At 38.0% G+C, this 57,671-nt stretch carries 39 protein-coding genes, 1 pseudogene and 2 riboswitches (1 of these 42 running past the window's edge); of the genes and pseudogenes, 10 read left to right on the top strand and 30 right to left on the bottom strand.

Annotated features, from left to right (window positions below):
• The 14 genes from PY093_RS10035 to PY093_RS09970 all read right to left on the bottom strand — a co-directional run.
• Nucleotides 1–291, bottom strand: partial view of a sugar transferase gene (locus PY093_RS10035; RefSeq protein ID WP_275645760.1) — the 5' end (the start) only. Its footprint begins 393 nt before the window's first position; 291 of the gene's 684 nt are visible here — the first part of the coding sequence; it begins with the start codon at nt 289–291; the stop codon falls past the left edge of the window.
• Nucleotides 291–1,406 carry a DegT/DnrJ/EryC1/StrS family aminotransferase gene (locus tag PY093_RS10030; RefSeq protein ID WP_275645787.1) on the bottom strand — a complete coding sequence of 372 codons (1,116 nt, stop codon included), beginning with the start codon at nt 1,404–1,406 and terminating at the stop codon, nt 291–293. Before PY093_RS10030 ends, PY093_RS10035 begins: the two co-directional genes overlap by 1 nt.
• A 487-nt stretch (nt 1,407–1,893) precedes the next feature.
• Nucleotides 1,894–2,298 carry a prepilin-type N-terminal cleavage/methylation domain-containing protein gene (locus PY093_RS10025; RefSeq protein WP_275645759.1) on the bottom strand — a complete coding sequence of 135 codons (405 nt, stop codon included), beginning with the start codon at nt 2,296–2,298 and terminating at the stop codon, nt 1,894–1,896.
• Nucleotides 2,299–2,646: 348 nt separating this feature from the next.
• On the bottom strand, nt 2,647–3,525 hold the full coding sequence (gene galU, locus PY093_RS10020) for a UTP--glucose-1-phosphate uridylyltransferase GalU (RefSeq protein WP_275645758.1): 879 nt from the start codon (nt 3,523–3,525) through the stop codon (nt 2,647–2,649).
• A 148-nt stretch (nt 3,526–3,673) separates the two neighbouring features.
• Entirely contained in the window at nt 3,674–5,500 is a 1,827-nt protein-coding gene (locus PY093_RS10015) for a polysaccharide biosynthesis protein (RefSeq protein WP_275645757.1), read from the bottom strand.
• Between the two features lie 293 nt (nt 5,501–5,793).
• Nucleotides 5,794–6,564, bottom strand: coding sequence for a tyrosine-protein phosphatase (locus PY093_RS10010; protein WP_275645756.1), 771 nt, complete (start codon nt 6,562–6,564; stop codon nt 5,794–5,796).
• A gap of 106 nt (nt 6,565–6,670) precedes the next feature.
• Nucleotides 6,671–7,381, bottom strand: coding sequence for a CpsD/CapB family tyrosine-protein kinase (locus PY093_RS10005; RefSeq protein WP_275645755.1), 711 nt, complete (start codon nt 7,379–7,381; stop codon nt 6,671–6,673).
• Nucleotides 7,371–8,111, bottom strand: coding sequence for a YveK family protein (locus tag PY093_RS10000; RefSeq protein WP_275645754.1), 741 nt, complete (start codon nt 8,109–8,111; stop codon nt 7,371–7,373). The genes PY093_RS10005 and PY093_RS10000 overlap by 11 nt, the downstream gene beginning before the upstream one ends.
• A gap of 456 nt (nt 8,112–8,567) precedes the next feature.
• On the bottom strand, nt 8,568–8,948 hold the full coding sequence (locus PY093_RS09995) for a hypothetical protein (protein WP_275645753.1): 381 nt from the start codon (nt 8,946–8,948) through the stop codon (nt 8,568–8,570).
• 365 nt (nt 8,949–9,313) lie between these two features.
• On the bottom strand, nt 9,314–10,459 hold the full coding sequence (wecB, locus tag PY093_RS09990; protein WP_275645752.1) for a non-hydrolyzing UDP-N-acetylglucosamine 2-epimerase: 1,146 nt from the start codon (nt 10,457–10,459) through the stop codon (nt 9,314–9,316).
• Nucleotides 10,460–10,824: 365 nt separating this feature from the next.
• Complete coding sequence (locus PY093_RS09985) at nt 10,825–12,462, bottom strand: thiamine pyrophosphate-binding protein (RefSeq protein ID WP_275645751.1); 1,638 nt, start codon at nt 12,460–12,462, stop codon at nt 10,825–10,827.
• A complete protein-coding gene (locus PY093_RS09980) occupies nt 12,459–15,290 on the bottom strand; it encodes a bifunctional diguanylate cyclase/phosphodiesterase (RefSeq protein WP_275645750.1) in 2,832 nt (943 codons plus the stop codon). Before PY093_RS09980 ends, PY093_RS09985 begins: the two co-directional genes overlap by 4 nt.
• A 354-nt stretch (nt 15,291–15,644) precedes the next feature.
• Nucleotides 15,645–15,845, bottom strand: a complete 201-nt coding sequence (locus PY093_RS09975) for a hypothetical protein (protein WP_275645749.1) — start codon at nt 15,843–15,845, stop codon at nt 15,645–15,647.
• Nucleotides 15,846–15,859: 14 nt separating this feature from the next.
• Nucleotides 15,860–16,126: a hypothetical protein gene (locus PY093_RS09970; RefSeq protein WP_275645748.1), complete on the bottom strand. Its 267-nt coding sequence runs from the start codon at nt 16,124–16,126 to the stop codon at nt 15,860–15,862.
• 454 nt (nt 16,127–16,580) lie between these two features.
• Here PY093_RS09970 and PY093_RS09965 point away from each other — a divergent pair, with 454 nt between their 5' ends.
• Nucleotides 16,581–17,486: a helix-turn-helix domain-containing protein gene (locus PY093_RS09965; protein ID WP_275645747.1), complete on the top strand. Its 906-nt coding sequence runs from the start codon at nt 16,581–16,583 to the stop codon at nt 17,484–17,486.
• A 9-nt stretch (nt 17,487–17,495) separates the two neighbouring features.
• Here the strand turns inward: PY093_RS09965 and PY093_RS09960 are convergent, their stop codons facing one another.
• Together PY093_RS09960 and PY093_RS09955 are read right to left on the bottom strand one after the other, a co-directional pair.
• The gene (locus PY093_RS09960) at nt 17,496–18,122 is read right to left on the bottom strand and encodes a hypothetical protein (RefSeq protein WP_275645746.1); all 627 of its coding nucleotides are present in this window, start codon (nt 18,120–18,122) and stop codon (nt 17,496–17,498) included.
• A 13-nt stretch (nt 18,123–18,135) separates the two neighbouring features.
• Complete coding sequence (locus PY093_RS09955) at nt 18,136–19,038, bottom strand: N-acetylmuramoyl-L-alanine amidase family protein (RefSeq protein ID WP_275645745.1); 903 nt, start codon at nt 19,036–19,038, stop codon at nt 18,136–18,138.
• A gap of 153 nt (nt 19,039–19,191) precedes the next feature.
• Nucleotides 19,192–19,302: riboswitch (SAM riboswitch) on the top strand.
• A gap of 131 nt (nt 19,303–19,433) precedes the next feature.
• On the opposite strand from PY093_RS09955, the gene PY093_RS09950 reads away from it, so the two are divergent.
• From PY093_RS09950 to PY093_RS09935, 4 genes are all read left to right on the top strand, one after another.
• The gene (locus tag PY093_RS09950) at nt 19,434–20,273 is read left to right on the top strand and encodes a transporter substrate-binding domain-containing protein (protein WP_275645744.1); all 840 of its coding nucleotides are present in this window, start codon (nt 19,434–19,436) and stop codon (nt 20,271–20,273) included.
• A 157-nt stretch (nt 20,274–20,430) separates the two neighbouring features.
• A complete protein-coding gene (locus PY093_RS09945) occupies nt 20,431–21,108 on the top strand; it encodes an amino acid ABC transporter permease (protein ID WP_275645743.1) in 678 nt (225 codons plus the stop codon).
• A gap of 21 nt (nt 21,109–21,129) precedes the next feature.
• Nucleotides 21,130–21,873 (top strand): amino acid ABC transporter ATP-binding protein, encoded by a 744-nt coding sequence (locus tag PY093_RS09940; protein WP_275645742.1) that lies wholly within the window; start codon nt 21,130–21,132, stop codon nt 21,871–21,873.
• A gap of 189 nt (nt 21,874–22,062) precedes the next feature.
• Nucleotides 22,063–22,332, top strand: a complete 270-nt coding sequence (locus PY093_RS09935; RefSeq protein ID WP_275645741.1) for a hypothetical protein — start codon at nt 22,063–22,065, stop codon at nt 22,330–22,332.
• A 259-nt stretch (nt 22,333–22,591) separates the two neighbouring features.
• On the opposite strand, the gene PY093_RS09930 is transcribed toward PY093_RS09935, so the two are convergent.
• The 10 genes and pseudogenes from PY093_RS09930 to PY093_RS09885 all read right to left on the bottom strand — a co-directional run bounded on the left by PY093_RS09930 (nt 22,592) and on the right by PY093_RS09885 (nt 49,205).
• The gene (locus tag PY093_RS09930; RefSeq protein WP_275645740.1) at nt 22,592–27,607 is read right to left on the bottom strand and encodes a S8 family serine peptidase; all 5,016 of its coding nucleotides are present in this window, start codon (nt 27,605–27,607) and stop codon (nt 22,592–22,594) included.
• A 458-nt stretch (nt 27,608–28,065) separates the two neighbouring features.
• On the bottom strand, nt 28,066–36,357 hold the full coding sequence (gene pulA, locus PY093_RS09925; protein WP_275645739.1) for a type I pullulanase: 8,292 nt from the start codon (nt 36,355–36,357) through the stop codon (nt 28,066–28,068).
• Nucleotides 36,358–36,818: 461 nt separating this feature from the next.
• On the bottom strand, nt 36,819–37,121 hold the full coding sequence (locus PY093_RS09920) for a hypothetical protein (RefSeq protein WP_275645738.1): 303 nt from the start codon (nt 37,119–37,121) through the stop codon (nt 36,819–36,821).
• Between the two features lie 382 nt (nt 37,122–37,503).
• Nucleotides 37,504–37,586, top strand: a riboswitch (cyclic di-GMP riboswitch).
• Between the two features lie 1,029 nt (nt 37,587–38,615).
• A complete protein-coding gene (locus PY093_RS09915) occupies nt 38,616–39,821 on the bottom strand; it encodes a sensor histidine kinase (protein WP_275645737.1) in 1,206 nt (401 codons plus the stop codon).
• A gap of 122 nt (nt 39,822–39,943) precedes the next feature.
• A pseudogene (locus tag PY093_RS09910) lies at nt 39,944–40,099 on the bottom strand (AbgT family transporter); the annotation flags it as partial.
• Between the two features lie 417 nt (nt 40,100–40,516).
• Complete coding sequence (locus PY093_RS09905; RefSeq protein WP_275645736.1) at nt 40,517–42,991, bottom strand: S8 family serine peptidase; 2,475 nt, start codon at nt 42,989–42,991, stop codon at nt 40,517–40,519.
• 764 nt (nt 42,992–43,755) lie between these two features.
• Nucleotides 43,756–45,189, bottom strand: coding sequence for a S8 family serine peptidase (locus PY093_RS09900; protein WP_275645735.1), 1,434 nt, complete (start codon nt 45,187–45,189; stop codon nt 43,756–43,758).
• A 361-nt stretch (nt 45,190–45,550) separates the two neighbouring features.
• Nucleotides 45,551–46,195 (bottom strand): response regulator, encoded by a 645-nt coding sequence (locus tag PY093_RS09895; RefSeq protein WP_275645734.1) that lies wholly within the window; start codon nt 46,193–46,195, stop codon nt 45,551–45,553.
• Complete coding sequence (locus PY093_RS09890; RefSeq protein WP_275645733.1) at nt 46,170–48,026, bottom strand: GAF domain-containing sensor histidine kinase; 1,857 nt, start codon at nt 48,024–48,026, stop codon at nt 46,170–46,172. Before PY093_RS09890 ends, PY093_RS09895 begins: the two co-directional genes overlap by 26 nt.
• A gap of 1,011 nt (nt 48,027–49,037) precedes the next feature.
• Entirely contained in the window at nt 49,038–49,205 is a 168-nt protein-coding gene (locus tag PY093_RS09885) for a YwzD family small protein (RefSeq protein ID WP_275645732.1), read from the bottom strand.
• Nucleotides 49,206–49,439: 234 nt separating this feature from the next.
• On the opposite strand from PY093_RS09885, the gene PY093_RS09880 reads away from it, so the two are divergent.
• From PY093_RS09880 to PY093_RS09870, 3 genes are all read left to right on the top strand, one after another.
• Nucleotides 49,440–51,059 (top strand): SWIM zinc finger family protein, encoded by a 1,620-nt coding sequence (locus PY093_RS09880; RefSeq protein ID WP_275645731.1) that lies wholly within the window; start codon nt 49,440–49,442, stop codon nt 51,057–51,059.
• A 12-nt stretch (nt 51,060–51,071) separates the two neighbouring features.
• Entirely contained in the window at nt 51,072–53,834 is a 2,763-nt protein-coding gene (locus PY093_RS09875) for a DEAD/DEAH box helicase (protein WP_275645730.1), read from the top strand.
• A 97-nt stretch (nt 53,835–53,931) separates the two neighbouring features.
• Nucleotides 53,932–54,060: a hypothetical protein gene (locus PY093_RS09870; RefSeq protein WP_275645729.1), complete on the top strand. Its 129-nt coding sequence runs from the start codon at nt 53,932–53,934 to the stop codon at nt 54,058–54,060.
• 137 nt (nt 54,061–54,197) lie between these two features.
• Here the strand turns inward: PY093_RS09870 and PY093_RS09865 are convergent, their stop codons facing one another.
• From PY093_RS09865 to ssb, 4 genes are all read right to left on the bottom strand, one after another.
• Nucleotides 54,198–54,809, bottom strand: a complete 612-nt coding sequence (locus PY093_RS09865) for a hypothetical protein (protein WP_275645728.1) — start codon at nt 54,807–54,809, stop codon at nt 54,198–54,200.
• 26 nt (nt 54,810–54,835) lie between these two features.
• Nucleotides 54,836–55,231, bottom strand: coding sequence for a hypothetical protein (locus PY093_RS09860; RefSeq protein ID WP_275645727.1), 396 nt, complete (start codon nt 55,229–55,231; stop codon nt 54,836–54,838).
• A 410-nt stretch (nt 55,232–55,641) separates the two neighbouring features.
• Nucleotides 55,642–55,830: a hypothetical protein gene (locus PY093_RS09855; RefSeq protein ID WP_275645726.1), complete on the bottom strand. Its 189-nt coding sequence runs from the start codon at nt 55,828–55,830 to the stop codon at nt 55,642–55,644.
• 24 nt (nt 55,831–55,854) lie between these two features.
• The gene (gene ssb, locus PY093_RS09850) at nt 55,855–56,202 is read right to left on the bottom strand and encodes a single-stranded DNA-binding protein (protein WP_275645725.1); all 348 of its coding nucleotides are present in this window, start codon (nt 56,200–56,202) and stop codon (nt 55,855–55,857) included.
• 402 nt (nt 56,203–56,604) lie between these two features.
• On the opposite strand from ssb, the gene PY093_RS09845 reads away from it, so the two are divergent.
• A complete protein-coding gene (locus tag PY093_RS09845) occupies nt 56,605–57,045 on the top strand; it encodes a YwpF-like family protein (RefSeq protein WP_275645724.1) in 441 nt (146 codons plus the stop codon).
• 271 nt (nt 57,046–57,316) lie between these two features.
• Nucleotides 57,317–57,671, top strand: a 355-nt coding sequence (locus PY093_RS09840; protein ID WP_275645723.1) for a DUF4372 domain-containing protein, incomplete at its 3' end; no start/stop codon positions are given.

Raw genomic sequence — 57,671 nt, 5'->3', positions numbered from 1 at the left:
TGAACGTAGGAACTTTCCGAAATTCGTCAACCGGACACTATCGGAAAGTAGTTCTCCACCATATTCATCTCTTTCATCTGTCATTGTCCTAAACTTATACATCATAAAAATCTGCTCATTTAGTCCAGGTCTATTTTGCTTAAACAACACCGGACTTCCAAGCTTTATTCTTACAAGGATAGCAACTATTAAAAGTACCGGACTGAGAACAACAATAGCAATCAATGAAAGGATGAAATCCATTGGCCTTTTTATCACTCTTTTATAAATACCGCCTTTAGACTTTTTCATTACTTTAACCACAACCCTTTAATAATCTCTACAACTCTCTCCAAATCTCTATCCGTTATCTTCGTATCAGACGGCAAACAAACCCCATTCTCAAACAACTTCTCCGATACATCCGTCCCAACAAAGTCATACTTCTCAAAGAACGGCTGCATATGCATTGGCTTCCAAACCGGCCTTGACTCGATATTCTTAACTTCTAATGCTTCAAAAATATCGATCGGTCTTACTTTCCCAGTCAATGTCATAGAGCTTAACCAATAGTTCGGTTCATCCCATTCATTAACAGGCATGAACTCAACACCCTCAAGATCTCCTAGTTCTTTCTTATAAAATTCAAAGATGTATCTCTTCTTCTCAACTCTTTGGTCTAACACCTTGAGCTGCCCTCGACCAATCCCTGCAACGACATTACTCATACGATAATTGAATCCTAATTCGCTATGCTGATAATGCCTGGCTGAATCCCTAGATTGTGTTGCCCAAAACCTCGCCTTAGCAATTCTTTCTTCATTATTGGAAACTAGCATTCCACCACCTGATGTGGTGATTATTTTATTCCCATTAAAAGAGAAGATACCATAATCCCCAAAGCTCCCCGTGTGTTGACCTTTATAGTATGCCCCTAAAGATTCAGCTGCATCTTCTATAACCGTTACATTATGTTTCTTACAAACCTCCATAATCTTATCCATGTCCGCAGATAGTCCATAAAGATGAACAACAATCACTGCTTTCACATCAGGATATTTCTTAAAAGCTTCTTCTAAAGCTTTAGGACACATGTTCCAAGTTTCATAGTCACTATCTATAAATACAGGTATTGCACTTTGATAGATAATTGGATTAGCTGTAGCTGAGAAAGTAAGCGTTGGACAGAAGACGATATCTCCTTCACCAACATCTGCTGCTTTTAATGCTAAGTGAAGCGCTCCAGTACCAGATGATAGTGCTGCTGCTGCTTTAGAACCAACTTTAGCAGCTAATTCCTTTTCAAATTCATTTACGTTTTCTCCCAGAGGAGCAATCCAATTCGTATCAAATGCTTCCTTTACATACTCCATCTCGTATCCCTCATCACTCATATGTGGTGATGACAGAAATATTCTTTCGTGCACTTTTGTTGTCTCCATCTGTAAATACTTCCTTCCTATGTTAGGATAATATTTTAGTAGTTTAGGACTTAACTGGATATTGAAGTTTCCTTTCCAATCAACTACTAAACCACCAAATTACATTTACTTTACATACCCACGTCGTAATATCTATTCAATCTACTTAACAAATACGAAATAGATATTCAAGTTAAAATCATTTTAAAGCGAGTTTCTTCCTATTTATATATACCATTCAATCAATCTATAAATCTAACTAAACACGCCTCAAACCCTTATCCCGCAAGGTTTATAGCGTTCAATCTAACCATGATAGTCAGTTCCACCCCACCACTCAATCAAAAAGAAGGTAAAATTATAAATAACCCAGCAAAATTCTACCTCCGTAAAAAGAACCATGTTCTTAAAGTTATCTTTTCATTTATTACCGGGGCTTAATTCCATCAAGCATTTCTAACATTCCTAAACCCTTCTTTTAAAACAATATTCATCACAGAAAAGGAACATCCCCATCTTCTTCCTCTTGTTCCTCACCACCATAATGCACACTACACTCAACTACCCCATCAACATAGCTCATATCACCGCCCACCTGACAAACCTCTGCGCCATAATCACGTAGATGTTGTCCAAATACCGCATCTGAATGATGTATATTGTTAACAATCAAATATGTCTCATACGTTCTTTCCAACTGCACACGATTAGCATCGCAAACATCCGCCTTGGCAGTTTCTATATACCCCATGACAGATGGGACTGCAATAGCGGTTAAAATCGCCATGATGACAACTACCACAATAACTTCGATTAAAGTCAATCCATTGTTATTTAAGCATCGATCACCATTTTCATTCATAATAACAATACCTCCACGCTTAAAACCTATCTTCACAAGGAAAAAGCATTTGTTACTCGAAGATACATGATTTCTTATACTAAATTACAATCACGCAAGTGATTCAATAGTTCATTAAAAAACAAAACACAGGGCATCCAACCCCACCTCACACCACACCACCGACAACCTTACGTGTCTAAGGTCATAACGACCCACAGCATACCCGAGTGCCTCCATTGATACAGGTAAGGAGACATCACCATAAGAAAAGCGAAAGGCGCGCCCGCCTATCGGCTTATGACCTCAGGTCCGATGGCGCCCGGAGCTAGACACTAAAACTTAGTAAAATTTTTTATACTTTCTTACCTTTTTTAAAAATCTACATCAATCCATTAAATTCAATTAAATAGACATCTTATTAGAATCAATTACCGACTTCAAAAACTCCAGCAACTCCCCGCGCAATTCTGCGTTTTTTAACGCAAACTCTACCTGCGTCTTAATAAACCCAATCTTCTCGCCAACATCATAACGTGTCCCCTCAAAATCATAAGCAAACACTCTTTGAATCTGATTCAATCGCCCAATTGCATCAGTCAACTGAATTTCTCCACCAGCACCAGTCTCTTGTTTCTCCAAAAACATAAAAATCTCAGGAGTCAGAATATACCTTCCCATTATCGCAAGATTAGAAGGAGCAGTTCCTGGTGCTGGCTTCTCAACAAAATGATTAACCTGATACCTACGCCCGTCTTGAACCGAAGGATCAACAATTCCGTACCTATGGGTCTCATCCGTTGGAACAGTCTGAACCCCTATAATAGAAGCAAAAGTCTTATCATACTCATCCATTAATTGACGTAAACATGGCTTCTCCGCTTGAACAATATCATCCCCAAGAAGGACCGCAAACGGCTCATTTCCAATAAACTTGCGAGCACACCACACTGCATGCCCTAATCCCCTAGGTTCTTTTTGACGAATATAATGTATATCAACCTTTGAAGACTTTTGAACCTCATCTAAAAGCTCCAATTTCCCTTTTTCTAGCAAATTATGCTCTAACTCGAAAGAGTTATCAAAATGATCTTCAATCGCTCTCTTCCCTTTACCGGTAACAATAATAATATCTTCAATCCCCGATTCAACGGCTTCTTCAACAATATACTGAATCGTAGGCTTATCAACAATCGGTAACATTTCCTTAGGCATTGCCTTAGTAGCCGGAAGAAACCTTGTTCCAAGTCCCGCTGCAGGTATTATCGCCTTTCTTACCTTCATACCATGTCCCCCCTTTTTTTACTTGTCACTACGCCCTAAAAAGTAACTCTTCATCTAAATTTTCTAGTACGTTTTTCTAGCTTGAAGAACTGCGAATTATTCTCAATCTATCTCGAGTTCGAAAGAGCTTCAAAGTTAACTTTATGCTCTAATTAGCCACCGAAACCCTCCGCTTAACATCCACTCTATTATTAGCCAAATCCAACAATCTTTCCCTTAAAAACTCACTATCTACCACCATAAAGCTATCAATAATCTCATTCACTTCATCCATGTACAAACTAGAAGTCTTCCCAATATGAATCTTCGGAAACACAACCTCCCCATGAACTTCACCCTCACCAAGTAACTCCTCAAACATCTTTTCACCAGGCCTAATCCCTGAAAAAGCGACCCCAATCTCATCAACTGAGTATCCCGATAACTTAATCAAATTTACCGCAAGGTCAACAATTTTAACCGGCTCCCCCATATCAAGAACGAATATTTCTCCTCCACGAGCCAAGGCCCCGGCCTGCATCACAAGCCTTGACGCTTCAGGAATCGTCATAAAATACCTCGTCATCTCAGGATGTGTAACCGTAACCGGCCCTCCAGCTTGAATCTGCGCCTTAAAGAGCGGAATAACACTCCCCCTACTCCCAAGCACATTCCCAAACCTCACAGCCACAAACTTCGTGTTACTAGTCTTAGAGAGATTCTGAATCACCATCTCCGCAATCCGCTTCGTCGACCCCATCACATTGGTCGGATTAACCGCCTTATCCGAGGAAACAAGCACAAAGTTCTTCACACCAAACGTATCTGCCGCTTCCGCCACATTCTTCGTCCCAATCACATTGTTCTTCACAGCCTCAATTGGGTTATATTCCATCAACGGAACATGCTTATGCGCCGCCGCATGATACACAACATCAGGCTTATACATATCCATCACATCAAACATCTTCGTCCGATCCTGGATATCCCCAATGACAGGTACAATTTCAATTTCAGTTTGATAATTCTTCCGCAACTCCATATCAATCAAATAAATACTATTCTCACCATGACCTACCAATACAAGCGTTTTCGGCTTAAATCCACAAATCTGTCTACATATCTCCGACCCAATTGACCCACCAGCACCAGTAACCAATACTGTCTTACCTGTAATCTTCTCCGCAATACTCTCAACATTAAGCTCAACAGGCTCTCTACCAAGTAAATCCTCTACCTGCACATCCCGGAATTGATTAACAGATACTTTCCCAAGCATTAAATCCTCTAACATCGGGATAATTTTCGTTTTCGCTTTTGTCTTACTACATTCAGTAAAAATCGTATTAATTTCCTTCTTTGTTAAAGAAGGAATCGCAATAACAATATTGTCAATCTCTAACTCTTTCACTACCTGCTCAATTTTCTCTACCCCACCAATAACAGGTAATCCTAAAATATGAAGCTGCTGTTTCTTCACATCATCATCAATAAACGCGACTGGCAACAGATCCGCTTCCATGTTTTGCTTAAGCTGGCGAACAACCATTGTTCCAGCCGCACCCGCACCAATAATTAATGTCTTCTTTTTAGACTTACTATTCTTAATATACGTATCACGATACATTCGCCACGAAAAACGCGACCCACCAATCAAGATAATATGAAGCATCCACGTTAACATTAGAACTCGAACATATACATTCCCAACAACAAGCATTTGTATAGCCGCTAACGTAACAATTGAGAGAGTTACAGCCTTAAAAATAATTAATAACTCCCCGATACTCGCATACTCCCACGCCTTTTTATAAAGGTGATAGACGGAAGCAAAAAAGTGATGACTTAATAATAAGGTAATCGAACTTAATAATAATGAAGGATAAGTATAAATTTCCAAATATGGATTTAAGGTAAAATAACCGATATAAATAGCTGTTAACACAATAACCGAATCAACAACCACTAAAAACGTAAGCCTCTTCTTATAGGTCATAATAAACTCCCCTTTCGTTATCTATCTATCTAACGTACATTCTAAAGATTCTAGGTACAGTGTTTTAAATGATCAAAACAAGATAACTAGAACCTCTATCTCAATTAATTACTATTAAGAGATAAAAAAAAAGGGCTTATTTAACTTCTCTTTTTATCTCTAGTAACCTACTATAAATCTTTCGATCTATAAGCAATTACAGCTCTTTCAACTGTTCATAACTTGCTTCTTGTCAAATGTATCGGTCATCCCTTTTCAAATATTTGGTAATTAATTAAACCTTTTCATAACAATCACCCAAATATCCCTAACAACTTCCGTTTCTTTACTCTAGTGGGTATTTCTTTATATACTGTCTTCCTATCAATGAGCAGCTCTGCATTCTCCTGAAACAAATAGACCCCATTCATCCCAAACTCTTTCTCAACCACTCCATAGGCCTCTCTCATTTTAAACGATCTACTCGAGATGTTATGAGCATCACTCGCAATAAAATGGGCAAGATTCGCTTCTATCAACTGTAGCGAGAACTTCTTAATCTTTTTCCCGAAGTAGCCAGCGACACTAGAAGCAGTTACTTGTGTACATGCTCCTTTTTTCACAAACTGATATAAAATATCAGGATTTTCAATGATTTCTTGGTTTCGCTCAGGATGGACGATGATTGGAACTAGCCCTTTCATTTGAATATCAAACAATAACTGTTCCGTGTATCTTGGTACATGACCAGCTGGTAGCTCTATAAATAGATATTTCTCTGAATTGTTGAGGGTGAGTATTTGACCATTGTGAAAATCTTCTAGAATTTCTCCATAGATGCGTGGTTCTTGACCTGGTAGAATCGTTAGTGGGATTTGCCTTTGTTTCAATTCGTCGTTCAACATTGCAACTCTATTAATAATATCAAGCTTAGAGTTATTATATTGACCATTATTATGATGGGGCGTTGCAATGATTGTTGTAATTCCTTCTTCAACTGCCACCTTCGCCATGTCGATACTATCATTTAGTTCTTTTGCACCATCGTCTACTCCAAATACTATATGGCAGTGAATATCAATCATTACAAACGCCCCCTCTTTTCTACATCTTTCGTACTATTTCTTCGACAATCTACATATTATCATGAAATAACATCTATTCATACGGGTGTATTTTGTCGAATTATGTCTATTTAGAACCGTAGTAATAGTAATATTGGCTATCTTTTTGTTTCTTCTGATTTAGGACCACTCCTAATAGTTTCGCTTTCGCCGCTACTAAAAGCTCTTTTGCTTTAATTGCTGCATCTGTTTCCGTTTTACCACTATATACAACTAATATCGCTCCATTACATTTATTCGACAAAACTTGCGCGTCTGTTACAGCTAGCACTGGAGGGGTGTCGAACAACACTATGTCGAATTGTTCACATGCTGTTACTAGGAAATCATCCATTGATTTTGCCCCTAATAATTCTGCTGGATTTGGTGGAATTGGTCCACTTGTTAACGTATATAAATGTTCAATATCTGTTTTTTGAACAGCTTTTTCGATTGTCACTTGTTTTGTTAGTACATTTGTTAAGCCTGTATGATTTTCTTGACGGAATGTATAATGAATTGTCGGCTTACGTAAATCCGCATCAATTAGTAATACTCTTTTCCCTTGCTGAGCAAAAACGATTGCAAGGTTGGCAACAGTTGTCGATTTTCCTTCACCAGGTCCCGCGGAGGTGACCATCAATGTTTTTATTTCTTGATCAACTGCTGAAAATTGAATATTTGTACGAATCGTTCGATACTGCTCAGAAATGGGTGATCTTGGATCCGAATTCGAAATCAAATTACGACCTGTTTGTTGTAGGAACTGATTATTTTTCTTTCCAATTTTAAGAACCAACCGTCTCACCTCTTACATCAGACATCTTATTATTTGCCTTCTTCCCTTTAGCTTCCTCGGTCATTGTTGTAATCGCACCTAATACCGGGAGCTCCAGTAGCTTCTCAATATCTTGTTCATTTTTTATCGTATTATCTAAGTACTCTAGTAAAAAGGATAAGCCAACCCCCAGCATTAACCCAACAACTAAGGCTATAGCCATATTAAGGGTCGGTTGTGGTTTAACAGGAGCCGGGTTTTCTTTCACTTCTGATTTAGCTAAGATACTAACATTATCCACATTCATTATGTTACTGATTTCACGTTGAAACACACTAGCAACTGTGTTTGCAATATCAGCAGCCATAAACGCATCCGGATCTTGAACTGTTATTAACACAACTTGTGAATTTTGCTCACTACCTACAGTAATCTTTCCATTTAACGCTTCAGTAGACATAGCAAGATCAAGGTCTTCTATTACTAGATTTAAAATAGCAGGACTTTTAATAATGACATTGTACGTATTGATCAGCTGTAAGTTTGTCTGAATTTCATTTGTGTTAAAAACTGGCTGATCACTTTTAGATTGATTGACTAGTAGTTGTGTAGACGCTTGGTAGACTGGTGTTAGTACAAAATAACTAACGATCCCACTTACTGCTGTTGCCAGCACTGCAATAATTGCGATTAACCAAAATCGTTTTTTTAACGTTTGGAATAATTCTCGTAAACTTATCGTTTCTTCCATGATGCCCTCCTAGTGTACCTAAATTCTCCAATTTTTATTAAAACCTTTGATATTATAGCATGAATATTGTCAAAGTTGCAGACAAATTGTAAATTACTGTCGATGGTATTCATTATAGTAACTATTAGCTAAAGTCTCTACCTTTTTTACAAAAAAAGTAATTTGTAATATTTGCCTAGTAGTAATTCATTGGGTATTTAGTCATTTGGTAACGTTTCCAGCCTTCTTCAATAATTACTAACTATTTCAATATAATAATACATTGATTTTTCTTTTTTATAGACCTTCTACCAATTAACGCCCATGTTTGTGGATATTTATTTACCACTTCTACTAAAATAACCGTTCTACCTCTCGAAGAGTATAGGTACATTCATTAGCTCACAGATAAAGGGTATAAAACCCAAAAAACCCCTCGCAAGAGGAGTTGATATGCCATTATTTGGTTTGGGTCTATCAGTTGGTCTTTAGACGTTCTATATGGTATTTCGCTTCAGCCTTACAGGAATAATCAATATCCTTCCCACCAGCCTCACTAATTAACCGATCAAGTTCATGTATTTGTGCTTCAGTTGGTTCTTCAGACAATATCTTTTTGATCGTATCATTGATTTTATCAGCTAATTCTTGGTGAAAATCTGGATGAGCTTTTGTCTCGCCATCGATTTGTTCAAACCAAGAGGAATTTGTATCTGCGTATTTTCGCCATTGCCCGACGAATGCTTCTAAGTCGAACTTTTCTTCGTCCCATTTAATTTCTTTCATATATTGTTCAAAAGCAGAAGTAATCGACCGTGATATGCTAATTTTTATACCGTGTGGAAGATTTTTCAACATTTATAAAAAGTACCTCCAGACATTATCTCTCTAATCAGTAATATTACCATAACATAACATATTATGACAAAGTTTTTCAGCATAATTGGCAAAAATACATATCAAATCTTATAAGAAAAGCGCAGGGCGCCCGCCTATCGGCGACAAGCATAAGACGGGCCGTCTGGAAGGTTGTTCTTTGACCTTCCAGACGGATTGGCTTATGACCTCGAGCCGATGGCGCCCGGAGCTAGACACTAAAACTAGGTACAAACTTTTATACTTTCTTATCTTTCAAGAAAAGCGCAAGGCGCGCCCGCCTGGAGCTAGCCCCCTAAACTGGATGCAAAATTTCAAGAACCCACAGTCGAAACTGTGGGTTCTTGTTATCGCGTAAATGGTTCTGGTTTATGATCTATCATCCCGAAATGGTGCAGAATTGACTGAACGATACGGAAAGATGCTTCCCCGTCTCCATAAGGATTCGATGCCTTTGACATTCTTTCAAACTCAGTTTGGTCATTTAATAATTGAGATGCCATAGTGTAAATCGTTTCTTCATCAGTTCCAGCTAATTTTAATGTTCCTGCCTCAATTCCTTCAGGTCGTTCAGTTGTATCACGTAACACAAGTACAGGAACCCCGAGTGAAGGAGCTTCTTCTTGTACACCGCCTGAATCCGTTAGAATAATATGTGCTCTTGAAGCAAAGTTATGGAAGTCCAAAACTCCTAGCGGTTCAATTAACTGAATGCGAGAGTCATCACCTAATATCTCATCGGCAACCTCTCTTACGGCAGGATTCAAATGAACAGGGTAAATAACCTGTACATCATCATGCTCAGTCACGAGTCTTTTAATCGCACGGAACATATTACGCATTGGTTCACCTAAATTTTCACGACGATGAGCAGTCAGCAAGATTAGACGGTCATTGCCGAGTTTCTTTAGCACGTCATGTTCATATGTATCAGAAACCGTTGTTTTTAAGGCATCAATAGCCGTGTTACCGGTAATAAAGATGGTATTTTCTTTTTTGTTCTCATTCAACAGGTTTTGCGCCGATTGTTGTGTAGGTGAGAAATGAAGATCTGCAATAACCCCTGTTATTTGTCGGTTGATTTCTTCTGGGAACGGGGAATACTTATTATGCGTTCTAAGACCCGCTTCAACATGTCCGACAGCAATTTGATTATAAAAGGCAGCCAAGCTTGCTACAAACGTTGTCGTTGTATCACCATGTACAAGAACAAGGTCAGGCTTTACTTCCTTCATCGTCTTGTCTAGACCCTCAAGCGCCCTTGTCGTTACGTCAGTCAGTGATTGCCGGTCCTGCATAATATTTAGGTCATGATCTGGTGTGATCTTAAAAATCCCTAACACCTGATCTAACATTTGACGATGCTGAGCTGTTACCGTCACAATCGACTCAATTTCATTTGGGTATTTCTGTAGCTCAAGCACAAGAGGCGCCATTTTAATTGCTTCAGGTCTTGTCCCAAAAATAGTCATTACTTTTATCGGTTTTGTCAATATGTCCACCTGCTTTTTTTATGTTTATCCATTCCTAACATTAGCATATTGAGGTTGTATTTGCTAGTACGGCAAGAGTTTAGACTTTCATTACGTTTAAGGTCACTGTTCAAGCCATTTGAACATCCGTTTCATCACATGACTTCTCCCAATTTACTTCAAAATATATAATCATTCCTTTATACCGCTTATATCTATACTATCTCCCAATTCACGACGTTCAAATTAATCATGCAAAGTATTTCCGGATAAATTAACAAAAGCGCAGGCAGCCCGGAGCAAGGACACTAAAACTAGGTACAAACTTTTATACTTTCTTATCTTTTGAAAAAAGCAATGGCTCATTGAGCCATTGCTTTCATACTTTACTTCCCAAACGAAGAAAGAAACTTAACCCTATCCCCCATCGGCGGCACGTTATTATCCACCAAGGCCACTTCCAAAACGGCTGGACCATTTAGGTTTGATAGATTACTAATCACTTCAAGATTAATGTCTTCTAGTGTTTCAACACGATAGCTTGGAATCCCCATTGCATTCGCCATTGCTGCAATATCAACCGCTTCTTGTTCGAAGCAAGGGTGTGAACGCTTGTATTGTAAGGAATGTCCATGATAGACCATCCCTAGTCTTGCATTATTCATGATCACAAACAAGATTGGTAGCCCGTATTCTTTCGCAGTTAAAATCTCCATACCATGCATGAAGAAGCAACCATCACCCGTGATACATACTACCGGACGGTCTGGTTCTGCTAGTTTTGAACCAATCGCTGCCCCAATTCCGCTCCCCATTGCTCCAAAATGGACATTGATATCAAATGTATCATGATCCAACACATCCATATGGTGGATCACATATGACATAAATTCACCAATATCAATCGTATAACGAGTTGATGTTGGCAGGTATTCCTGCAATTTATACAATACGTTTTGAGTATTGTATTCATCCGTTTCTAAAACCTTATGATTTTGAGATTTATTATCATTTTTTCTAGTTCGTCCTAGAGTCTTTAACTCTTCTATTAAGAATAATAGACTTAAGTTCACATCCCCTAAAACAGGGATGTCTATCTCATATTTTCGACCAAAGACTGTTTTATCAAAATCAACCTGAACGGTAAACCGATTCTTTGTAAGGTTACCATTCCAGTTGTTAGTTGCTGTTTCACCTAGACTTGACCCTAGAACTACTAATGCTTCCCCATCTCCTTCATTAATTAATTCAGATGCTTTTTCATGACCCGCAAAACCAAATACACCCGCTACAAGTGGATGATCAGCTTTAATCAGCCCCTTTGCCTGTGGGGTTGTAAGAATTGGCCAGTCTAACAACTCTGCTAATTCGATTACCTGATCTACCGAACCTCTAACACCTTGTCCAACAAAAATATAACCGTTTTTTCTTTTCACGAGTTCTTGGGCTGTCTTTGCGATCGTTGTTGCATCAGGAACAATTGGTTTCCGCTTAGGATAGGTAGGAATATCTACTGGTTTAATTTGTGACAATTGAACGTCAATTGGCATAGCAATATGGACAGGACCCGGTACTCCTGATAATGCTATCTCAGTTGCTTTTACTACTTCCTTAAGCAAGCTTTCAGCGTCTTGAACGGTCACACTATATTTTGTAACGGAACGAAAGACTGGATCAGCATCTAGCTCTTGTGAAGCATTGAGACCAACCGTATTTACTGGTACCGCTCCAGTTAAAAACAGAACCGGTAAATGCTCACGCATAGCATTGGCAGCACCTGACACTAAGTTCGTCCCACCCGGTCCACTACTACCAATACAAACACCTAAGCTCTGTGAGTACTTCGCATATGATGCTGCCATATAGGAAGCTGCTCCTTCATGCTTTGTAACAATTGGTGTGATGTCATCACGCATGTCATATAGTTCATCAAAAAAGGCATTTACAGATCCGGCAGGAATTCCGAAAATAGTCGAAACCCCGCCACTTTTTAAAAATTCAAGTACAGCACGTACAGTTTTCATATCGATTCCCCCTTTATCACAATTTCCTCTTTACGCAAATATTTATTCGTTAATTCTTCAACATCGATAGGTGGACTAAAGAAATATCCTTGCATTAAATAGCAGCCCAAAGAAGCAAGGAAATCGATTTGTTCCTGTGTTTCAACACCTTCTGCAATCACATTTAGGTGTAAATTTTGACCTAAGGTAATGATCGTATTGGTGATAGCAGCATTAGCATTGTCCTTCATGACATCATCAATAAATGACTTATCAATTTTTAACGTTTTAATCGGGAAGTTTTTTAGATAACCTAATGATGAATAGCCAGTCCCAAAATCATCAATGGAAATATTTATTCCAAACTCCTTTAATTGCTCCATCTTCGTTAAGGTAGCCTCTCTATTTTTAATGATTAGATTTTCTGTAAGCTCTAACTCTAAAAACCTAGGATCAAGCATTGTTTCTGCTAAAATGTTTTTTACGACATCAACCAAATTGTGCTGCTCAAACTGACGTACGGAAAGATTAACAGCTACCGTCAGCTCAGAGTGACCTCCTTCATGCCATTGTTTTAGTTGTTTACACGCATTTCGAAGAACCCATTCCCCAATTGGAACGATTAATCCCGTCTCTTCGGCAAGGGGAATAAAATCGACTGGTGAGATCATCCCTCTGGTTGGATGATTCCAGCGTAATAACGCCTCTACCCCAATCATCCTATTACTAACTGAATCCATTTGTGGCTGGTAATAGATCATGAATTCTTTATTATCAAGTGCTCTGTATAAATCATTTTCCAATTTCACACTCTCAAATGTTCGATTGTTCATACCGCTCGCGTAAAATTGATATGTATTGCCACCCAGTTCTTTTGATTTATACATAGCCGTATCCGCATTTTTCAATAAGTTCTCAGCATTATCACCATCTGGTGGATATAACGAAATACCAATACTCGGTTTGATAATGACTTCATTACCATTGATTACAAACGGTTTTTCAAACGCTTCTAGCACACGCTCCGCCACTTTAATTACACTTTCTTCACAGTCAATAGAAGGCAAAATAATCGTGAATTCATCGCCTCCTTGACGAGACACTGTATCACCTTTTTGAATACAAGTATTAAGGCGTACTGCAACCTCTTGAAGAAGCGTATCACCATAGCCATGGCCAAGTGTGTCATTAATAACTTTAAAACGGTCTAGATCAATGAACATAACTGCCAATTTTTTACCCCGAAGTCCAGCATATGTTAGCCCTTGATTTAAACGATCCTTTAAAAGCACCCTGTTTGGCAAACTTGTTAAACTATCATAATACGCATGGTAATTTATCTTTTCTTCCATTTGCTTTCGTGACGTAATATCTTTGAACGTAACTACGTACCCAACAATTTGACCATCCTCTTTTATAGAAGAGATCACATATTCCACAGGGAAGTGTGAACCATCTTTTTTGAAAAATTGCTCATCTGTCTCATATCTTTTATGGCTTTGTTTAATATAAGAATCAAACGAAATCTTATGATTACATTCATTTGATTTAATTCTAGAAAAAATCGAATTGTAGGATTGTCCCATTAATTCATCTTTGTTCTTGTAGCCTAGTATTTTTGCTCCTGCAGGATTACAAAAGGTAATGATGCCATCAAGATCTAACCCAAATATTCCCTCACCCGCAGAATTTAGGATTAGTTCTTTTTCTCGGCTAAGTCTCTGTATTTCTTTTACAACTTTTTCGAGCTCTTTATGTTTGTCCGTTATTTCTGACGTTCTCTCTTGAATAATTATTTCTTGTTTTTCCATGTATAACAAGCTAGCCAATGTTAATGCTGTTGCGTCCGCTATAGACTGTGCTAACTGCATTTGGGCTTCTGTATATACAAGGCCTTTTTCAGTAAGATTGACAACAGGAATGGTTCCTAACACTTCACCCATTGCCACTAGGGGAATCATATACAATCCTTTAATTCCAAAGTTACGGCATGCATCATGATTTGGTCTTGGATCAGCAAATACATCCGGGACAAATACAGCTTTCTTCGTTCGAATCACTTCCTGGAACAAGAGATCCTTACTATGATCAATCTTTATCCGGTTATGTGTCTTTTTCCAATCTTCTTCTGTCCAGTCACTTTCTTTGCTCAATTTTGCTGGTTTAAGTTTTTTCTCTGCTATTGGGTCAAGTAAATGGGCTCCAATATTCGGGTTGTTTAGAACTTGACCTATATAATGAAAGCATTTATCTAATACTTCCTGTAAAGTTGAACACATTGATAAATCTCGTGTGAAATCTAACAATAATTGCTTTTCAGAAAGTAGATTGTTTGTGCGCGTAAAATTCTTCGCATTTCGGATCGCAACAGCAGCCATATTAACATATGCCTCAATCGACTTTATTTCCGAGGGTGTTAAATTCATCGGAGTACCGTAGTCAAATAAAAAGACTAGCCCAAATAATTCATTTTCGTACGAAATTGGCAGACAGAATAACGACTTGATTTGAAATGCTTCAACTGCTCTATGGTCTGGTCTGCTATCCTTCGAAGTATCTGGAATATAAATGGCCTCGCGATTATCAATTACTTCGCCAGCTAACAAATCGATTTCTGGATCAACGATGTGCATATCAAGCGTCATTCCGTTAATGACCTCTGGTTTTCCAACATACCCTCTATATGTACCATCTGGTTGTGGTAAGTAAATGCCTACCGAATCGCATTGAACGATCTCCTCAGAGATTGCAGTCACTACATGCTCAAGCACTTCATGTAATTCTAGTTTTGTATTAATTAATTTTGTAATCGTTGCAAGACGAGAATATCTTGTTTGTTCTTCCGACATACCATTTACCCCCAATCGAACTATAAAATACAAAATTCGACATTTTTAAATTAAACAAAATCCTCTATCTTTTATATAGGTAGAAAATAATGTATTATTTATTTATAACTATACAATTAACCTAATCTATTACTTTATCAAGACTTTTATTAGATTTTCATATAAATGATTCAAAAGTCCCCTGTTTTACCATAAAAGTGTAGGACTTTAGGATTATTTTAATCCATTTTTTTGGTTTTTTATGCATTGACACTTACAAAAGACCGATATAGTTGGTATGCAAACTCTTTATACTTTTTACAGGAGATTTAATTTGTGTACTTCTTAAAAAGAGAGCGCCTACTAAGGTAGACGCTAATTTTGGGTGGTTGTGAAATACTCAATTGCCTTGATACTTTGTTGTAGGTTCTGTTTAATTCTCTTGATTTCAGTTTGACGGCTATGAGTGATTCCACATTCTTTCGTTGCGAGATATGCTAAAGAGTTAACATCTTCATAAATATCATTAAATGCTTCTTGCATCTTATTATTTAGCTTTGTTCTCTTTTTAGCCATACAGCAACCAACTATTAATAAACTGGTGGTAGTTCTCTGTCTGTACCGAAGTCAGCCGCTAGATTAACTGATGAATTTGGCTTGTAAACCGGTGGTAATTCTGCTACAAATTTAAGTAAGTTTGGTTTATATACCGGTGGTAGCTCTACTAGTAGTTTCGTAGTTTGTGGTTGATACACCGGCGGAAGCTCTGCTAAATTTTTATTCATAGCGCTTACACCAAAACTGATCCCAACTGCTAAAACTGTTAATGCAATCCCAAAGCTAAGTACCTTTTTCATATTTAACACTCCGTTTCTTTTACCCATCAAGGGGTTATAATAGTAATTACTAGGTTTAACGTTATTATATAAGATAACTAAAATACGTGCCTTCTCCATTTGGTACGTTTACTGTTACAAAATTCGTAGTATCCTTCATTTTTCTTTTGAATCTATGAAAAAATATTGATCTATCAATATATGCTCTTTTCTTAAAACTAATTTTTATGGATAATGAAATAACAGGCACCAAGAGGATGCCTTTATACATTACAGAACAAAAGCGCAAGGCGCCCGCTTATCGGCGACAAGCATAAGACAAGCCGGCTGGAAGGTTGTTCTTTAACCTTCCGGACGGATTGACTTATACCATAGAGCCGGGTGGCGCCTGGAGCTGGACACTAAAACTAGGTACAAACTTTTATACTTTATTATCTTTTTAAAAAAAAACACTCAATAAAAGGTGTGAAAAAAGGTGGATTTTGCGAAAATAGGAGAAGAAATTAGGCATTTGCGCAAGTCTTTAGGAATGTCCCAAGTCGAGTTAAGTAAGGGAATCTGTACTCAATCACAAATCAGCATTATCGAAAAAGGGGAAGGCTACCCACTTGCTTCAACCCTCTATTTCATCTCTCAAAAGCTTGGTGTCGATATAAACTATTTTTATGAAATAGCGAGCACTCCAAAGGTAGATTATGTAAAGGAAGTAACACTTCAGCTTAAACAAGCAAGAAGAGAGATGAAATACGATATCATTAGAGATATTGTCAAAGCTGAACTGAACAATCCCTTATTTAGAGATATTCGAAAAAATAAGCAGCTGCTATTATGGCATCAAGGTATTTGTGAATATGAAGTAAATAAAAATACCGAGTTAGCTAAGAAGCTACTATTTGAAGCGATACAATTAACTCATTCCTCAGATAAAGTATTTAATGAACGGGAGATTGAGATCTACAGCGCAATTGCCGTTATCCATTTTAATGACTACGAAAATGACAAGGTGATTGAACTATATGATATGGTGCTGCCACATCTAGAAAGAATTCCATATTTACAGGATGTATCGATTAAAACGAGAATTTTTTATAACAAAGCAAAAGCACTCTCACGGCTTTCAAAATTTGAAGAGTCAAATTATTCTTGCAAACAGGCGATTGATTGGTGCCTAAAGACGGATAATATGTACTTATTTGGAGAATTACATTACCATACCGGTTACAATTATGAAATGCTAGATCATTTTTTAACAGCCTTACGCTATATGGAAAATGCCAAAAAAATCTTTGAACTTAGACTCGAAGATAAGCACGTTCCGTATATTGATGAAAGAATTAACCGTTTAAAAGATAAAATGAGTGGGAATCACCTCCACATCTGACCCCCACTTTTACTGACTATTTTCTAAATTGGCTTCGTCCTTATACCCAGTATCACCTGTCACTTCATAGGTTTCTTTTATTAGTCCCATAGACGGAGCGTAATATCTTGTATAAATCGTCTCTGCACCTTCAACTTCAGCGGTTATCTTTTTTATAGTAATCACATTTGAAAATGTTCCGGCTGGTACTGTGACCGTGTTGTTTTTTTCTAAAATCAACCACTCAGATTGTCCATTGTTATTCATCATCATCTCAGGGGTTTCAAATGGAATAAATTCATCAAGGAGTTCAGGTGGTTGATTACCGGCTATTTCATACACAAGCGCAATTTCATCATCTGTCCAGCGATAGATTTGGGTTGTTGGCGCTCCGCTTAAATAGACAGTTTGTTGAATATACTCATCATTTTCCGAGACAATTTCATGGGTATAAATTTCTTCCCCAGCATTTGTGTAAGTCCTTATTGTTCCTACCTGTGGTCGATAGTGTTTTAAGTTACCTTGTTTATTTTTAACGATTTTTTGTTCTTTCGGTGAAATTTGTTTCTCCTTTGTTTCTTGAATGGGACCGGGTGTCGGTGCTTGGCATCCTAATAGAAGGAGGGTACAGAGTAAACTATAGATTGTTTTCTTCAATTTAATTTCCCTCCTACCAAGGCTTCAATGCATATGTAAGGCTTTTCTTTTCATATATTACCTTCTGTTGGTCCTTATCAAACACAGCAAGTGCAGATTTCACAGAATACGCATAGCGCAGGGCATCTATTTCAGTTTCAAAGGTAGCTAGCCTGTTTTCACCCATCCCATATACTTCATACACTTTAAAATATGCAGTTATCGCTGCTGCGAGTGCAGTTGCTGCATCCTCTTGATATTGGTCTGTTTTAATTAACTTTTCCTCATTTCGATTTATCATATAGCCAAGTTCAACTAATATCGAGGGCATTTGTGCATTTCTAATTACGAAAAAGCTTTGGTCAGAGTGGATTTTTCGATTCGGAAGACCCAAAGAACCAACTAGGATTGGATGAACCACTTCTGCCAGTCGTTTATTTTCTGATAAGTATTTTATCTGCAGTGGATCATGAGGATACTCTGATTTCGCATTATTGATACCATCATAATAGTACGTTTCAATTCCTCTTTTAAACGGATTGGTTGGATCGGCATTATGATGGATCGAAATGAAAATACTGTTGTTGTTGTTAGTTGCGGCGATGTCATTTGCGACCTTCATTCTGAGGGCAAAGTCACCACCAGGTGTGCTTCCATCTTCATTTTTAAGATAGGGTGCAAAATGTTTATCGGTTGTTCGCGTTAAACGTACGTTAATATCTGTCGATTTAAGCTGTTCCTGAAGTTTTAGCGCAACAGCTAGGTTTGCGTCTTTTTCACAGAATCCGGACTGAGAGCCAGAATAGCCACATGTCCCGCTGAACTTGCCACCATGCCCAGGATCAATGATTACCGTTTTTTCTGCAAAACTAGTTGTGGGACTTAAAATCAGAATGAGCGCAACTAAAACTGTAAGTATAGACTTTTGATATACCAACCTAACATCCCCCATTGCAGAATTTTTTTCCATTATATCATTTTTTCAATACATTACTAAACACCACACAACGGTTCATCGGATAAACAAACTTATTGACTCCTATTTTCCAAGATGGTATTATTTTCAACAGTAGCTTAATAGTTAATTAGTCTCTTATCGCGAGAGGTGGAGGGAAATGGCCCTAGGAAACCTCGGCAGCGGACTCATGTGTTTGATGAGTACTGTGCCAAATCCAGCAAGCAATCGCTTGAAAGATGAGAAGAGTCGGATGCGTTCTATTCCAAACCTCTTCTTGTTGATGAGGTTTTTTGTTTGTTTGGAGGCTTCGTCGGATTTGACTATTACTATATGGTTAAAACCGAGTAAAACTATATAAAAAGGTGGGTAAACAAATGAAAAAACTTTCATTATTGCTATTAATTTTAACGTTAGGATTTGTGCTTGCGGCTTGCGGTAGTAGTGAAACTGACAACACTACAGGTTCTGAAACACCAACAAAAGAACAAACCTCATGGGAAAGAATCAAGGAATCTGGCAAACTAGTCGTTGGTACAGAAGGACTTTATTATCCTGTTACCTATTTTGATGAAACAACAAAAGAATTAACAGGGTTTGACGTTGAGGTTGTAAGAGAATTAGGAACCAGACTAGGTTTAGAAATCGAATTTAAAACAATGGAATTTGACGGTTTGCTTCCCGCACTTAGAAATGGACAAATCGATGTAGCAGCAAATGATTTTACAATCACTGAAGAACGTCTAGAAAAGTTTGATTTTACGATTCCGATTAAACATTCATTTGGTTCGGCACTTGTACGTGCGAGTGACAACTCTGGAATTGAAACAGTTGCAGATTTAAAAGGGAAAAAGGTTGGTGGCTCAGCGACAAGTAACTATGCAGATTTTGCTAGAAAACAAGGCGCAGAAGTAGTTGTCTACTCAGGCTCTGACACTGTCCTTCCTGAGATCATCAATGGTCGGATTGATGCCACACTTAATGACTACCTTGTCTTAATTCAAACATTAAAGCAATTTGATAAGCCTGGATTAAAGCTTGCTGAAAACGTAAAGTTTGAGCCAAATGTTGGCGCAATCGTGATGCAAAAAGATAGCCCAGAGCTTAAAGCAGAATTAGATAAAGTTTTACAAGAAATGATTGATGATGGAACGGTTAAAGAGATTGCACTTGAATTCTTTGGTGCTGACGTATCTCAACCGGTTGATATTGAATAGGTAGTCAGGGGGAATCATTTAGATTCCTTTCTTTTTAGTCATTTTTTGAATAAATGTCTGTAATGGTTCGTTATCGATTATTCGACAATTAACGATGACAAACCCCACTCTTTTCTATTTCCAAACAGCATAAAACATACTTTAAAGGAGTCTTATAATGTCTGATTTTAAATGGGAATATCTTTTTAATATAGAAATAGCGTTAGACTCCCTCCCTTTTATATTAGAGGGAGCATGGATTACAATCCTAATTGCGATCGTAAGTATGATTATTTCATTAATTTTAGGATTATTTATTGCTTTAGCTAGAATGAGTAAATTTAAATTCAGTAGTATACCTGCACGTCTATTTATATCATTTATGCGTGGTACTCCGTTGCTCGTTATTTTATTTATCTTATATTTTGGACTCCCAATGATCGGGATAGAACTAGAACCTCTTACGGCTGCGATAGTCGGAATGAGCGTTCACTTTTCAGCCTATACTGCCGAAATTATTCGCTCAGCGATTTCTTCAGTTTCAAAAGGACAATGGGAAGCTGCTGAAACATTACGAATGTCCTATTGGCAAACGATGAGGCGAATTATTTTACCGCAAGCAACTCGAATCGCATTGCCACCTTTATCTAGTGTTTTCATGGATATTATTAAAGGTACGTCGCTTGCGATGGTTATCACCGTTTCAGAGATGTTTTACCGCGCAAAGGTTGTTGTTGGCCAGACGTATGAGAGCTTAACCTTATACATCCTTGTGGCTTTAATCTATTGGGGATTATGCACAGTGGTAACCCTTTTACAGGATTATCTTGAGAAAAAAGCGAATCGTTATGTCTGATCGTAATAGGAGGTTATCAAAATGATTAAAGTTGAGAAGCTAAGTAAACAGTTCGAGAATAATGAAGTCTTAAAATCGATCTCACTTCAGATTGAAAAAGGTGAGGTTGTAAGTATCATTGGTCCATCGGGCTCTGGTAAAACAACCTTGCTGCGCTGCTTGAATTTATTAGAGACTCCCACTTCAGGGGTCATTCAAATAAATGATGTACAAATTGCTTTTAACGGGGATACTCCTTCTAAAAAACAGAAAACAGATATCCGTCAATATTCCGGAATGGTGTTTCAGCATTTTCATCTTTTCCCACATAAAACTGTGTTGGATAATATTATTGAAGCTCCACTTGTTGTTCAAAAAAGAAATAAACAAGAGGTGGTTCTAGAAGCAGAGGAGCTTTTACGAAAAGTAGGCTTGTTGGCCCATAAAAACCATTACCCTGAACAACTATCAGGTGGTCAAAAACAGCGTGCGGCCATTGCCAGAATGCTCTCTCTTAAGCCTGATATTCTCTTATTCGATGAACCAACATCCGCACTTGACCCAGAGCTCGTCGGAGAGGTGTTAGCCGTAATCAAAGAACTCGCTGCCGAGGGTCAAACGATGATTATTGTCACACATGAAATGGACTTTGCTAAAGATGTGTCAGATCGAGTTGTGTTTATTGCTGATGGATATATTGTCGAACAAGGTAAACCTGAGGATATTTTTTCAAACCCTAATGAAGAGCGGACGAAGCAGTTTTTGCAGAAGGTGCTCGCAAGGTAAAATGTGGAGTCAGGCAGCTGCTTGACCCACTTTTTTTATTTCTTCAAAACTCCCTACCTTTATACCAGTACTCCCTGCTTTATATTGTCTATTAATGGCTGTTTTGACTTCTCTCTAGAATTACCAAAAAACAACTTACCAACTATGCATAAATAGACAACAACTTGAGAAAATATAGGTAATTAGATTTTGATGAACGGACGTGAAATCATGTCTATTTTTTATAAAAGTGAGCTCAAAACCAAAAATGGGTTACTAGAAATCAGACTTTTTATCAATAAAAAATTATTTGCTAAGGAGTATTCTGAAGACCTTGATGAAGATGTACTTAAAACAGCTAAACACATAAGAAAAGATGTATTAGCGTATGTGGAAAAAAAACACCCTACTATTCCAATTCAAGTTGCAACTATAATGATTGGTAAAGTTCCGTATAGTACGTTTTTAATTAAACATTAACTACCAAAGATAAAATGTAACTATTTATTTTATTCAAGTAAACGTACCGAATAGCGAGCCTTAATGGTGAAGACAGAGGCGTAGTTGCACTTATGCGTGTTAGAATTTACGGATACAATATCGCACTGTCTGTCAGCTAATGCTTCCTGACTGAACGGCGGATGCATTCGGGACTTTCACCCTATAGCGAAGCGTGCTGCCACACGAACCAAAAGACTACCTCATAGCGATATGAGGTAGTCCAATCCATTACTTAATTTTAAAGTTCACCAAGCTTCTCAAGTAAGCGATAAAGCATTACTGAAGCCTCTGCACGATTTGTTGCTTCCTTAGGAGCAAATGAACCGTCAGCTTTTCCGTTAATGATTCCTAAGTCTGAAGCAACTGAAACTGCTTCTTTAGCAAAGTTGCCAATCTTAGCATTGTCATTAAAGGCTAGTGTTTTACCTTTTCCATCTAATAATTGCTTATTCTGGTGTTCAATTGCGCGAACAATCATAACAGCCATTTCTTCACGAGTAATATTTTGAGAAGGATTGTAGTTTCCTTGAAGGTCACCTTTTACGATTCCTGCACGGTATGCAGCTTCGATTTGGCGAGCACTCCATGCTTGATAAGCAGATACATCCTTAAATGTACCTTCATAACCAGTTAGTTCAAGGTTGAATGAACGAACTAATAATACAGCAAATTCAGCTCTAGTTAATTTATCTCCAGGCTTGAAGGTTGTATCAGTCTTACCTTGAATCACTGCTCTTGAAGCTAATACTTCGATTTCATCTTTAGCCCAATGCTTAGTAACATCAGTGAATGTTCTGTTGTTTTCAAGTACTGCATATTTAGAGAAGTGGTTTGCCTTGAACACTAGCTCACCATTTGCAACTTTACCACCAACATACTCCCACTTATTCGTTTCTTCATTTAAATAATAAGCAGCAGCTTTACGAGAGTCAGTCACTGAATCGACTGATAGCGTTACTTCTACAGGTTCAGCGAATTTAGAAATTGTAAATTCTCCATCGTTCACTGATACAGTGAAGTCAAATACGTTAGATGCAACTTTTTGACCTGGTAATGCAACCGGTAGATCTGCTCCAGCTTTATCAGCTATTACAGATAATGAGACATTACCATCTGCTTGTTTTGCAATATCTTCTATAACTTTTGTAGAAAACTTTACAGAAGATGTCCCTGTGTTTACAACAAGTGACTTTTTATTTGTAGCGATTTTATCAAGTGTAGTCGCATTAAACTCAGCGTTTACTTCACTCATATCGCTACCTTTTGTTGCTTCACCTAACTCGATTACAACTTCATCTGTTGATGAGTCTGTAATTTGGCTGTCAATCTTAGTTTCATCAACTTTTAAAGTAGCTTTGCCGTTTTTGTCGTCAACAACTACATTTCCTTGATCAGCAGGTTTGGTTGTTGGGTCCTGTGGTACAGGAATGACAACTGGAGGAGTGTATCCACCACCATTATTTCCTCCACCATTACCAGGAGAAGTAGCTTCACCTTTTGTTAATGTAACTTCTTTAGTTGTTTTGTTTCCAGCTAAGTCTGTTACTTCGAAGACAAATGTGTTTTCACCATCTTCTAATACAAGCTCAATATCTTCAAATGTTTGTTCGAATCCTCTTAATACATATGGCTCTACATATTCATTATAGAATAGTTCACTGCCATCTAAACTAAAGCGAATTTCATCAAAGTTATCTTCAATGGTTACAGATACTTTTGGATTTTCTGCATCAGCTGCAAGAGTTTTCTTGCTTGGAAGTCCATTGATTGTTAATGTTGGAGCTTCTGAATCAATAAAGATTGTACGTTCAAATGAAATGTCATTTCCTACAATATCTGTGCCACCAATTTTAAATTTGTGAACTCCATCATTTTCAAATGTTAATGTTGTTGAGAACTCATTCTTCCCTGTTTCCTCATTCCATATAACACCTACATCTTTACCTGCAATTTGTACTGTTTCAATACCTGAAGAGTCTGTTACATAACCAGAAACAGGAATTTCTAAAGTATTAAATGTCCCAAACGGAGTTGGTTGATCTGCAAATATGAATGGAATTGTATCATCACCGAAATTCGGGAATTCTAACGCAACTTCATTTCCTGCATTATCAACTGCAACAAGTTGTACTAATGAACCTTCAGCAGGTTGATTTGTAAATGAATATGTTGTTACATCTCCACTTAAGAAATCAACAACTTCCCCATTAACAACTACTGCAACGTAATTAATACCACTTCCATTTTCGTTATCGGCAGACGCTAAAGTGAATTCTAGTGTTTCACTATCAAGCGTTGCCTCTAAAGTTGGCACTTGATTGTCGACAAATACCGGAATATTAACAGTTTGAGCTTCTGCACCAGGGAAATCTATAACAGTTTTGATTTGATAGTAATATAATCCTTCTGTTGCTAGAGCATTTTTAACTTTTCCATCCCAACCTCTTACTGGGTTAAGTGAATATTGTGCTGCTCTACCACCATCATAATAATTTTTTCTCACATTGTTTTCTGTACGTAGGGTACGCAGAATTGTTTCGCCATCTTTAGCTACTACATTGAATTCTACTTTTTTAGCATTACGTAAGAATGAAAGGATCGGAATAGCTTGGTCTTGGATTCCATCTCCATTTGGTGAGATAGCAATCGCATTTGATTTAAAGCTATCATCACTTGGCGAATAACCTAAATAGCTATAACCACCTGTAGAAGCATAAACTAAACCGGTCATCCCATAGAAAGATGATTCATCATCATATTTTGTACCGTCAAGAACTGGGGCTTTGTCCCAATCACCTTTGAAGCCTACATAAGGAACTGTAAGTTCAGGATGTGTATCAGTTGTTTCTGTTAAGGTTACATATCCTTCTGCAAAGTATCCGTTAGGGAAAACTTCAACAGCAGGTACATATCCTGATGCGTTTCTATTTAGCACTACTGCGTTAGTTAAATCTACTTCGACAGTAATCGTAACTGAACCATTTGCTGGAACTTCAACAACGTTGTTTCCATTATTAACTGTAACTATAGCACCATCAAGAGCTTGTGCTTCTAGTTCATCTACCGCATAACCCAATACACCAAATAATGATAAATCAGTTTGTACATTTACACCGACATTATACGTTACAGCCGTATCACTGAAGTTCTGTGCATTTAAAGTAAATGAAAGATTATCTCCAACTTCTTTTAAAGCTACTTTCGCTTCATTTGTGACAACATCCGTCACCACTACTGGCGTGCTTAACGCTGAGTGAAGCTGCATTATACCTGCACCCTGACGACGAGGAGAATATGGATTTGTAAAGCCGAACATTGTATTGATTGTTCCTTTATCAATTACAGGTGAAGCGGTATTCATTAAGATATTTTTAGCCATGTTTACACGATTTGAACCAGCAAGGTCAAATTGCTCATCTACACGTTGTAACACTAACGCTGAACCACCGGCTACATGTGGAGCAGCCATTGAAGTACCGCTCATCATTCCATAAGTGTCATCATTAAGTGTTGAGTAGATTTGTCCACCTGGAGCTGTAATTTCCGGTTTAAAATCTAAGTTTGGAGTTAATCCCCAAGAAGTAAAAGCAGACATTTTGTCAGCAGCTGGGTTTGGAGACTTAGTAAGATCTCCTTCAAAGCTTACTGTTACTGTTTCATCTGCTTCTAATGCAGTTTTAAGTACACTACCATTTTCTTTTAACATGAACAAATGTGGAATTGTAATCTCCGGGTCATTTGCCATGTTAATAAAACCATCTAAATTGTTAAAAATAATGACACCAGCAGCACCAGCTGCTTGAGCGTTCAAAGTTTTACTTACAAATGGACTTTCACCACGTTGAATTAAAACAAACTTACCTTCTACATTAAGGCCCTCAAAATCATTTGCATCTGGAGCAGTTTGAGAATCACCAGGCATACGTCCTAAACCCGCATAGACGAGCTCATATGATTCATCACCTAAGCTAGTAGGATGTACGTTTCCCGATGACATAAATGGCGCTTTTGCTGCTGCATTTTCACCGATAGTATATGTTACAGCATCTAAATCCATAAATTGATTTTCAAAAGATGCTACTTGAAGCGACTCATATGATACCCCCGGAGAACCAGAAACACCAATGTCAGGGTTAGAGGCGAACGGATTATCAAAGCCATTACCGAAGTGAGCAGAGTTACCTGCAGAAATAGCCATTAGAACGCCACTTTCAACTGCACGTTTTACTGCTTCTTGTTCAGGGTCTTCAGGAATAACGAAAGCTGCAGTAGATCCTAAACTCATGTTAATTACATCTACACCTAATGCAATTGCATCATCAATTGCTTTTACATAAATATCACCGAAAGTAGACGGCATTTCAGGATCGTTACCAAATACTTTAAGTGCTAAAAGTTGTGCTTCAGGAGCTACACCTTTAATACCATCATTAGCTTCGTCACCATTAGCTGCGACAGTTCCGCTTACGTGCATCCCGTGCATTGAAGCATCAGGACCGATATCTAGAATTTGTTGGTTGTTATCCATATAGTTGTAACCATAAGGAACTTTTTCAGTATAGTACATACCCGGAAGTTCATTAGCAGTGATTTGACTGTTTACTAACTCTTCAGTTAATTTAGGTTCTGTTTCTTCACTTAAGACCATGTCACGGTGACTTGGATCAATACCAGTATCAATGACACCTACTACCATCCCTTCACCTTTATAACCATATTCTCTCCAAGCTTCTTGAGCTTGAACTAACTCCTTACTGTAAACCATTTCAGGCTTTACTGTTGGACGTTGATATTCATTCACAATATGTACTTTACCAACATTTGGCAATGCCTCTAATAGTGGTAAAGAACCATATTCTACTTCAGCACTAAATCCATTAACAACTGTAGTAAAATTAGTAATATAATCAATTTCAATTTTTTGACTTGAGATTTGTGCTTTAGTTTCTTCTTGTGCCTCTAAAGCAGCGGATTGAAGGTTCCCTTTCTCTGTTTCAGAAAGTTCATCATACTTTACCCCCTTCTTTTGGGCATATTGAATCGCGACTTCGCCATCAAGCTCTACAATAACACGGACTTTGTCATCTGCATTATATTGTCCTGCTAATTCTTCGGTTTTTATTTCTGTTAATGACTTATTTGCTTGTCTCTTTGTATTATCTACTTCTCTAATTGGAAGCACAGCGCCAAACGCAATATTTCCAAATGTAAGTAAAAATATGAGGACTAGCGCGGTAATTCTTTTAACTTTCACTTGTTTGTTCCCCTCTCTACTAAATGGCATTTTCGTTGAATAGTAAATTTGACCTCCTTTTCCAATTATTACAAGGTTTACATATTAAATCTATCATATGTCTATATATTTAGTAAACTCTAAATATAGCTATATTTGGTATTTTTAAAATATTTGTTTTTTTAAGAAAAACAAAAGGCGCACCCGCCTATCAGCGCGTCGATTAAAACCCGCCACGTCCTGTGGCATTATCGACACTTGCACATCGTGTGCTTCGAAGACTCCGGGCGAAAGAAGCGTTCTTTGCTTCTGTAGGAGGAGTTGAAGTTTCCCCTCGTTTCTAGGCGCTGGAGCTAGACAGGGTTATGACCTCAGGTCCGATGGCGCCCGGAGCTAGGGCACTATAACTAGGTACAAACTTTTATACTTTCTTATCTTTTAAAAAAAGACCGTTATCCTGTAGATAACGGTCTTTTTCCTTATACCTCTTCTATTTTCTCTAGTAATCTGTAAAGCATGACAGATGCCTGCGCTCTAGTTGTATCGGCTTTAGGGGCAAAGGTATTGTCCTCAAGTCCCTTGATAATACCCAATTCTGTCGCTAGCGCTACATACTCTTTTGCAAATGCTCCTATACTATCACTATCCTTGAACTTCAATGTTCCTTGGTTCTCTTTTACTAGTTTGTTGTTCCTATACTCTACTGCACGAATAATCATCGCTGCCATTTCTTCTCGCGTAATGTTTTTAGAAGGTTCGAAAATACCATTTCCTTGACCATTTACAATTCCTACTCGATTTGCTGCTTCAATTTGTTGTGCGCTCAATGCTTGTTGCATGGAAACATCATTAAAGGTTCCTTCGTACTCTGATAATGGAATATTTAAGGCACGCACAAGTAAGACAGCAAATTCTGCACGAGTGATATCATCCGTTGGTTTGAATGAAGTTGCCGTTTTCCCTTGGATGATCATTCTTGATGCTAATACTTCGATTTCATCCTTAGCCCAATAGTTATTGATATCTTTAAACGTCTTATTATTTTCAATGACTGCAAATGTTGAGAAATGTTTTGTAGTGAATACGAACTCTGCGTCAACCACCTTTCCTCCAACATACTCCCATTTGTTTGTTGTTTCATTCAAATAGTACGCTGCAGCTTTACGTTTGTCTTTCATCTTGTTCTCATATACTGTGATACTTACTTCGATTGGTTCAGCAAACTGAGAAACGATTTCATTATCACCTTTTACAGTAAAGTCAACTACGTTTGAGACAAGCTCCTGGCTTGTTAGAGTTACTGGTAGACTGTCAGTTGACTGTCGTGTATTAATCGTAATAGAAATACTTCCATTTGCTTTTTCTACTATGTCAGTTAGGTTTTTAGTAGAAAGAGTTACCTTTGATTGGCCTGAATGAATAACGAGTGTCTTTTTATTTTCCACAAGTTTAGTTATCGTAGTCTTTGTCAATTCAGCCGTTTGTTCACTAACCTTTTTTCCTTCTGTTGCTTTTCCCAGGTCAATAACAACCTCTGATTTTGTCTTATCTTGAATTAACGCATTGATTTTTTCTTCGGTTACTTTTAACTTCACTTTACCAGTTTTCTCATCAACCTCTAGTTCTCCTTGATTAGTAGAAGGAGTTGGTGGTGTTGGTCCTACTGGACTGTTATTATTGTCTTCTTTCTTAGCTGCAGCAAGAATGATTGTTCCACCATTTTCTCTTGAAGGTAGTGTTAATGTAACTTCATTTGCTGCTGAGACTTTGTATTTCTCACCACTGTATAAATCAATTATTTTTTTACCTGCTTCAAACGGAACTTCAAAAGTTGTTGTTTTCGCTTCTGTTGTTGTGTTTAATCCAACGACAACAGATTCGTTATTGTAGCTCCGTTCAAATACTAAATAGCCGTCATCGTTTCCACCTGCAAGCTTTTCACGAGTTCCTTTAGAGAATACTTTTGAAAAGTCTTTACGGATGTTTAATAGCTTTTGATAATGCTCTAGCATTTCATTATTCTCGACTTGGTCCCACGCAAAATCATAACGGTTTTCACTAAATTCGCCGTTATCCATGTTTCCTGCAGTTCGACCTGATTGACCTAATTCTTCACCATAATAGATAACAGGCTGACCTTTTGCGGTAATTTGAAGGGCTGCCGCAAGCTTCATTTTATTAATATCACCATCTGCACGTGCAACTAGGAATCCATCCTCATCATGACTGCTTAGGAATTGCCCTAATGTTGCTGTGTTGTCAATCATGCTGTTGCGATATTGGAGATAACGATCGGCTCCATCAATGTCACCATTAATGAAATTCTGTGCAGCTCCTTTGAAGCCAAAGTCTAGTAATGAATCCATTTGGCCACTTCGTAAATTGCCGCCTGTGTTATCCACACTAGCACCGAAATATTCGCCGATTAATTTGAAATCCGGTTTAATTTCTGTTAGTGCATTTTTAAATGCTTTCCATGTTGTATCTTCAACATTTTTAACTGTATCAACACGGAAGTAATCAATTGTATCACCGCGGTTTGTTCTTGCTTTTTCTAACCAAGCTGTTTGCCACTCAATCACTTGTTGACGTACTGCTTGATCTTCTGTTTTGAAATCTGGTAAACCAGCTAATTCACCTTTTATACTATCTGTCCCACCGTCACGTAGCATTCCTGTAAAACGTTCACGGTCAGTGTCCGTTGGGAAGTTTTCGATTCCCATACCGATACTTGGGTCATTTTCCTTTAATCCATAGCCTGCATGATTTAAAACAACATCGACCATGATTTTAATTCCACGATCATGTGCTTTGTCGATAAGCTTTTTAAACGTTTCAATGTCACCTAAATGCTCATCAAGTGATGTAAAATCTTGTGACCAATAGCCGTGGTAACCAAATTGACTTCCGACTTTGTTATTACGTAAATCCCAGTCAATGTTATCAACAATTGGAGTAATCCAAATGGTATTAATACCAAGGTCTTCAATATAATCCAGCTTGTCGATAATCCCTTGGAAATCTCCACCATGATATGCTTCTGCTTGTGTAGTATCATAGTTTGCACCATTGGGGTCATTATTTGTTGGGTCACCATCATTAAATCTGTCTGTCAGCATGAAATAAATACGTGCTTCATCCCAATCAAAGTCAGACTTTCCAACTGATTGTTTTGCTTTTACTTCAACTGCAACTGTATTTGTATGCTTGTTTCCAAATTCATCTACAACTGTCACTGTTAAATCCTTCGTTCCAGCTGTGATAGAATCCGTTACTGCAATTGTTTGTTTATAAAGTTCTGGATCAATCACAACTTTTTCTGCTCCACCAAGGGGTGATAAATCTAGATACGCTTCTTTAATCTCGACATTGTCTTCAGAAGAAATAGTTAGCTTTACTACTGCATTTTCTTTTGCAGAAATCGCGCTAGGTGTTACTTCTGATTCAATTGTTAGATCTGGTATTTTGAATTCGATAATTGATTTCCCAGCTTCATTTGTGTTGAATGGATCAGTAACTTCTGTTGTAATTCCATTAATTGTTACTAGGAAGCTATAGTCATATGTGCCTTCTTGTAGGTCGTTCATTGTGTAGTTGAAGAGCTCATCTTCGGCACGATAGTTCATATCAAATACTTCGTCATTTACCTTTACTTGGACGTTTTCAATTGTGTCCATTGCGTTTGCTTTATAAAGGTCCATATCACGATAGAAGAAAGTTAAGCTACCATTATCTAATACCGGGCCATTTACTGTTGAGACAGTATGGAAATCTTTTACTCCACTTGTTACGACTACTTTTGTTAATGGTTGATTTGGATCAATTGTGATATAGCGGTCCGCGTCATACGGATCCTTTTGATCCCAGTTTTGACCTTTACGAAGCACGAAACCGACACTTGATGTTTCAGGGCCAATTTCAAATGTTGCAACAGCACCTTTATCTGTTACTTCATCAAATAATTTTTGACCGTCTTCTACTCCTGTTTGCCATGTCCACATGTTCCAGCCTTCGTAATCTTTATCAGCACGAACATATGTGAACTGGATATAGCGTTGTACATATTCTTTTACTTCGATTTCTTTTGCTGCTTTTACTTCACCAGATTGAACTGTTATCGTCGTTATACCTGGTGCAACACCTGTTACTTCACCATTTGTTTTTACCGTTGCAACAGCTGGTTTTGAAGATGTCCATGTAATAATGGGATTCGTCATAACTTGACCAAATTGATCTTTTACAACCGCTGTTAGCAGTGTTGATAATCCCTTAAATACTGAATCACTTCCAGACAACTCAATGCTTGTCGGGATAAGCTCACCAACATTAACGGTTACTATTGCTTGAACAGATCCAATCGTTGCTGTGATGGTAGCTGTACCATTTGCTATAGCTGTTATTTTACCATTACTAGAAACCGTTGCGATGGTTGAATCCGATGATGCCCATGTAATCGTTTCTGTTGTAACCGGGCTACCGTTTTGATCTTTCACAACTGCACGTATCGTTCTTACTTCATCCACTTCTAATCCAAGCTCTGTTGGTGAAACATCGATTGTTGTTACAACTGGAGTGTAGCTTGTTGCCACGTCATATAACACCATCGTTGATAAACCAGCAACAGATGCTGTATTGCCTTCAATTGTACGTAGTGTTTCTGTACCAGCTGCCGTGTCGTCAACAACAACATTCCATGCTGCTGAATCTGATGGTAATGCGACATCTTGTGCCTCTGCATTACCGTTGTAAATCACAACAATATTTTTCCACCGATCATTATTTGCGTTATTTTTCAGTTTAAAGGCAACGATGTTTCCATCTTGCTTATAAACTTCCAGGTTGTTAGCAATTGCTTCTTTTGAGCTCATGCGGAACGCTGGATGTGTTTTTCGTAATTCAATTAAGCCTTTGTAGTAATCGAAGACTGGTTTGAAATCTTCTTTTTTGTCCCAACGAATTTGGTTAATTGCATCTGGACTCTTATAGCTATTATGATCCCCAAACTTAGTACGTAAAAGCTCATCACCTGCGTGAATGAACGGAATACCTTGTGATGTGAGGATGATTCCATTTGCTAATAGTGAGCGTTTTACCGTCTCGTTTGCGAGTACATTGTTTGTGTCTACTGCATGGTAAGGTGTTGAAGCATTAACGGCTTCTTCAACTGAAGCATATTTTTCAGCACTTTCGCCCTGTAATGCACCATCAAGCATGCTAACAAAGCCTTCTTCCTCTTCTAGACCTTGTGTTTTGATAATTTTATCCCAAAGATTTAAATTATCATGTGCTGTTACATAGTTAATCGTTTCAGATGCACGGTTTGTGAAGTCGTTGATTCCACCCATAACACCTTTAACAATATCTGCTTCTTTGCCTGCTTCACCTGTTGCAAACCCTTTAGAGGCATCATCACTTCCGCCTTTAATTGCCCCACGGAAATTATCATTGAACACGGCAAAGTTTTTATCTTTTTGTGAACCTTTTAATGTTTGAAGATTAGCTGCTAATGGTGAGCCACCTGCTTGCCAAGGTTCACCATAGATTAAGATTGTTGGGTCAACTTGCTCTTGGAGTTCTTTTGTAAGCTGTTCGATTGTGTTTACATCTATTAATCCCATCAAGTCAAAACGGAAGCCATCGACATTGTATTCCTCTGCCCAGTATCTAACTGAGTCCTTAATATATTTCCGAACCATTGGACGCTCTGTTGCTATTTCGTTACCCACACCAGATCCATTTGCTAGTTTACCAGTTTCAGTTGTACGGTAGAAATAGCCAGGCACGACTTTATCAAATGGGCCGTTTGGTACGTCAAAAGTATGGTTATAAACAACATCCATTACGACACGAATATTATTGTCATGCATCGCTTGAACCATTTCTTTGAATTCTGTAATTCTAGTTATTGGGTTCTCAGGATCAGTTGAATATGAACCTTCGGGAACATTATAATTTTGTGGATCATAGCCCCAGTTGTATTTGGCATTGACAGAGTTTGCATCGTCTACCGTTAATTCATTCACCGTTTTAAAATCATAAGAAGGTAGCAAGTGGACATTTGTCACACCTAAATCTGCTAGATGGTCGATTCCAGTTGCATTACCATATTGGTCGGTTGTACCTTCTTCAGTAAATGCTTTGAATTTCCCTTTGTTTGTCATACCTGAGTTTTCATCAATTGAGAAATCTCTAACCTGTAGTTCATACACAATCGCATCTGTTGGATTAACCATTGCCGGTTTTGACGTTGGGTTCCAATTTGATGGATTTGAGCTATTTAAATCAATGATTGCACTACGTTGTCCGTTTGCTGAAACTGCGAATGCATATGGATCGACCGCATAATTTGTTTTTCCATCAGCAAATTCTACTTTGTACATATAATATTTGTTGTTTAAGTCTTCGTTAATAGTTGTTGACCAGACACCATTTGCAGAACGAGTCATCTCTGTTTCTAGACCGTTCGTATTATCTTCAACTAATCCAGCTTGATTGTAAGTGCCTGCATTATCGTAGATACTTGCGCTTACCTTTGTTGCTGTTGGTGCCCAAAGCTTAAAGGTGCTACTAGTTGATGAATACGTTAGACCTAGGTCTTTTCCATCATATTGGAATTTTGTATCATCAAGGATTTTACGCATTGTTACTTTTGAAGCTGTAAAATTCGTACTTTTTACTTCATAAAGATTTCGAACATCAATTACAGATGGATCTATTACTGTTAACTGAATCTGGTTTGTTTTTACTCTAGTTGCAGACACTTCAAGTTCTGTTTCATTTGTTACATCCGTTAAAGTGAAGCTAGTAAGCTCACTATCTTCAATTCCATGTGTTGTTGTTACTAGAACTTTATCAAGGGAATCCATCATCGCAGCTTGGATGCGTTTACCTGTATCCACTTGATCCTTGTTGTAATAAACCTCTTCAACACCTTCGATCATCCATGCTTCCACTGAATCTTGACCTTCAGGTAGCTGAATTTGTCTTGTTACTTCTTGCGTAGACCAGCTACCAGGACGAGTGATTACGCTAATTTTAGACGCTGGGAATTTAAATGTTGTTTGTGCAAATCCATCTTCTGTTGTAGATGTAAATGGATATACTTTACCTTCTGTGTTATCATCCCACACCCACATATCCCACTCATTTTGCTTGCCATCAAAACGATAGTAGTTGATCGTGAAATCAAACATTACTGCTAGAATTTTGATAGTTTGTGAAACCGTGTAGCCTTCATACTCACCTTGTAACGTGAAAGTACTATTTACAGGTGCATCTGCTGTGATTGTTAGTTGATTTTGACTAAGTTCGACACCACTTACTGGTTCTTTAATTGACCAGATTGGTGTTGCAGCTACTTCTTCGCCTTGTTTATTTAAAAACTTCGCTGTAAGCGTGCGTTGTTCACCTATTTCCATTTCAGTTGGCAAATTTGCGGTTAAACCTGGAACCACAAGTTTGTTATTGCCGTCTTCAAGCTTTTGGCTGTTTAAAGGGTCTACTATCCAATTACCATCTACTACAAATTTATAACCATACACGCCCGATGGCAGGTTTTTAGATAGTGAATAGATATTGTTCACACCTTTTACCATCGGTTCTGGTGTCCAGTTATTAAATTCACCAGCTACATTAGCTGTTTGTGTAGTTTCACTTCCTTGGTAGTTAAAGGTTACTGTTTCAGTAACAACAGGGCTGTCTACTAATCTAGTTGAAAATGAGAACGATAGATTTTCTGATAGATTCGTATTTGTAAGTAAGCCTGTTACTGCTTGGCTTGGCACTTCAACAGTGTATGTTTCACCATAGCTTAGCTTATCTGGTGTAAGGGTTAGGGTTTTATCTGAAGCAACTGCGATAATATTAATTGGATTGACAGAAGAGTCAGTTAATTTAATTTTATGATCGCTCGCTAGTTGGATTGTTTCGTTAAATGCAATTGTGATTGTTGGCTGTGTGCTTACATTTTTTTCACCATTTACAGGTGTTGTGTTGGATACCGCTAATGCTTGTGGAGCAGTAATGCCAGTAACTTTGTATCCTGTGCTATAAGTAGATTGTATATTTGGATTAGCACTTTCGTTCGAAGAAGCTGCAATTTGATTTCCTTCAGCTTGAGGAATAACATCAAATGCACCATGCTCTCCGTTATTTCCACTTAGAACTACAATCGCTTTTAGTTCATCGTTATTTTTAAGATTTAATTCACTCAAAGGAATTTTTCCTTCGAAACCGGTCGCTCGGTCTACTGCAAATTCTGCACCCTTGCTATCTTCCCATGAATTTAACAGTGGAGTGCTGAGGTCATTAGTTGAATAAAGAGCTGCTCCATTCACTTCATTATCATTTTTAACTCTAAATGTAATATGGTACTGGGGTTTATTTTCTGTACCATTGAAGTTATATTGTGCACCCCAAGGATTTCCTGCTACATTTGAGTTTTTTGCATTGACTTGAAGAGCAATGTTAAGAAATTGTCCATTTTCGCCCCAATTTGGGACATTGACTGCATCTACCCAAAAATAAAGGTATTGGCCGTCATTTTTCAAATAAAGATTATCAATATTAAAGCCCTCAAATCCAGCCTCTGGTGATGTGGCTAGTGGAGTCTCATTGCTCCAGTCATCTTTGTTCCCATCGACTGTCATTGCTGTCGTATTTTCTATTGCAAACCCAGGTTGTGGAATTGCACTAGTGAAAATACTAAAAATCATCATAATAGAAAGAACTAGTGAGATGTTCTTTCTGTACTTACGAAATCTAGTACTCATAGAATTTCCCCTCTCTTAAAAAATGGTGGTTTGTGAGTCTTTACCCTAATGGGTAAATCGGTATTTTGTTATGCGAAAACGTTTGCATTTTGGAACATAAAAATTTATATCTATCGTTTAATAGAATAGATTTCTTTTTGTGCAATCGTTTTCATTTACTAATAGATTTAGGTTATCACTTTATAGCGAATTTTTCAATAGTTTTAAGGTAGCGTTTTATGACACTTTTCTAGACCTTGTCGACAATTATCAAATAAAGGATTCATCGCAATTTTGAGAGGGTAGTATTAGGAGGCGTTATTGGCGTGGCGGGCATGATAGAATTGTTGGTTAAGCCAGTATCTTCTGCATGCATAGTGCTTCCTTGGCTTATGGGTCATGCCTGCTGACTGTTGATCTTGATAGTTTTTTCCCATCTCAAAAGTGCGAGTAGCACATGACTAGAACGACACCTTTTAAGATTATATCAGCCTTGATATTAAATAACTCGCGATAACTTTATAAATAAGTGGATAAAAGGCTACAACCACATTTACATAGAGTAACACGCGGAAGTAAAAGAGGAAGTTACTGCCTTTCATTAAAATAGGAGTAAATGCAGTTAGGATTGCTAATATCGATAAAGCGAGGAATACATATGTACCATTCGCTGTTCCATATTTAGCTGTTAGAACAAAATATCCGATTGTTCCATTAAAGATTAAAATCAGCACTGAAATAAATATACTTATTAATCCATAAAGAGACTTTACCTTTCTTATCAAATGTGTTCTCTCCTTACGCTTTATTATTCTCCAATCGTACACAAGTATAGTATAAGTAAAAAGGTGCAAAGTACACATGACTATGTAACTAGATTTGCAGAAAGGCTTACTAACCTAGGTTGAGAATATGTAGGAGGAACGAGATCTCGGTTAAAAAGATGAGTGAAATAACCGAAGTGAATTACGATCCAATTGGGATTTGGCACGTAAGTATATTGAGCAACTCCTTCATTGTATTCGATGATAAATGGACTTATTTTTTGAAATGACGAGCTATCGATGAAGAAAAGCTCGAAAATTGTAAAAAAAGATTATAATTCCCCCTCCAAATTATGACAATATTGTGATAATAGTATATGTTATAGTAGCCATATACTTTAACGAACGGAAAAGGCAAACCCTCTGAAATGAGGTGACGCAAAGCTAGAGGGGCTACGTCAATTGATATGCCAGCCAGCTGCCTCCATTATCAAAAGGGGGATTATCCATGCCATACTACGCTTTTAAAGAAATTTGGACACCACTTAAATTATTCCGCATTCGCTTCTTTAGATGTCTTGATGACGGAACTCTATTTTGCAAAGTTGGAAGTGGGCCTCGTAAGCAAGTTTTCGGTGAAAAAACTTTATAGCTCTGTAATAGCTAGAGACACGTATAACGGGGAATGAACCAAAGCTCCGAACGTGAAAAAACTTTATAGCACTGTAATAGCTAGAGACCGTCCTCTAGCTATTTTTATTTTTAAAATCGAATAGGACAACTCCTTCAGAGCATATCCATTAAAGTAACCAAGCTTAAAAGGGGTTTGCATATGATATTCAGAAGAAGACTTAGGTATAACAGGCGCAGCCGGATTCCTCCTCAACTTTTTATCATTATAGTGCCACTTGTGCTGATTTTGTTTCTTTTTTCGCTCTTCCGAAGTTCACCAGAGGCAATCGCACAGGAGACTGTCACTACATTCTACACGTATGAACAAAATGGTGACTTTAGCGGCTCGTGGGACCTGTTTCATTCACAAATGCAAGAGCGATTTCCTAAAAGCCAATATATTGAACAACGAAATCTCGTCTTTGTTAGCAGTTTCGGGGTCAACACATTTGACTACACTGTCGGTAAGGCAGAATCAATGAAAACGTGGAAAATGACAAAGGACTCAGTAAGTCTGAAGAATGTTTACAAAGTTCCTATCACCCAAACCTATAAGAGCACTTTCGGAACATTCACACTACAACAAGATGTATTCGTTGCCAAAGAAAAAGACGAATGGCGGCTGTTGTGGTCCTATCAGTGATCGCAATCGACATCTTCTAGGAAGGTGTCGATTTTTCTTTTCGACACGTTCTAGGAAGGTGTCGATTTTAGTTTGGCCATTGCCAAGTATTTCAGCGACTGCCTAGTTTCCCTTACACGTTAAGAGAGTCGTTATTCTTTTGTATTAGGTTATAAAAAAGTGGTGTTGTCATAGGCGACAACACCACTGCTTCAATCATATTACATAATCGGAAATGTAACTCCCACTTTTGTACCTTTTCCTTTTTCACTATTGAAAAGGATTGAGCCATGATATTTTTCCATGATATTATAACAAATCATTAAGCCTAATCCTGTCCCTTTACTTTTTAGGGTATAAAACGGAGTACCTAAGGCTTTCACTTCTTCCTTTGTCATACCATCACCATTGTCTTTAACATATATAGCTAGCTTATTCCCTTTTCGCTTAGCTGTTATCTCAATGGAGCCTCCAGAAGGAGTGGCCTCTATTGCATTTTTAATTAGGTTAACGAATAGTTGTTTGAATTCCATCAAACTGCATTTCACTGTGTATTCCTCATCTATTACTACAGAAAATTGGATATTGTTCATTAAGGCATAAGAACTGAGCAAATCATAAACACTATGTAAAGCAGCTTTTACTTCTACGGTAACACTAATCTCTTCAGCAGGTTTGGCAAGTGTTAAAAAGTCATTGATGACTGTTTCCGCTATTTGTAATTCTTCCATCATAAGTGGATAATGCTTTTTTACATGCTCGGGTACGGTATTGTCCGATTGATAAAATTGCAAGAAGCCTTTAACCACAGTGATGGGATTTCTAATTTCATGGGCAACCGCTGCTGCAAGTTGGCCTGTCGTTTTTAATCGTTCAGCCTGCTGAATTTGTTCATAATACTTTTTTTGACTTTCAATTCTTGAATGTGATAACTTAAACACAAAATATAAGATAATCTGACTACCAATAAAATTAATAATGTTACCTGTTATATCATTATAGATAAATAGATATCTCTCTCCTTGGTCAACAAGTAATACGTAACCAAACGTAAGCATCATCAAAAATGTATTAGCTACCAATGCAAAGTAGAATAGTCGCAAATGGAAAAATAGAATCGCGATACTAGGAATTAAACAAATTAATATAAACGTTGATGGTGTCTCTGGGTATATAATGAACAGAGTGTAAAAATACAAGAATGTAGTAACTATAATTAGAATTCGTGTTATTACGTTTTCATTTTTTGGATAAATAATGAACTGGACTGATAATAGTACAACTAAAATTAGGTGAATTATAAAATCTAAATCAACATTTGTTTTTCGAAAATAGACAACAAATAAGCCCGTTATCATTAAAGCAATTGTCATTGTTATCGTTATTCTATAGACTTTTAAACTTGAATCATTTCTTAGCTCTCTCATGTTTTAACATCCTCAGTGATATTAAGTAGTTCTATTGTACCAGTATTATTCTATAGATGGCAATGTTGTAACGGTATCATTTTCCTAGCCGTATGGATTGTTCTTCTACTAGTATTTGCCCTTACAGGGATTCCGTTCGGACCAGGAATTGCCCATTGTGCTGAACCACTAAAGATGATTAGATTCAGTAAACCAGTTAACAACGTAAATCCGATGACAACTGGTAAGCCTGTTAAGTTCATTGATGTTAAGAATTCAGCCCCGTTAACCGCAATCCATGTCGTTGATGGTGTAGTTGCAGTCTTCATCACTCCCTAAGTCAAAGTCTAAAAGAGACATACTAATCTTTTGAATTTTACCGCTTGATGGAATTATATTGGGAAATCGAATTGTACGTTGAACTCGCCGAATTATAATGGAATTTGGCCAAATTATTCTTAAATTTCGCCGAATAACTGTAATCCGGGGCAGGTTGCACGTTGTAGGAACGGCGGATTTTCTAGTCAAAACAAGGTGAAGTGGGATCTTAACACAGGAAACACAAAAATTAAGGTGGTTTTATGAAAATACCACAGAATCAATGTTTATGGAGTGCAAATTCCGAATAACACTGGAAGATTACGGGGTTTCAATAGAACCATCGAATTGCAAGTGCAAAAAAAGACTCCCAGATCTCCCTGGAAGTCTTTTGCTCATTATTTTAAATAAGCATTATAAAACCTAGTCATCGCAACTGCGAACTCACCGCGTGTTACCTTTGCTGTTGGGCTAAATGTTGCAGTAACTGTCGGTTGTAAGTCATATGGTCCTTGTGTTACTGAGAAGTTTGCGTTTAGGATGTTTAAATCTAATGCTAGCTGGACATAGCCTTTTAAGTGTGCAGGGATTTGACCTGCGTCTTCAATAGCCACTCGCTCATCCTTGTATTGAACTGTAACATCACCTGTGAAAGCTTCTGCTTGTTCTTGTAAGCCTAAGCTTTGTGCAAGTGAATATGCTAGTTCCGCACGTGTTACCACATCACTCGCTGCAAATTTTCCATTTTTTGCAAGCATTACACCGTTATAGAATTGCTCGCCACGGAAGGCAGCGCCTTTTGCAATAACCGCTTCGACAAAAGATAGGTCGCTTGTTTTCACATCAGCAAATGTTTTTGTACCTTGTGCTGGTAGTGATTGGCGAACTTCTGCACCCATTACTAAGTATTTTGCAAGATCCCCTCTCGTAAGGTCTGCATCTGGTTTAAACGTGCCATTTGAATACCCATCAAATAACCTTTCGTTTACACCCATTTGAATAGCTCCTGCTGCTGGATGTCCACTAATATCATCTAAGCCTGTAAATCCGCTTACTTTTGTAAATGCTAATGTTCCTTGTACTTCTTCAGGAAGAGCCGCACCAATTGGATTTACCTCATTCCCTCTTAATCCTCTTATCTCTGCCTTCCATGTTCCTGCTATTGGAGAGTTTACTGAGACTGTTCGGTCATAGTATAAAGGAAATAGAAGGCTTATACCTGAGCTGTATTCTGTACCATCTGGAGCAATTAATACTAGGTTTATCGGGTTACCTGTTTCACCTAATAAACCTGCGCCATTCGCTTTTGCAACTAGGTTTGATAGTCCAGCTTCCACTGTGAATTCATACGCATTTTCTGAAACTAGTGTTAGTGGGTTATATGTTACTAAAAAATCAGTTCTTTCAGTTGCGGAATTAACATTACTATTGAACGATTGATTAATATTAAGTGTATTTCCGTAATTTTTTCCGCTGAATGCTTTGTCGACAGCCGCATATGCGTTTACATAGCCTGCGCCTACTTCCCAAGCCTCGTAGCCCGGCATATTTGTAGCGGTATCCTCAAGGATTTGTTTCACTTCATCAGGTGATAACAGTGGATTTGCTTCTAATAATAGCGCAACAATACCTGCCACAAGTGGTGTCGCCATTGATGTTCCACTCATCGTTGTGTAATAAGGTAAATATGCTGGGTCAATTGTTGCCGCATCTTGTTCTGCGGCTAAGCTTGAAACTGGTGCAATGACTCTTGTTGAAACAATATCAACACCAGGTGCAGTTACAGTTGGGCGGTCCTGCCACGTCCATTCCTTCCCATCCATTGTAAATGTTCCACCTACTCCATCTGTCCCACGAGAAGAGAAGTCTGCTAAACTACCATCTTTCACACCAGCTGCAACTGAAATGACCCATGGTGCTTTTGCGTATGGATTATGTGTATCTTCCCCAGGTCCTTCATTACCCGCTGCAAAAAGAACGGTGATACCGCGGTCATATGCTTTTTTACTAGCGATATTAACAGGGTTATTTGGATCAAATCCACCTGAAGAGCCCCATGAATTTGTAATTACGCGAATTCCATATTTCGCTTGATTTGTAATCGCATAATCAAAGCCACCGATTGCATCTAAAATAAGGAGTGCTGCACCTGAACCATAGCCAATTAAGTCGGCACCCGGTGCTGCGCCTTCATATTTCCCACCAGACATTGCACCAGTTCCACCTACTGTTCCAGCAACATGCGTTCCATGCCCTGAATTCGAATCAGTGTTTATCACACCTTCTTGGTATGAAACTGGTAGTAGAGTTGGTTCTAAGCTATTTAGATTCGTTGTACCTAGTACGTTTTGAACAAGATTTAGTCCAAATTCATGGTCCTTATGTGTTCCGTCAACACCACTGTCATTTATGACAACGCCAACACCTTTACCCGAAACTGGTAAACCACCATTTTCTTTGCGGAACCCGTCATCCGTTCGAACTTTATCAACACCTGTAATATCTGTCGACTCTTCATTAAAGTATTCTAGTTCACTATTTAAGTAGATTGAGCGAACTTCACTATTTTTAGCAAGCAAGTCAATTTGAGCCTTCGTTGCGATTACACCTGTAATTGGAAGGGATTGCATCGATATCCCTGTATCAATTCCGATTTCCTCTAGAAGGTTCAACTGATTCGTACTTGGTGCTCCATCACCTTTAAATGAAACAATGACTTGAAGTGCACTCTCGAGTTGAAATGCTTTCTCAAGTAATGGGTCGATGCTCACCTCACCCGTTACATTTGCATTTGCTGTTTGTAATCCTGAGAAAAAAGTTGGAAACACTAAGACTGCTGCAAAAACAATAGACAACCACCGTTTCATTTTCATTTATCATACTCCTTTCGTATTTGGTCAAAATAACTAGCTGAAGATCTACCTTCATTATCTCGATTTCGCTACCCTTTTCCTATTACGCAAAGGTTGTAAAATGAGGCTTCAAAGGGAGTATTTATTTATCGTGCAAAAGTAGTAGGGTAACGGTGCCTAATCCCCTGTGCTTTTGCTATCGGAAAAAATAGTTGAGTGATTTATCTGTCCCCTGTGCTTTTCCAAATAGAAAAAGGAGTAGGGTAATTTATCTGTCCATTGTGCTTTTCCAAATGGAAAAAGGAACAGGGTAATTCATCTGTCCCTTATGCTTTTCCAAATGGAAAAAGGAGTAGGGTAATTTATCTATCCCTTGTGCTTTTCCAAATGGAAAAAGTAGTAGGGTGTCAGATTCATTGGTCCTACCACCGTTTTTTTTGCATAAAATATGTATTTTGATGATTGAGGCATGTATATTGTTGGTTTAGGCTCGTATTTTTAAAATCAGAAAAGTAATTTGTCATTTTAGACAAGTAAATCCGCAAATTAGGCGGCTATCGCCATTTAATTGGAAATTAACTCAGCCATTACGGATTAAAAGACAACGTATTTACTTATCTCTCGATCGGTGTTTCTTTTATGCTAATTAAGCAGCGACGCTTACCGAATTTCAGCTTAAAATATATAAAAACAATAAAAAAATGACTAGCAAATCAACATACAATTTGTTAGTCATTTTCGGTTGTTAACGGACCCCGTTAGCAGAAGCAACCACTTCTTATTGGTTATTTTTTATTTTTTTTAAACGCTTCATCGACAGCTTTATAAGCATTTACATAGCCTGCTCCTACTTCCCATGACTCATATCCTGTCATAGAAGTTGCGGTTGTTTGGAGGATTTGTTTTACTTCTTTTGGTGAAAGTGCAGGGTTAGCTTCTAGCATTAATGCAATGATACCTGCCACATGTGGTGCTGCCATTGATGTCCCGCTCATTGTTGTGTAGTACGGAAGGTAGGCTGGATCAATGTATTCCACATCTTTTGTGGCACCAAGCGATGCTACTGGTGAAATGACTCTTGTTGAAATGATGTCTACACCTGGTGACGTTACAGTTGGACGATCAACCCAATTCCAATTTACACCGTCGACCGTAACTGTTCCACCTTTATCTTTTACACCTCGAGATGAAAAACTAGCTAATTTCCCTTCTTTATCACCTGCAGCGACCGTTACTACCCATGGCGCTTTTTTATAGTTGCCTGAGATTGTTGATTCACCAGGTCCTGAGTTTCCAGCTGAAAACACCGTTACAATTCCACGATCGTATAGCTTTTTTGTAGCAATATTAATTGGATCATTTGGGTCAAAATCAGTTCCTGCACCACTTGTTGCACCCCAAGAGTTTGTGATGACACGAATGTTATATTCATACTGATTTGTCAGTGCATAATCAAAGCCGCCAAGTGTATCTAGCATGGCAATCGCTGCACCTGATCCATAGCCTATTAAACTAGCCCCAGGTGCTACTCCTTCATACTTGCCACCAGACATCGCACCTGTCCCACCAACAATACCTGCGACATGTGTTCCATGGCCTGACGAATGATCAGTAGATGCTACACCTTCCACATATGTAATTGGAAGAAGTGTATCAATCGCTTGAAGATTTGTAGAACCAAGTACATTTTGCACTAAGTTATCACCAAACTCAATATCCTTGTGCAATCCGTCTATACCACTATCATTGATAACGACCCCGATTCCCTTCCCGGAAACAGGTAAACCACCATTTAATTTTCGCATTGATTCATCTGTCCGAACAAGGTCCACGCCTGTTAAGTCAGTAGCCTCTTCATTTTCGTACGCTAACGCTTTATTTAAATAAATTGAGTATACTTCACTCTTATTTGACAGTTTTATAATTTGCTCAGGAGTTGCAAGTACTCCAGCCATCGGTAAGCTTTTAAACGCTATTGCCTCTGTTATTCCTACGTTTTCAAGTAGATTCATATGTTCACTTGTTGGACCATTATCAGTCTTAAATGTGACGATCACTTCTTGGATCTCTGTTGTACTAAATAAAATTTCTAGTAAGCTTGGGTCAATGATTGTCGTTTCACTTAGTGAGATTGCTTCTGGGGATGAAGCAGGGTAGACCGAACCAATTATTGTAGTAAATGCTAAAACAAAAGATAGTAAAAGAACTTTTCCCTTCATTTTTCCAACTCCCAACAGAATAGTTTCATTATTTATAATTATCTCACTCTCCGGTCATCCGAACTATTCTGCATAAGGTGTAAACTTGGTGTGCTTGGGGTACTATATTGTTACTACAAAAGTAGTAGGCGTTGGGACAGGTGGGGATCGTCTTATTTAAATAAGTAGTCCGCTCATAAATTAGTGTATTCTGCACATAAATGCTTGTTTTTCACACATTAATCAGTCGTTTCCGAACATAAATAATGATTTTCTGCACATATCCCGCTAGTTTACGCTCGTATATCCAGTTAATTAGAAAATCAGACTGTTTTTGGGTGGGTTATCCATTGTATATTTCGCCACAAAAAAACCCCACCGCTTAATTAGCAGGGGGCATCGGCACTAGTTGATTCTGCACCGCATATATAACAACTTGCGAACGGCTTTTCTTATCGAATTTTTTAAAAATCTTACTGACATGAATTTTCACGGTTTTATCACTAATGAACAGTCGTTCGGCAATTTCTTTGTTGCTAAGGCCTTCAACTAAACAAAGTAGTACCTCTCGTTCTCGTTCAGTCAAGGATGAATCCTGAATGTGCTCTTGGTGCTGATGAAACGAGAGGAGTTTTTTCGTCATCGAAGGATGGATGACGGATTCACCTCGCGCCACTGTTCGAACGGCATCTACCACTTGGTTTGATGGCGCATCCTTTAACAAATACCCATCTGCTCCCTCACGAATAGCGGCCATAAAGAATTCATCATGACTGTGCATCGTTAAAACAAGAACCTTGATACCTGGGTACAGTTTCTTAACAATCCCCGTTACCTCAACTCCATTTTTATTCGGCATATTTATATCCATTAACACCACATCAGGCAAACAGACCTTAACTTTATCCAACGCATCCTCACCTGATACAGCCTCGCCGACAACCACTATGTCATCTTCTAGCTCAAAAATATTTCGCAGTCCGTCTCTTAATACCGCATGGTCATCCACTAACATGAGCTTGATCATCTATAAACCCTCCTTCTAATCCCATTTTTGGAACGGTCAATGTAATCTCTGTTCCAGACCCTTCCTTACTATCAATTTGCAATGAGGCATTGATTTTGTCTGATGCATCATTCATCTGCAAAATTCCGAAATGTGGTTGGTTTTGCGCTTTAATCATCGCTTGAAATAGTGAAAAGCCTTTGCCATTATCTTTTACTTTTAATAAGATATGTTCCGTTTGAAAGCTTAGTAAAATATCAATCCTTGTCGCAGTTGCATGCTTAATACAATTTTGTAGGCTTTCACTACACGTATCGAACAACACTTTTTCAACCATCGAACTTAGCTGGATTTCTTCTCCTCTAATTTCAAACTGAATATCCTCTGGAAATTCGCCCTTTATGGATTCAATTTTTCTTGTAATTGCAGGGATGAGCCCGACTCGTTCGGTTGGGTAGGGGCGGAGAGCATAAATCGATTCACGCACTTCTTTCAAGCAGCTACGAAGCTTATTGACACTATCATTCACTAAGTTCATCGCTTCCTCTGGATGCTTTCTATATTTGCGCTGGGCGGTTTCAAGCTTCATAACCGCACCTGCCATCGTTTGGGCAACCCCATCATGAATGTCACGGGCAATCCGATTTCTCTCCTCAAGTAGAATCCGTTTTTCTTTTTCGGTAAAAAGCATTCTCGTTTTTATGACTGCTGCAAGCTGGTTTGCTAGGGTTGCGATCGATCTGATATCATTTTCTTCAAAGCTTCTCACCCTGCTCCTTCCAACTACAAACATACCAACAGTTTCGTTTTCAATCACAAGGGGTGTGTAGACGATAGCCTTGATATCCGACGAAAAACAATCACCTGCTTTTTCAGCAGTCTTTCTACGATCGTTAAAAATAAGTGGGTTTTTAATATGTTCATAGGAATGTAGCTCAGCTTGGGTTAATGTAAAATTTTTCGTAATTGGACCATCTTCCATTCTTTTTTTCCAGATTCCATCTTCTTTTATCCACAATATACTCGCTTCTACCTTGATAAAATCATTTATACTATCTTTAAGTGTCGCAAGCCATTCCTTTGCCGGAAGCATCCGATTTAGCTCAGATGTAATTGAAAATAGAGCATCAAGTCGTTTCTTTTCATTTTTAAGACGGACAATTACAGAACTCAACAAAGAAAGTCCCACTAATGGTGAAAAAAAGAAAAAGTACGAAAAAACATCGATATCACCGCGATTCTGACTACCCAATAGAAATAATAATGAACCATAAACGAGAGCTACAAGGCCACTACTTAATTCCGTTAGTGTTTTTTGCTTCCATATTGAAAAACGATAGGGCTGTGGTCGAATCAGCAGTACGAGATCGACAAATACATTATTGAAAAAATAAAACAGAGTAAGCAGTAAAAAATATTCTGTAATATGACTTAAGATCGTCGATTGTTGTAGGAAGGACAGCTCCATGAATGCCACGGTTTTTTCTGCGATTATTAAGCTGATTATGTATTGTGCTGGGTTAAAGCAAATCGTTCGAAAAGGTCGCCGCTGGACAATATTAACAACTAAGACAACACCAGCAAACACAATAATCGTATTTGAAAGCCCGAAAAGGATGTAAAGAACATATACAAACGGAAATACGATTGAGGTAAACCCCTTATATACCGGCATCGGATAATATTCGCACACCGCCAGAAATCCAATCAAGAGGAAAAAGACTAGAAAATCCCTGGGCTCCTCTAATCTAAAAAGGCTGGCTATGATAATAATCCACCCAATTATACTGAGGGATGTCATGTATAGCTTTGAATAGTTTTCTCTATGTTGAAGCGTCATATTTTGATTCACACGCCTTCATCCTTTTCGTAATTTTCTGTTAAATTAATAGTAAAGGCATCTGTTAAAAATAACAATAATAAAGTGAACCTTCAATCAGTTTGGGTTTTCTTCTTGGTCCCCTTTTGATTGTTAACTGAACTTATAACGGCTAGTATCATGCACGATCAAAGCACTTACGCCTTACTTGCACGTCTTGTGCGTCGCGCGAACCTTTAGGGGCAGTTGTGGGATCCCCCATCTAAACTACCTCGCATTCTCAAAGATTTGAGGTGGGGTTTTTACTGCCTCTCAAGTGTGGGATCAAGCTTAATTACTAAGTGGACTGATCTGTAGTTTAAATATCTGCGAAAGAAGGATTGCCCGGGGCTCAATATTAAAACCCAGACTAGTCGAATGGCGCACCACTGACCAATCATGGGGCAAACTTCTTTAAAAGAAGTTTATTGTTGACCATTATCCCAAACATTGTTCTTTTAAGCTATTGCTCAAAAGCCTTATTTGGGTAGTACGAAAGTAGTATGTGTGAGGATTAGGCTTGTGCCTTATAAGTTATTTGATAGTTAGTGGACTTTTTGGGAACAGTATTAAATTTAGAACAAACGTTTCTTTTTTTGCTAGTTGTTTCATTAAAAAGGCGATAATATAAAACTACAACTGCATAAGCAGGTGGGCGGTTAGCCACTTCCCTTAGAAGGGAGGTGGGAAAATATGAGCGTATACGAAGCAATCTCTACAGCATTGTATTCACATCTAGTTGTAATAGGGATTTTAACAATAGTCGTTATGCTTCATACAAGCAAAAAGAAGTAACCGCCTTCCCTGACCAAAGGTTTTAGGTGGTTACTCCTTTACTTAAAACTGGTTAGCCGCTCACTTTGCGGCATGTAGTTGTGTTGATCAGGTGTTTCCCGCACCTGATCTTTTTTATTTATTACTATTATAGAATAAATTATTCATTATAAGCAACTAATTAATGTATTTCCCCTAACCTAGTCGATTTTTATTAAGATTGACGAAGTTTTAAGCCCCATTTTTCCCCCTAATATCCCTAGCAATATCCGCAATAAGCTCTTCGGCGTTTATATTTTTAAGGTTTTCACCTTTCATATACGCTCGAAGCATAATTTCTCTCAATTTATCCTGAGACATTTTATTTTTTTCTTCATGATGCGATTTATGACTACCCAAGGTTTAAATCACCTCACTTGGAGATTTTATAAGATAGTTTATAGAATTTTCGAGAAAGTGTTCATCCTTATGGGGGTATGTATGCATGCAGCACAAACCCTTGTCACTATTAAACTTTTCCTCTAAAACATTTATACGTCCAATTTTTGTTGTGTTTGAGGTATAATATTAAGATGGATAATTACCGAGGATGTTATATTTTACACAAAGTTTATTTTTGGAGGACGAATGTTCATGCTGCAAAATGAAGTATCAAAAGAACAAATCATGCATTTTGCTGAAAAACTACAAGCATTTATTAAAAATGATATAGAAGAAGACCGGAAAGTAGTTAAAAAAGGCCTACAGTTGTATCGTCAAGGCAGTGTTTACAACGTTAAGAGCGTTGATCATGAGATTGTCGGACGTGTCCAAGATGTTATGCCTGCTGATGTAACATTGGACATGGATATTTTAGAGATGAGTACATGCTCATGTTCTTATGGAGACTTTTGTAGACATCAAATGGCGGTGTTTTTTTCTGTCTACTCAAGCATTGGTGATGGGGGAGTTGGGCAGTTTTTAGATCGATGGAAATCTGGCCCACTTACTAAGAAACCAACCCTAGAAGATATCCCGGTTATAAAAGCGCGTGAATTAAAATCTTACGAGAATACATCTTATGCTAGCTGGCTTTCTTTTTTCGATAAAGAATTTGAGCAATTTGTTGCTGGTCGCTCTGAAGGAGATTATTATTTCATCTCCAGCATTTATCATCGCTACTTTCAAGCTTTAGGTAAAAAGGCTCCTAAATCGAAAGAGCTAAAACTACTGTTTTCAATTCAAGCTGCACTTACAAGTATTGAAAAAATCATTTCATTATTACCAAATCTTAAGCTATCTTCCTATCAATTTGACTATACCGTAAAACCTTATATACACAATTTGGTTGATAGCGTTTTAAATGACGCCATTGATTTACAACGTATTTCCCTATCCTTTGCAGCCGAGCCCATACTTGAAGATATGCAAAAGCATATAAGAGATGGCCTGCTTGTAAATACCTTGTTCCAATATGAGCGTTTTCATCTTTATCGTACACTTTGGAGTTCTATTTTTAACCGGAAAAAGTGGGTTGATCAGGAGCAGGAATCTATATTACAGGATAATAAAGCAAATGGCTGGTCAGGTGGCAAGGCATTAGCACTTGCTCACAACGCATTTTTACAAAAAAATGATCAACTAGCTATTGATTATTTGAAAATGCTCGATAATCCCGCAATCCATTATACATTTTGGTGGATTGGCGAGCTTTCGGGTGAATCAGAGTGGAACCGTATAAAACCATGGGTAGAATATGCTAATGAACATATAGAAGCCTATATTCTGGGTCTTCATTCCTATGAAAGTCGCAGACATATAGCTCGTACTTTTTTAAATACAATTTCAGATTATGCCGAAAATTTAGATGAAGTGATTTATATAGAAACGATGAAAAAACTTATGCCATATAGTTATCTCGAATTCACGACGCATCTTATTGAAGATGAAAATTACCGTGGTTGGGTTGAATTGCAAATGCTTGTAGGCTATGAGATTGAAGAGCATGATCGCTATATTTTAAAAACAATTGAAAACTCAGATCGCTCTGTGCTTTTGCCTCTTTACCATCAGGCTGTTTCGAAGGCACTAAAGCAAAAAAATCGTCCTAGTTATAAACGTGCCATTAAATATTTAAGAAAACTGCGTTCTTATTACCGTAAATTAAAGCAAGAAGATACTTGGGATATGTATATTGAAAAACTAGCGTTAAAAACTAAGCGTTTACGTGCATTTCAAGAGGAACTAACAATTGCAAATTTTATTAAAAGGTAGGGGGTGAAATCCTTGATTGATGTTGGTACGGTGCTGCTAGATGCAAAATGGGTTGAGGGTAAAGGTTTTTATTTTTGGTGTACGGATCCAGATGATCAAACGCTTGATATTGATGATTGGCGTGACAGAGCCTTTGCCTGGCACAAGCCATCTTTTTACGGTACGTTTCTAGAGGAAGTTACATTAGGAAGACATGATGCCGTTCTACTTTCCCCTTGGATGGCGCTAGACTTTTTTGCGAGTATTCCTGAAAACTCTTTGATTATGTTTACGCTCAGCGATTCAGTTAAGAGTTATCAAACGTCTGCGAAACCAATGTATCAGGCTATAACAAATGGTCATTTTATGCCAGATTTTCATCAGTGGCGACAGGGTGAATTTGGTTGGAAAATGAATGATGAATTAGCTGATAATGATTTTTTGAAAAAGTGGTTTAGCTCAGCACTTAATAATTGGATTCAAGAGGATATGCATCTCCTTGAGGCCTGGAATGACATCGTTAAAGCATTTCCGCTTGTGACTAGCATAGACACGGATTTTTTTGTCGATGAATCTAGCTGGCTAGAATTGGTTGGCTATGAAAAGGACGCTACGCCCTTCCAGGTTTTACTCCGCTTAGACGAACCGGAAGAAGATAGTGGGATTTGGAAGCTTGAGACGATTTTACGAGACAAAGAAAATCATGATGATCAAATCATCTGGCAAGGTATCATCCCGCCGAAATGGGAGGAATATGCAAACCGAATTACGCAAGATCATCAGATGTGGTGTAAAATTGTCCCTTGGCTAAAGGATGGAAACGGAATTGTCGAAGAGATTACCGAGCACCAAGCCTGGGACTTTTTAATGGATGATAGCCATCGCTTGCTTAATGCAGGTGTCGAAATTCAGCTACCATCGTGGTGGCAAGCGATTAAGGATGCCCAGCTTGCTGTAAAAGCAAAAGTTAAAAGCTCTGGTACTACTGGAGGTCGCAGGTCCTTTGTTGGCCTAAAATCGATTATCAATTTTGATTGGCGATTTTCTACAAATGGAGTTGAACTATCAGAAGATGAATTCATGCAGCTCGTTGATCAAAAACGCCGACTGATTAACATTCGCGGAAAGTGGATCAAGCTAGATCCTGCATTTATGAAGCAAGTTCAAACGATTTTACAAAAAGCTAATAAAGAAGGCCTTCATTTTCGTGATGTGTTAGAACAGGAACTCCTTCAAGCTGATAGTACCGCTAGTGACGGACATGAAGAGGATTCCCGCGCTTTTGCTAAAATTGAAATACAATTGAACCGTCATCTCACTAATATGATTAAGCAGTTAACGGAGATTACTGAACTACCGAAAGTCGATGTGCCTGCCAGTTTTAACGGAGAACTGCGGCCATATCAGCAGCATGGTGTGGAATGGTTGCTATTTTTACGACGCTTTGGATTTGGTGCCTGTTTAGCCGATGATATGGGACTCGGAAAAACAATTCAAATGATCGCCTATTTTTTAACGGTGAAAGAGCAAGGTGGAAAACCAGCCTTGATCATCTGCCCTACCTCGGTGCTTGGAAACTGGCAAAAGGAACTTGAGAAATTCGGTCCATCACTTAATGTCCATTTGCATTATGGATCAAATCGTGGAAAAGGTGGGGATTTCAAAGAGGTCGTGAGTGGGTCAGATGTTGTTCTGACTTCTTATGGACTGTCCCACCTAGATTTTGAAGAGCTATCCTCCTATGAATGGGGTACGATTTGTTTAGATGAGGCGCAAAATATTAAAAACGCCCAAACCAAGCAGTCTCGCTCAATTCGGAAACTTAATGGTGACCACCACATTGCGTTAACCGGGACACCGATGGAAAATCGCTTAACTGAGTTATGGTCGATTTATGATTTTACCAACGCTGGCTATTTGGGTAGCTTAGGTCAGTTCCAAAAACGCTATGTAGCCCCAATTGAAAAAGATCGTGATACTGAAAAAATTGCGCAGGTTCAAAAGCTGATACGTCCATTTTTACTAAGACGTACGAAGCTTGATAAAGAGGTAGCACTGAATTTGCCTGAAAAATTGGAGCAAAAAGAGTATTGTCCATTAACTGTTGAGCAAGCATCACTATATGAACAGCTTGTAAAGGATACATTTGAACAAGTTGAACAGCTTGCCGGTATGCAGCGTAAAGGCCTTATTTTAAAAATGCTAAGTAAGCTGAAACAGGTTTGTGACCATCCTGCACTGTATTTAAAAGAAGCGACACCAAAGGACATTTTACCTCGCGCTAGTAAGATGGAAAAACTACGCGAGCTTGTTGGTGATATTCGTGACCAAAATGAAAGCTGTCTAATTTTCACGCAATATATCTTTATGGGTGAAATGATGCAAAGTATGCTGGAAAAAGAATTCGGTGAAAAAGTCCTGTTTTTAAACGGTAGTATAGCTAAGGCACAGCGCGATCAGATGATTGAGGACTTCCAGAACGGTAAACACAGCATTTTAATTCTATCGTTGAAAGCTGGCGGAACTGGTTTGAATTTGACTGCAGCAAATCATGTTATTCACTATGATCGATGGTGGAACCCTGCCGTTGAAAACCAAGCAACAGACCGCGCTTACCGTATTGGCCAGCAGCGCTTTGTTCATGTCCACAAGTTTATTAGCACCGGTACGCTAGAAGAAAAAATTGATGAGATGCTTGAGCAAAAGCAAACACTTAATGACGAAATTATCCAAAGTGAGAGCTGGATTACCGAGTTGTCAACCACCGATTTGAAGGATTTGTTTACGTTGCGTTAAGGGGGCCTTCGTTGTGAGGCTCGTTGTGGGGCCTGACCCCAGTCCGTTAACGCGTTAATCCAGTGGGGGTCTGGCCCCTGTAAGGAGTGTTGAACCAATGGCAAAAACGACAGAGGCTAAGAAAAAAAGTAATATAAAGAAACCTCCTGTTGATGAAAAACATAAGGCTAAGTCTGAGCAATGGCAGAGGTTTTATCAATTGGTTGAAGAGAAGTTGAAGAAGTAGCATTGGTTGGGATAGATGACGGTCCATCTATCTCTTTTTAAGTTTAGCTAATCATCCAGGAGACGGATACCTTAGCATTCATAATTTCTTATCTTTTTAAGAAAAGCGCAGGGCGCGCCCGTATTGAGGAACGTTGATTAAAACGTCTTTTGATAACCGTTTTTTATTTCTTTCGAGATTTCGGGCATCAGATTGCCCTTTTGATTACCGTTTTTTACTTTTTTCAAGATTTCGGGCATCAGACTGCCCTTTTGGTTACCGTTTTTTACTTTTTTCAAGATTTCGGGCATCAGACTGCCCTTTTGGTTACCGTTTTTTATTTTTTTCAAGATTTCGGGCATCAGATTGCCCTTTTGATTACCGTTTTTTACTTTTTTCAAGATTTCGGGCATCAGACTGCCCTTTTGGTTACCGTTTTTTATTTTTTTCAAGATTTCGGGCATCAGACTGCCCTTTTGGTTACCGTTTTTTATTTTTTTCAAGATTTCGGGCATCAGATTGCCCTTTTGGTTACCGTTTTCTATTTTTTGCGGAGTTTCGGGCATCAGATTGCCCTTTTGGTTACCGTTTTTTATTTTTTTCAAGATTTCGGGCATCAGATTGCCCTTTTGATTACCGTTTTCTATTTTTTTCAAGATTTCGGGCATCAGATTGTCCTTTTGATTACCGTTTTTTACTTTTTGCGGAGTTTCGGGCATCAGACTGCCCTTTTGGTTACCGTTTTTTATTTTTTTCAAGATTTCGGGCATCAGATTGCCCTTTTGATTACCGTTTTTTACTTTTTCAAGATTTCGGGCATCAGACTGCCCTTTTGGTTACCGTTTTTTACTTTTTTCAAGATTTCGGGCATCAGACTGCCTTTTTGGTTACCGTTTTTTACTTTTTTCAAGATTTCGGGCATCAGACTGCCCTTTTGGTTACCGTTTTTTATTTTTTGCAGAGTTTCGGGCACCAGATTGCCCTTTTGGTTACCGTTTTTTATTTTTTTCAAGATTTCGGGCATCAGATTGCCCTTTTGGTTACCGTTTTTTATTTTTTTCAAGATTTCGGGCATCAGATTACCCTTTTGGTTAACGTTTTTTATTTCTTGCGGAGTTTCGGGCACCAGATTGCCCTTTTGGTTACCGTTTTTTATTTTTTGCGGTGTTATATTTTTTATACCTGACTCCATTTAGAAATCACCGATACCAAGGTATCTCGTGCCAGGATTTTTGATCTATTATGCCGTTTAAAGTCTAAAAGGATCAACATATTAAGTCTGATAGTATACGAAAAGCACAAGGGCGCTTAGAGCTAGACACCACCAAAACTAGGGAAGAAAAGCGCAATGCGCGCCCGCCCATCGCCGCGTCGATTAAAACCCGCCACGTCAGGTAGCGACAATCGAAGTTAGACACAAATACCAGGTAAAAAAATTATACTTTCTTACCCTTAAAAAAAACCAACCACTAAAAAACGTGGTTGGCAAAAAATGAGGTAACCCTAGCGAGGATTCACTTTTATCTATTGAGGTTGTTTTATTTCGACTTTAATGCGAGGCTAATTTGGGAAGGGAATCTTCTTAGTGGTGGGTAGTAGTTTTCAGTCATATTTCTTCCTCATATAACCTTCTAAAATCGTATCAATTTTTATGAAGCGTTCGGATGTTTTATGTTCGATGTGGTCAAACTGCTCCCATATTTGGCCTTGAAGTGTTTCGAGGTGTCTGCCGATGCCTTTTGCTAAACTTTCAATCCTTTCATCATATCTCCTTAATTCTTCTTCGCTCATCTTTCGTCCTCCATTTAACCTAATTTAGTTTTCTACTAATTCTCGAGCTTGTGGTTTTCCACCCATAAATTTTACAGACTCCGCTAAGACTTCTGTTATATAAATCTTCTTACCAGATTCATTTTCATAGTGTCTGGTTTGAATTCTACCAGTCACCCCAAGAATGGAACCTTTTCGACAATAATTCGCTGTATTTTCAGCAGTCTTTCTCCAAAGTGTACAATTAATAAAATCGGTTGGTGTCTCACCTTCATTGTTTTTAAAATTTCTACCAACTGCAAGTATTACATTTGCTACTGCTTGACCATCCATGGTGTAGCGAATTTCAGGATCCTTTGTCAATCTTCCTACTAATATGACATTATTAATCATAATTTTACTCCTTTCGACAATAAAATAAGTACACTCTCATCTTACAACAAGTTAACTAGTGGGTAAAATCGCCATCTCAGTAAATTAACCCCTAAATCCTCACTGAAATTTAAATTATCTCCTATACAAAATTTAATTTCCAAATAAAAACAGCATTAAAAACAAAAATATTATAGATTTTGTAGATATTTTTCGACACCTTCCACGAACATGTCGAAATGCTTTACGGACTCTCCAGATTCGACACCTTCTATGAACATGTCGAATCCTTTTCGACATGTTCATAGAAAGTGTCGGAACATGTCGAAATTAACCAGATTATTCAATTGGCGCTTAATAGGATTGGTAGTCTAAGTATGATATACTTTTGGTAAAAGTAACAGGAAAAGGGAGGTCATAGAGTTGAAGACGTTTAAGCTAGTGTCTCTCGCTATCGTTCATGACCAGCAGTCTTCTAAGGTACGCGAGGAAATTACATTGTTGGACGGTTTAATCATCAATAAGGAAGACGGTGAAAATCGTTGGTTGATGGAAGCTTTTATTGATAAAAAGTATCTTGAACTTTTTGAAACACTTCAAAAAAATGATGAAGAAGTACATCTACATGTAACCATTTCGAAAAAGAGTAATGATCCCGCATCGATTTTTGGGAAAGTAAAATCCATTACTAAAATGGATGAACACCTTAGTATTCTCTTTGATGGAACAATTAAAAATAAAATTGACTTAGCTGAAATTGTCCTTAATGACTTAGTAGATCAAGGGCTTCAAGGTGAGCAATTATTAACACAATTTAAATTAAAGCTTCACGAAAAACGTGGAACAGCTACGAGTGCAAAATAGTCAGAATGAAGAGGTGCATGGCATCTCTTTTTATTTTGTATTAGACGTAGATAGACAGAGACACGAAGTTATACACAACCTTACAATTTTATAAATTCCTCACTAGCATTGCATTAAATAAAAATCAATTTGTCAAGACTAATTCAACATAAATTTATATTGAATTTTTTGTAATAATTGGTAATTTTTAGTTCAAATAGATACAAAAAAACCTTATAATTAGGTGGAAGGTAGGTTGTCCTGTCCAAATCCCAATTATAAGGAGAAATCTATGGACAAGAATACCATAAAAACAGTTTTTAAGGAATACATCCACCCTATGGATGAAACAGTTATTTTAAAAATGGTTGATCAGATGAAGCTTGATAAATATGTGAAAAAGCTTGATAGTCTAACCTTTACAAAACTATTTATTTATGCTCAGCTGAAGCAGCTTGATAGCCTTAAAAAAATTAGATTCAAGGTGAAGCACAAAAAGAACTTACAAAAAGAACTAGGCTTAAAAAACATAAGTATATCTCAACTGTCCCGCAAACTTTCGGATCTTCCTCCAGCTATTTTCGAGGCTATTCTGCATCATCTTGTAGAACAAATCCATCGGGAATTCGGAAAAGAAAAGGGTGACG

The organism is Cytobacillus sp. S13-E01 (assembly GCF_029193815.1).
GTDB lineage: Bacteria > Bacillota > Bacilli > Bacillales > Bacillaceae_L > Bacillus_BV.
Note: the sequence above shows the minus strand (reverse complement) of the source record. Positions and strands in the feature narration are given on the sequence as shown.

Bases quoted from the DNA above. Each gene is read 5' to 3' on its own strand.
- PY093_RS09975 (WP_275645749.1), bottom strand. From the start codon at position 15,845: ATGGCTAAAAAGAGAACAAAGCTAAATAATAAGATGCAAGAAGCATTT.
- PY093_RS09985 (WP_275645751.1), bottom strand. From the start codon at position 12,462: ATGAAAACTGTACGTGCTGTACTTGAATTTTTAAAAAGTGGCGGGGTT.
- PY093_RS09980 (WP_275645750.1), bottom strand. From the start codon at position 15,290: ATGTCGGAAGAACAAACAAGATATTCTCGTCTTGCAACGATTACAAAA.
- pulA (WP_275645739.1), bottom strand. From the start codon at position 36,357: ATGAGTACTAGATTTCGTAAGTACAGAAAGAACATCTCACTAGTTCTT.
- PY093_RS09915 (WP_275645737.1), bottom strand. From the start codon at position 39,821: ATGAGAGAGCTAAGAAATGATTCAAGTTTAAAAGTCTATAGAATAACG.
- PY093_RS09860 (WP_275645727.1), bottom strand. From the start codon at position 55,231: ATGGAGTCAGGTATAAAAAATATAACACCGCAAAAAATAAAAAACGGT.
- PY093_RS10015 (WP_275645757.1), bottom strand. From the start codon at position 5,500: ATGACCTATAAGAAGAGGCTTACGTTTTTAGTGGTTGTTGATTCGGTT.
- galU (WP_275645758.1), bottom strand. From the start codon at position 3,525: ATGAAGGTAAGAAAGGCGATAATACCTGCAGCGGGACTTGGAACAAGG.
- PY093_RS10000 (WP_275645754.1), bottom strand. From the start codon at position 8,111: ATGGAAGAAACGATAAGTTTACGAGAATTATTCCAAACGTTAAAAAAA.
- PY093_RS09940 (WP_275645742.1), top strand. From the start codon at position 21,130: ATGATTAAAGTTGAGAAGCTAAGTAAACAGTTCGAGAATAATGAAGTC.
- PY093_RS09995 (WP_275645753.1), bottom strand. From the start codon at position 8,948: ATGTTGAAAAATCTTCCACACGGTATAAAAATTAGCATATCACGGTCG.
- PY093_RS09945 (WP_275645743.1), top strand. From the start codon at position 20,431: ATGTCTGATTTTAAATGGGAATATCTTTTTAATATAGAAATAGCGTTA.
- PY093_RS09855 (WP_275645726.1), bottom strand. From the start codon at position 55,830: ATGAGCGAAGAAGAATTAAGGAGATATGATGAAAGGATTGAAAGTTTA.
- PY093_RS09880 (WP_275645731.1), top strand. From the start codon at position 49,440: ATGCTGCAAAATGAAGTATCAAAAGAACAAATCATGCATTTTGCTGAA.
- PY093_RS09865 (WP_275645728.1), bottom strand. From the start codon at position 54,809: ATGCCCGAAATCTTGAAAAAAATAAAAAACGGTAACCAAAAGGGCAGT.
- PY093_RS09870 (WP_275645729.1), top strand. From the start codon at position 53,932: ATGGCAAAAACGACAGAGGCTAAGAAAAAAAGTAATATAAAGAAACCT.
- PY093_RS09970 (WP_275645748.1), bottom strand. From the start codon at position 16,126: ATGAAAAAGGTACTTAGCTTTGGGATTGCATTAACAGTTTTAGCAGTT.
- PY093_RS10010 (WP_275645756.1), bottom strand. From the start codon at position 6,564: ATGATTGATATTCACTGCCATATAGTATTTGGAGTAGACGATGGTGCA.
- PY093_RS09905 (WP_275645736.1), bottom strand. From the start codon at position 42,991: ATGAAAATGAAACGGTGGTTGTCTATTGTTTTTGCAGCAGTCTTAGTG.
- PY093_RS09950 (WP_275645744.1), top strand. From the start codon at position 19,434: ATGAAAAAACTTTCATTATTGCTATTAATTTTAACGTTAGGATTTGTG.
- ssb (WP_275645725.1), bottom strand. From the start codon at position 56,202: ATGATTAATAATGTCATATTAGTAGGAAGATTGACAAAGGATCCTGAA.
- PY093_RS09900 (WP_275645735.1), bottom strand. From the start codon at position 45,189: ATGAAGGGAAAAGTTCTTTTACTATCTTTTGTTTTAGCATTTACTACA.
- PY093_RS09895 (WP_275645734.1), bottom strand. From the start codon at position 46,195: ATGATCAAGCTCATGTTAGTGGATGACCATGCGGTATTAAGAGACGGA.